The sequence below is a fragment of the Ferrovibrio terrae genome (genome assembly GCF_007197755.1).
Classification (GTDB): domain Bacteria; phylum Pseudomonadota; class Alphaproteobacteria; order Ferrovibrionales; family Ferrovibrionaceae; genus Ferrovibrio; species Ferrovibrio terrae.
Map to the genome: position 1 here is coordinate 2,802,826 of NZ_CP041636.1, position 56,763 is coordinate 2,859,588.

The window sequence follows — 56,763 nt, forward strand, 5'->3', positions numbered from 1 at the left end:
TGTTCGGGCCGGTCGGCCATCCGCGTTATGCCGAGTATGTCGATGGCATCGTGAAGAGCGGTCAACATTTGCTGTCGCTGATCAACGACGTACTGGACATGTCGCGCGTCGAGGCCGGCAAGCTGGAACTGAGCGAAGACGAACTCGATCTGCGCAAGTCCATCGATGAAGCCTTCGATCTTGTCATCGTCACCGCCGACGGCAAGGGCGTGAGCCTGACGCGCGCGCTGCCGGCGATCCTGCCGCAGTTGCATGCGGATCCCCGCCTGCTGCGCCAGATGCTGCTCAACCTGCTCAGCAACGCGATCAAGTTCACCCCGGAAGGTGGCAGCGTCGAGGTTGCCGCCGCGATCCTGACCGATGGCGGTCTGGCGATCCGCGTGCGCGATTCCGGCGTCGGCATGACCGACCATCAGCTCAAGCGCGTGTTCGAGCCGTTTTCGCAGGGCGATTCGCAGCGCGCCCGCGAAGCGGGCGGCAGCGGCCTTGGCCTGCCGATCACACGCCGCCTGATCGAACTGCATGATGGTCAGATCCATCTGTCCAGCCGCAAAAGCGCCGGCACCACGGCAACGCTGATCTTCCCGGCGAGTCGCGTGCGGCTTATGGCCGGTGTTGCCTAACCGCATGCATATCCTGCGGCTGGTCGCCCTGCTTTCGCTGGTGGGGCTCGCCGCCTGCGCGCCGCGTCTGCAGCCAACGGGCGAGCAGATCGCCGTGCCAGCCATCGCAGCCAATGAAAGCACCTGGCAGGCTGGCGACGGGCGCATCCTGCCACTGCGGCGCTGGCTGCCGGCGCAGCAACCGAAGACCGTCGTGCTCGCCATGCACGGTTTCAATGACTACAGCAATGCCTTTACCGAAGCTGCCGAATGGTGGGCCGGGCAGGGCATCGCGACCTATGCACCGGATCAGCGCGGCTTCGGTCGGGCGCCGTTCACCGGCTACTGGTCAGGCGAAGACCGCATGGCCGACGACCTTGCCGAACTGCATGCGCTGCTGCGCCGGCAACATCCGGGTGTGCCGGTCTACTGGCTGGGCGAAAGCATGGGCGGCGCGGTGGTGCTGCATGGCCTGACGCGGCATCCGAACCTACGGCCAGCCGGCACAGTGCTGGTGGCGCCGGCGGTGTGGGGGCGCAGCAGCATGCCGCTGCTGTACCGCACCGCGCTGTTCGTCAGCAGCTACACCATTCCGTGGAAGACCTTCACAGGCAGCGGGCTGAAGATTCAGGCTTCCGACAATATCGAAATGCTGCGCCGGCTGTCGCGCGATCCGCTGTTCATCAAGGCGACGCGTGTCGATGCCATCCATGGCCTGGTCAACCTGATGGACGAGGCCGCGCTGGCGCGGCCGGCCGGCACGCCGCTGCTGCTGCTCTACGGCGTCAAGGACGAGGTGATCCCGAAAAAACCGGTCGAGCGCTTTGTCGAAGCACTGAAGATGACGCCGGGCGTCGATATGCGGGTCGCGGTTTATCCGCAGGGCTGGCACATGCTGCTGCGCGACCTGCAGGCCGAAGTGGTCTGGCGCGACATCGCCGCCTGGATCGGCAACACGCGCGCCGTCCTGCCATCCGGGGCGCAGCGCGATACATTGCCGCTGTTCAGCGAATCCGAAAAGCAGGAGGGAAGATGAGCAGTTTCAACCGTGCCGGATTGCTCGAATTGCTCTGGATCGCCGCAGGCATCGTGCCCTGCCTGGCGCTGGTGCTGTGGCTGATCGATGCCGAACACGGCCTGGCGCTCACGTCGCTGGGCAGCACGGCGATTCTGCTGTTCTGTTTCCCGACCCATGAAGGATCGCGGCCGGTGGCCGTGCTGGTTTCGCATCTGCTGGGCGCTGCGCTCGGCATTGCGCTGCTCAAGCTGTTTGGCAGCAATATCTGGGCAATGGGCGCGGGCGTGGCGCTGATCGCCATTGCCATGAAGCTGCTGAACATCATGCATCCACCGGCCGGCGCCAATCCGCTGATCGTTCTGAACCTGAAAAGCGACTGGCTGTTTATCGCCTATCCGCTGCTGCCCGCGCTGCTGATCATGCTGGTGGCGGTGTTGGTATGGAGCCGGCTGCGGCCCGGTCCGCGCTGGCCGCTCAGGTGGATATGATCAGGCCTGTCTGACAGGCGGCAGCGCGGCGATCACATCTTCGAGGCCGACATCCTGCAGGCTCGGCCGCTGCAGCAGCCGCACCCAGTCACCGCGCGGCGATATTTTGCGCGGATCGGACTCGGCGGAATAGAGCACCAGCGAGGGGCAGCGCGCGGCGGCGATGATGTGCATCGGGCCGGTATCGTTGCCGACGCAAAGCGCAGCAGCGCGGCCCAGCGCCGCCAGGTCGGCGATCGAGGTCTTGTCGCACAGGCTGATTGCCTCCGGGCAGAGCGCCCGGATGGCAGCGATTTCGGTCTGTTCCGCGGCACGGCCGATCAGGACCGGCGTGATGCCCTGCGCCAACAGCTGGCGCGCCAATGCGGCGAAGCGTTCGGCCGGCCAGCGCTTTGCCGGCCGATGCGGTGCGCCGCCCGGCACCAGCAGCGCGAAGCGTGCCGGCAGAGTGTAGCGGGCAATGTCGCCGGTCAGGAAATCGAGATCGGGCAGGCCGGGATCGGGGATGCCGACCAGTGCGAGCTGGCGTCGACGCAGTTCGGTGATGTGCATCGGCTCGGTCGGATCTGGGATGTGGTAGCGGCAACCCGGCGCGTTGCCGACCCAGGCCTCGGCCGGTTTGCCGAGCAGGCGGTAATAGCTTTTCGTGCGCTGGCTGCCTTGCAGATCATAGATGCGGCTGAAGCGGCCGTTGCGGATGCGGCTCAGCAGGGCGAGGAGCTTGAGCGGCTGCCAGAATTTCGGACGCGGGTCGGTCCAGATCTCATCGGCCAGACCGGAGCGCTGCAGCAGGTCGACGTAAGGCGCGGTGGTCAGCAGTACGATCCGTTCGCCGGCATGATGCTGGCGGATGGCGCGCAGCAGTGGCAGGGCGAGGATCATGTCGCCGAGCGCGGAATGCTTGATGACGAGGATCGCCATGAGCGCTTAGCTGTGTTCCTTGAGCGCCAGCCGTGCGATCGCCATGGTCAGGGCCAGGCTGGTCCAGAAGACCAGCGCCGGCCAGTTGCTGAACTGGCTCTGGGTGGCGATGAGCGGGAACAGCAGTACGACGAAGCATCCGGCGACCAGCAGGCCGGTCAATCGCGCGGTCGTGCTGCCGCGCAGCAACGGCCAGGCAGCGGCCAGCACCAGCACCAAGAATGCCAGATAGAAGACCAGGCCGACAGTGCCGGTTTCCGCCAGCCATTCGATATAGATGTTGTGCGGATGAGTCGGGCAGCCATCGGTAACCTGCGGCGCCGAAATCGCCCAGCAGGAGGCCTGGAAATTCTTCATGCCGGCGCCGAACACTGGATAATTGTACCAGATATCGAAGCCGATGCCGAACAGTTCGGCATAATGCGAGTCGGCAAAATGCTTCAGTACAGTGCCGAACTGTAGCACGCGATACCAGATGCGCTCGCTCATCGCCGCGACGACGCCACCGATACTGCCAGTCACGAGGAGAGTCGCCAGCACCTGCAGCCGATAACGCGGGAAGGTCAATATCCCGCCCAGGCCGGCAGCGCCAAGGGCTGCCGCGCACAGCAAGGCTGCCGATCGTTCGCCGGTGAGCAGGATGAAGACGAAACCGACCACCGCCGCAACGGCAACGGCCGCGATATGGATGCCGCGCCCACGCAGACCGAGCAGCAGGGGGGCAGCTGCCAGCAGAGGGAAACCTAACCGGGCGACGAACATGCCAATGTTGGGACGGTCCAGCGGTCCGGTAAGGCGGGTTGTGTTGTACATCGGATTGCCGGTCAGCGACGTGCCGCTGATCAACTGCACCAGCCCGTCGACGATAGAGACGGCGAGTGTTGCGCTCCAGATGACGACAACAAGTTTCAGGTCGCGGCGCGACTGGATGAGCCAGCAGGTGGCGGCCGCGAACAGCAGTGCGAAGCGCAGCCAGACGACGCTGCGCGAGAATGACGCGGCCGGATCGACGGCCAGCGGCGAAACCAGCAGGTTGAGCAGCAGCCAGATCGCCAGCAGAGCTGCGAACAGAGGATGCGTGGCCAGGCCCCACTGCCGGCGCGCGATGACGACGGCCAGGAAGCTGATGCCAATGACGCTGGCAGCGGCATCCGCCCCGCCGCGCCAGAACAGCAGCAGCAGCGGGAGCAGGGCGAACAGATACAGGTTGATCCGCCGCAACACATCGGTCCAGCCGGATCCAGCAGTCAGTTCCAGGGATGCAATATCGGTTCTGATCATGATGCGGGCAATTTGGGCACGGAAGCGGGAGTGTGGCGGATGCCGGGCAGGCTGCGAAATGCGTCGGCGGCCCGATCCAGGATGTCTGCCGGCACGGAAAATCCGGCCTTGCCCCGCAGATATGCGACAAGGGCATCGACCTGTGCAAGGGGCAGGCTGCTGCGCCGCACGGCTTTCCATGTGATTGCGGCGCAGATGGCCGCGATCCTGCGGCGATCTTCGGCCGGCAATGCCGGCACGTCACGCAGCAGGTAATAATAGGCAAAGAAGCGGTCGTGATGCTGCTGGCGCTTGTCGGCGGACAGATGCGAGTCCGCGCGTGGTGCGTAGGTGACACCGCCACGAAAATCGATCATGCGGCGCGCCCTGGTGGCCAGGCGCAGCGGCAGGGATTCATCCTGGATGAACAGCCGTTCGTCGCAGCCGCCGACAGCGCGGAACAATGTGGCTTCCACCAGCCAGGCCATGCGCACAAAACCGCGACCGGTCAGGATCATGTGCAGTGGCCGGTCGCCCACGGCGCAGTCCGGCATCGCACCAAGCGGAGCGCGCGTCAGGTTGTCTGCCGCCTGTTCGCTGCGGATCACCTTGCCATGCACCATATCCGCGTCATGCTGTCGCATCGCCTGTTGCATCAGGGCGACGGCGTCGGGAACAATCAGCTCGTCGGCGTCGATCAGACAGAGCAGCTGGCCGCGCGCCTGTGCGGCGCCCTGGTTCAGCCGGATGCTTGGCCCGGCATTGGCCGGATTGCGCAGAATCGTGACGGCAGGCAGGGCAGCAGCAGCCTGCTCCAGCACGGCCACGGACGCATCCGAGGAAGCATCGTCGACAAAGATGTATTCGGCATCCGGTTGCGGCTGCTGCTCCGCCAGCGCACGGATCAGGTGCGGCAGGATATCGGCCTTGTTGTAGACTGGAATGACGAAACTGATTTCAGGCAAGGCAGGTACCGGCTATGCCGCAGGATGGACGAATGACAGAAGCGTCCGCCGAATACCGGCTTTCGTGCGGGGGTACAAGCGTGACCTGCGATCCGGCGATCAGGCGAGGATATAGACCGACATCGCCGGCGGCGTCCGGGCGACGCCATAGCCGTCGTAGGTGATCGGCGCGGCATGGAATTCCCGCACCACCGCCTCCCGTTCCGCCTTGGCCTTTTCCGGGCCACCGATCTCGGCGCGGACGCGCAGCAGCACCTGCAGCATGGTTTCTACGCCGGCCACGCCATTGATCTGGCCAACCAGCTCGGAGCGCGACATCGCGGCGAGCGGCTTCAGCGCAATCGTCGCGGCCTGGGCCGAGCGTTGTGGGGCGAGGCTTTGCATGCGGATAAGGTTACCAAATGGTTTATCCACAGGAAAGTGGTCGATTTCCTTATGATAATCAGTTGGTTATGAGGGGTGTTTCGGACCCGTTGGTTCTTCTGGCCCGGCTGGCGGGATTTTTTGCTATCGTTGCTCCATGCCGAGGGGCGAGATCGCAAGCACGGCCAATGGCAGACCAAACCGCCGATCCTTGCTGATCGGCGCGGGCGCCTCTCTCATTGCCCTGCCATTCCTGCCGCCCGCCTGGGGCCAGCAGCGCCGGCCCGTCGACCTGGCCCTGGCCTTGGCGGCCGACTGTTCCGGCAGCGTGCATGCGCAGCATTACACCTTGCAGCAGCGTGGTTACGCCGAAGCCTTCCGCAGCAAGGAGGTGAAGCAGGCGATCCGCTCCGGCATCCACGGCGCCATTGCAGTCGCCTATTACCAGTGGTCCGGCTACAGGCTGCAGAACCTGATCCTGCCCTGGACGGTGCTGGCCAGCGAAGCCGACGTCATGCGTTTCGCCACGCAGATGGAAAATGCCGAACGCACGATCTTCGGCGGCGGCACTTCGCCCAGCGGCGCCATCGAATTCGGCCACAAGCTGTTGTCGGATCTGCCGGTGCAGGCGCCGCGGCGTGTCATCGATATCTCAGGCGATGGCCGCAACAATACCGGGCCGCCGCCGGCCGAAGCTCGCAGCGCCGCGATCGAGGCCGGCATCGTGATCAACGGCCTGCCGATCCTGCATATGGAACTGGATATCGACGAGTACTACGAGAAATTCATCATCGGAGGGCCAGGCGCTTTCATGGTGCCGGCCCGCGATTATGAAAGCTTCGCTGCCGCCGTGCGACGCAAGCTGGTGCTGGAAATCGCCGACCGCAAGGGGCCGGCGATTCTCAAGGGCTGATAGTCAGACAACCCGGAAATTCTTGAACTGCCACGGATCGTCGCGGTCGATGTCTTCCGGGAACAGATTTTCGCGATCCTGCAGCGGCGTCCAGTCACTGTATTCACCGGCCATCTCGCCCAGATAGGGACGGCACACGTCCATGATACGGGCGTGATCGAGTTCGTCGGCTTCGATCAGGCCGCGGTTCGGGTTTTCCATCGCCCAGACCAGGCCAGCCAGCACCGCCACCGTCACCTGCAGCGAGGTGGCGTTGTTGTGTGGCGCCAGTTTGCGGGCCTGTTCGATGGTCAGGCGCGAGCCATACCAGTAGGCGCCCTTCTTGTGGCCCATCAGCAGCACGCCGAGTTCATCCATGCCGCTGGTGATCTCGTCCATCATCAGGCGCTTGCGCGACTGCATGTCCCAGTTCTTGCCGGCCACTTCATGCACCGACAGCACGGCGTCGTCGCAGGGATGATAGGCGTAATGCACGGTGGGACGGTAGGCCACCTTGTCGCCCTGCGTCACGCTGTAATAGTCGGCGATCGAGATCGCTTCGTTATGCGTGATCAGGAAACCGTGGAAGGGACCCTCCAGCGGAGTCCAGGTGCGCACCTTGGTGCTGGCGCCCGGACGCAGCAGGTAGATCGCCGCATCGCAGCCGAAATCGTGGCGACGGCCATCTTCCGGCAACTGCTTCTCATGGCTGCCCCAGCCGAGTTCGGCCGGCTGGCAGCCTTCGCCGACGAAGCCGTCGATCGACCAGGTGTTGACGAATTCATCGCGTGCCTTGGGCGTGTTCGACACCTGGGTGTCGCGTTCGGCGATGTGGATCACCTTGACGCCCAGCTCTTTCGCCAGCGCGCCCCAGCCGGTGCGGTCCTTCGGAACAGTTGCAGTCACGCCGGTATCCCTGGCGATCTGCAGCATCGCGTCCTTGACGAAATGCGACACCAGGCCCGGATTGGCGCCATGCGTCAGCACGGCGGTCGGGCCGCCCTTGTATTTTTCGATCAGCGTGCGGGCAGAATCGCGCAGCGCGTAGTTCGACCGCTGCGACGGAGTCTTGCCCGGATCGGTATAGCCGCCGGCCCAGGGCTCGATGCAGGTATCGAGATACATGGCGCCCAGCTCCTGCGCCAGTTCGATCAGGGCCACGGAGGAGACATCGACCGAGAGGTTCAGCAGGTAATCGCCCTTGCCCAGCATCGGCTGCAGCACCTGGCGATAGTTGTCGCGGGTCAGCGCGATCTTCTCGAACCGGATCTTGTATTCGTCGGCCACGTCATGGCCGCGCTCTTCCGCCGTCACAATCGTGATCTTGTCCGACGGCATGTCGATATGGCGCAGGATCAGGGGCAGAACGCCCTGGCCGATGCTGCCAAAGCCGACCATCACCAGGCGGCCGGAAAACGACACATGCTTCATCACGTCACTCCTCAGGGTCCTTGCGGCGGGGGCGGTTTCGGCCCCCGCCGGCCAGGCAGGCGAAATTGGGGCTAGGCGATAGCGTAACCCGGGGTTTCGAGCAATGGTGCGTCGGCCACTTCCACCAGTTGTCCACGGTCGAATCCGTTAAAAGCCGTGCGCAGGGTTGCCCCATAGGCGCCCAGCTGCCCGATTTCGATCCAGTCGCCCTCGGCAATATCCTCCGGCAGCCAGAAACCGCCGTCCATGCGGTCCAGGCTGTCGCAGGTCGGACCGAACAGGGTGAAGCGTCGCAGTCTCGCGTCGGTCCGGCGCACCGGGCGCAGCGGGAACCGCCAGTTCAGGCTGCCGGCATCGGCCAGGCTGCCGTAGACGCCGTCGTTTATGTAGAGCGCATCGCCCTTGCGGGCCTGCACCTGCACCACGACAGACGCGCCCTGCGCCACCAGCGCACGGCCCGGCTCGGCCCAGATTTCGGCCGGCGCCAGATCGCCCAGACGCTCGCACAGCGCAGCCGCGCCGGCATCGATCTCGGCCATGAAGGCACCAAGCTGCGGCAGGTCGTCCTCCGGCGCATAGGCAACCGGGAAGCCGCCGCCGACATCCAGCATATCCAGCTTCACGCCGGCCGCGACGGCCACGTCGCCGGCCAGCGCGATAGCGGCCGACCAGCGGGCGGGATCGGCACATTGCGAACCGACATGGAAGGAGATGCCCAGCCGAGCAGTCACGCCGCGCGCACGGCGCAGCAGGGCCGGCGCGTCTTCCGGCGCGATGCCGAACTTGCCCGACAGGTCGAGCGCGGCGTTGCCCTTGGGCAGCGCGAGGCGCACGATCAGGCCAAGTTCTTCCGTCGGGCCGGTTTCGGCCAGGATTTTGTCCAGCTCGGCTTCGCTGTCGATGGCGAAGTCGCGCACGCCATGCTGATGCCAGGCCGTGCGGATGGCCGAGCGCGCCTTGACCGGGTGCATGTAATGGATGGTCGCGTCCGGCAGCACCTGGCGCACCAGCGCGACCTCGGCCGGAGAGGCGCAGTCGAAGGCGCGCACGCCGCCGCGCCACAGCGCGGCCAGCACGCGTGGGTCCGGATTGCACTTCACGGCATAGAGCGTGCGGCCCTCGAAGGCCTCCACGAATGACCGTGCAGCAGCCGTGATCGCCGCCGGCCGCAGGCAGTGCAGCGGCTCTTCCGGGCGCAGTACTGCAACCACGGCATCGACCATGGGCAGGGCATCGGCGGAACGTCGTCGCGAAACGTCGCGACGCAACGGGGAAACGGCAACGCGCAGGCGGGACGCGGTCATCCGCAAATCCTCCAAGACGTCAAAACACACCGCTCGAAAGCGGCGGTTAAAAGCGAATTTTGGTGGAATGCTGCCGGTCTGGCTCGCCGCCCATGCAAAGATTGCCGGGGCGGGTCGTCACCTGAGGCCGACAGGTCGGGGAGCTAAACCAAGCTCCGTGTATGCCTGAACAACATCGTCAGCTCCTTCAAGGCACCAACCCACGAGGCTGGCTCTCCGAAAAGGACGCGTGCGTCGTTGCTTGACCGGAATGGCCCTGGGCACGTGCGACCTGCGTCTTGAGATGTGCATTTAAAGCAAATGCGCCGCTGTGCAAGTGATAATTCGGCCGTCGCCGAAAATGTCACATTTCAGATGGCAGCAGCGCGAGATACTCGTAGACCAGTGTGGCGGCGGCGAGTGCGGTGATCTCCGACTGATCGTAGGCCGGCGCGACTTCCACCATATCCATGCCGGCGAAGTTCAGGCCGCCGCAACTGCGCAGCAGCGCCTGCGCCTGCCAGGTGGCGAGGCCGCCGATTTCCGGCGTGCCGGTGCCGGGCGCAAAGGCCGGATCGAGTGCGTCGATGTCAAACGTGAGATAGGCCGCCTGCGCACCGACGACGGCGCGGATACGTTCGGCGATAGCCGCCACGCCCTGCTGATGCACATCCTGCGCGCTCAGTACGGTGACGCCGTGGCCCAGCGTCCAGTCCATCACCTCGCGCTGCACCGGCGAGCGGATGCCGATCTGGATCATGCGCTGCGGATCGACGATGCCTTCGTTGATCGCATGATAGAAGCAGGAGCCATGGCCGTAGGGCTGGCCGAAACTGTCGGGCCAGGTGTCGACATGCGCGTCGAAATGCACCAGCCCGACCGGGCCGTGGCGTTTGGCCAGCGCGCGCAGCAGCGGCAGGGCGATGGAATGGTCGCCGCCCAGCGTGATCAGGTGGCGGAACCGCGCCGCCTGCTGCTCGATCAGCGCCATGCTGGCGGGAATATCGCCCAGCGCGATCTCGAAGTCGCCGACATCCGAAACCATTGCGCTGACCGCGCGACGGGTCAGCGGGTGATCGCCATCGACCAGCATCTTGCTGGCGCGGCGGATCGCCTCCGGGCCAAAGCGGGCGCCGGGCCGGTTGGTGGTGGCGATATCGAGGGCAATGCCGGCGATGGCGACCGCCGGATCGGCGTCGCGTCGCGTGATGCCGAGAAAGCCGCCGGGCAGGGCGAAGGTGGGGATGCCGGTCATGGTCCCTACTTGAGGGGCGGCAGGGCGAACGTCAAGGGTCATCAACCGGGTGACAACGTGCTTGTCTAGCAGAGGCGGTGTGACGCAAAGTCGTCACATGGCAGCCAGAGGTAGGTAACATGGACAAGGCAAAGCTGGACGCGCTACGGCAGAAATATGCGGCGGCCAAGGGCGGCGATATTTTCGACCCGCATTTCGCCAAGGTAGCGGCGCAGGTTTTCGTCGATCCCGAACAGCGCAAATGGCCGTTCGCCGATGTCGCCACCTTCGTCGGCGCACCGTATCGCCCGGTGAAGGCCGATGCCGATTTCGCCGGACTGGATTGCGCGCTGGTTGGCGTGCCGATGGATCTGGGCGTCACCAATCGCGCCGGCGCGCGACTGGGTCCGCGCGCGGTGCGCGATGTCGAACGCATCGGGCCGTATGAGCATGTTCTGAAACGCGCGCCGCTTGGCGAAATCAGCGTGGCCGATATCGGCGATGTGCCGATGCGCAGCCGGTTCGATCTGGCCTCCTGCCACGCCGATATCGAGGCCTATTACAAACGCATCCGTGCGGCAGGCGTGATCCCGCTGTCGGTCGGCGGCGATCATTCCGTCACGCTGCCGATCATGCGGGCACTCGGCGCCGGCCGGCCGCTTGGCATGGTGCATATTGATGCCCATTGCGACACCAGCGGCGAATATGAAGGCACCAAGTTCCATCACGGCGGCCCGTTCCGGCAGGCGGTGCTGGATGGCGTGCTGGATCCGGAACGCTGCATCCAGATCGGCATTCGTGGTGCTGCCGAATATCTGTGGGAATTCTCGCTCGACAGCGGCATGACCGTGATCCATGCCGAAGAGATCGACGGTATGGGCATTCCGGCCGTGATCGAAAAGGCGCGCCGTGTCGTGGGCGACGGCCCGGTCTATGTCACCTTCGATGTCGATGGCCTCGATCCGGCCTTTGCGCCGGGCACCGGCACGCCGGAAGTGGGCGGGCTGACGCCGCGCGAGGCGCAGGCGATCCTGCGCGGCCTGGCCGGTCTCGATATCGTCGGCGGCGATGTGGTGGAAGTGGCGCCGCAGTATGACGCCAGCACGGTGACGGCGCAGGCTGCCGCGCAGATGCTGTTCACGCTGCTCTGCCTGGTGGCGATCCGCAAGATCAGCTAGACGGCCACGCCCAGCCGCGCCAGCCGCTTGGCTGCTTCCGGGTTCACCGCGCCGGGCGGCAGGCGAGCCTGACTGAGCGCCTCGACCTGCTTCACCGTATCGAAGGCCTGGTGCGACACGGCTTCCGGCGTCAGGCCGCCGATATGCGGTGTGGCGATCACGTCCGGGCGCCTGGCCAGGAACGGCGAGGGCATCTGGTCGGGCGCACGGCCGACATCCATGGCAGCACCCGCCAGATGGCCGCTGTCCAGCGCCTCGGCCAAGGCTGGCTCGTCGACCAGTTCGCCGCGGGCGAGGTTGATGAAGTAGCTGCCCTTCTGCATGGCGGCAAAGGCGCGCGCATCCATCAGCTTTTCGGTCTGCGGATTGGCGGGCGCCAGGCAGACAACGAATTTCGCGTCATGCAGCAGATGGTTCAGCGCCACCTGCTTCACATGCTGGTCATCGATCTGCACGACCGGGTCGCTGGCCAGCACGGTCATGCCCAGTGCATGGGCCAGTTCGCCCAGCCGGCGGCCGATGGCGCCGTAGCCGATGATGCCGATGCTGGAATACGACAGCTGGATGCCCATGCGGACCGGCGGCGCCCGGCCGGAACGATAGGCCTGTACACCGATGCTGACGCCGCGCGCCAGATCGACCAGCATGCCGATGGCGAGTTCAGCAACCGAGTCCATGAAGCCCGCCGTGGCGCGGGTGACCAGCACGCCGGCGCGGTCGGCGGCCGCGCAGTCGATATTGCGAATATCCATGGCGCAGCGCAGGAAGGCAGCGAGATCGGGCAACTGCTCGAATACGGCGGCCTCGCCGGGCGTCTGGCGGTCCGAGACGATCACATCGCAGCCGCGCGCCTGCCTGATCAGTTCTGCGGTGGTCAGCGGCGCATTGCCCTGATGCAGTCTGACCTCGCCCAGCTTGCGCAATGCGGCCAGGGCCTCGGCGCCGTAATAGTTGCGCAGGGCGTCAGGGGTATGGGTCAGCAGGATACGCATCAAAACTCAACGTAAAGGCGGCGGCGCGACGGATTGCCGCTGCAGCAGCGTGGAGGAAAACCGGAACTCGTCCGGCGCGGTGCTGGGTTCCTTCAGGCGCAGCATGATGCGGTCCACCATGGTGCGCGCCAGATCCGGCAATGGCAGCCGGATGGTGGTGAGCGGCGGTGCCGTATAGGCGCCGAGCGGAATGCCGTCCATGCCGACCACCGACATGTCGCGCGGCAGTTCAAGCCCCTGTTCGCGCAGGCCGGCCATAAGTCCGATGGCCATCATGTCGTTGATCGCCACGGCCGCCGTCGGCCGGTCGGCATGCTGCACCAACGGTGTGGCCAGGCTCTGGCCCAGTTCGGCCATCTCTTCGTCGGCATAGTTCGACGCCGTGCTGCCGGAAATCACCACGCCCTTGAGGCCGGCTTTCTCTGCGGCCTGCAGGAAGCCTTCACGCTTTTCGGCGCGGCTGAAGGTCCAGCCCGACGGCGTCAGGAAAGCAATGGTGCGGTGGCCCTGTTCGGCCAGATGCTGGACCGCAAGACTGGCGCCGGCGACATTGTCGGCCGAGACATAATCCAGGATCGGCTGGCGGTCGCGCCGCGCATGGCTGTCGTAGCTCACCGCCACCAGGCCGCGCGAGACCGGATCCTCGAAATGCGCTTCGTCGGCCAGCGAGGAAATCACGATCACGCCGCGCACACCCTGCGACCACATGTCTTCGAGGAAGGCGCGTTCCTGCTGCGGATCGCGATAGGTATTGGCGACGATGACGCGATAGCCATGCCGCGCGCGGGCGACGATCTCGATCTCACGCGCCAGCAGGCCGTAAGACGGATTGCCCATCGAGGGCACCAGCAGGCCCAGCATCTCGATCTGGCCGGTCTTGAGCTGGCGCGCGGTGCGATTGGGCTGGAAGCCGAGTTCGGCCACCGCCTGCTGCACGCGCCCCAGCGTTTCCCGGCTCATCTTGTCGACGCGGCCGTTCAGGACGTTCGACACCGTCGAAGTCGAGACCCGGGCCAGTTTGGCGACGTCGGTGATGGTGGACATGGATCAGTGTACCGAGGCGTCAGTTCATGCCGAAGCGGGAAGGCAGCCACAGCGAGAAGCTGGGGACCAGCACGAGTATAACGAGGCCGATTGCCAGGATGGCAAGGTATTTCATCATCGGCTTCGCCACGTCCTGCACGCGGGTGCCGGTCATGGTGCAGGTGGCGAAAAGCCCGAGACCGACCGGCGGTGCAAACAGCCCGAAGCCCATGGCGATCACCATCACGGTGCCGAAATGCAGCGGATTGATGCCGAGCTGCGCGGCGATCGGCGTCAGCAGCGGACCGAAGATGATCAGTGCCGGCGCACCTTCCAGCACGGCGCCGAAGAAGATCATCACCACGGTGGCGAGCAGCAGGAACATGATGCTGCCGTAAGACTTGCCGAAGTCGATCATGGTGCCGGTGATCAGCGAGGGGATCTGCTCGATGGTCAGCGCATAGGCAAAGCCCGAGGCGGCAGCCACGATGAACAGGATGCTGCCCGACATCGCGGCCGACTGCACGAACAGACGCACCGTCACCTTTGTGGTCAGTTCGCGGAAAGCCAGGCCGCCGACCACCAGGGCGTAGACCACGGCGAAGGCGGAAATCTCGGTGGAGGTGGCAAGACCGGCCATCACGCCGCGACCGATCATCAGGATCATGAGCAGCGCCACCAGCGAACCGACGATCAGCTGGGTCAGCGAACGATCGCTGGCCTTCAGATGCTCGGGATCGACCTTGCCGCCCTTCCAGACGGCGACCACCGCCAGCAGCAGCGCCAGGAAGGCGGCCGGCACCAGGCCCGCCACGAACAAGCCACCGACCGACACATTAGCGACGAAGGCGAAGATGATCATGTTGACGCAGGGCGGGATGGTTTCCGCCATCACGGCGGTACAGGCCAGCAGGCCGGCGGTTTCATTGGGGTCCTGCCGGCTGCGGCGCACGGCGGGCATGATGATGCCGCCCACGGCCGCGATATCGGCCAGCTTGGAGCCGGAAATGCCGGAGAAGACGGCGGTGGCGACAATGGTGATCAGGTTGATGCCACCGCGCAGGCGGCCCATCATGCGCAGCAGCAGTTCGATCAGCCGCGACGACATGCCGTTGGCTTCCATGGCGAGGCCGGCCAGCACGAAGAAGGGGATCGCCAGCAGCACGAAGTGATCGGCGCCGGCCGCCACCTGCTGCGAATAGATCACCATCGGCAGCGACGGATCGGCGAGGAAATAGACCAGCGAGGCAAAGGCCAGGGCAAAGGCGATCGGCACGCCGATCACGATGCTGCCGAGGAAGCCGACCAGCAGCAGCAGCAGCGGTGAAGGCGCGCTCTCCCAGGCATAGGAATGCCAGGCGGCGATGACGGCGAAGACGATGAGCACGCCAGCGAGAGTCCCGAAGGCGAGCGGACGCGGTGCCTCGAAGGCATTGGCCAGTGCGAAGATCGCCATGCACAGGCTGCCGACCACCACCGGCCAGGCATAGATGCCGTGCGGCAGGCCGAGCGGCGTGGTCTGGCCCGCTGTATCCTCCAGCAGCATGTAGGAGGTGACCAGCAGGGCCAGCGAAACGGCGGCGACCACCCACTGGGCGACCTGCACCAGGGCGCGTTGCCAATGCGGCGGGAAGAAGCCGCGGAACACGTCAATTCCGGCATGGTGGTTGCGGCCCAGCGCCGTGGCGGCGCCAAGGAAGACCAGCATCACCATCAGCGCGCGGGCCACTTCCTCGGCCCAGTCGACCGGATCGTGCAGGAAGTAGCGATAGATCACCGAGGCGAAGACCACGGCGACATCGACAGCGAGCGCAATGCCCGCGGCATGTTCGATCACGGTGAGGCCGGTGCGCAGTCCGCCGCCAACCCGGCCGAACCGCTCATACAGAACCGGTACACCCGGTATCGCCGCGCTACTGTTCATTCTGATGCGTCTCCCTGCGGCCGGTACGCCTGCCGGGATGTCGGTCCCGGCAGGAATACTGGCATCCGTTCTTCGGTGTTTAATTAGCCACGCGCCTTGGCGATGGCGTCGAAGACCGGCTTGGTGGCGGGATACTGCGTCATGAACTGCGCATAGAGCGTGTCCGAGATCGGCTTGGCGATCGCGGCACGGTCGGCAGCCGGGAAGGCGGTGAAGGTGACGCCGAGCTTTTCGAGTTCCTTCATCGCTTCGGTTGCCTTGGTATCGGCGATGGCGCGTTCGGCGATGGTGGCCTCGCGGGCTGCCGCCAGGAAGTCGGTCTTCAAGTTGGCCGGGACTTTCGCCAGGCCGCGTTTGCCGATGGCGCAGATCATCGGGCTGAACAGATGGTCGGTGCGCAGGCAGAATTTCGACACTTCATAGAAGCGGTTCGACAGCACAGTGGCGGGATCGTGTTCGAAACCGTCCACCACGCCGGTCTGCAGCGCGGTGTAGAGCTCGTTCACCGGGATTGGCACCGGCACGGCGCCCATGATCTTGAAGGTCTCGATGAAAGCGGGCGCCGGCAGCACGCGCAGCTTCACGCTCTTCAGGCCGGCGAGGTTTTCCACCTTGCTGCGGGTGTAGACGCTGCGGGCGCCGAAATGGAAGCCCCAGCCGAGCACATTGATGCCTTTGCGTTCATCCAGCATGGCCTCGAAGGTCTTGCCGACGCCAGCATCCAGCGCCTTGGCGCCATGTGCATAGTTGTCGAACAGGAAGCCGAGATCGAGCGCGCCGAGTTCCGGCACGGCGGTGGCCCAGATCGACGAGCCGGTGATCATCATGTCGACCGAGCCGATAATGACCTGCTGCACCACATCGGCTTCCTTGCCGAGCTGGCCGTTGGGGAAGTAGTCGAGGCGGATGCGCTCGCCGACCTTGGCCTTCAGCGCCTTCTGGAACAGGTCGAACCAGATGTAATGTGCGGCATTCGGATCGACCGGCATCGAAGACGAGACGCGGAAGGTGATCGGCGCGCCCTGGGCCAGTACGGCCGGGGCGGGGAACAGGCCGGCAGCCGCGGCGCCGGCAGCAACAGTGGCACCCGTGCCGAGAAAACGGCGGCGAGAGATCGTCATGTGATGGTTTCCTTTCCCTAGTTTTTCATTTTTGTGTATCGATTTACTAAATCGATTTACCTATAAGGTGGCGAGTCTGTCAATCCCAATTCGACGCGCCTTGGCCGGACCGCGCCATTCTGTGCAGTTGCACACAGACGCGGCGGCTTTGATCGCGCTCACAAACACGTGTCTCGGAGAGAGCACCGCGGCTGGATGTATACTTCGCTCGCCCCCGAGGCCCAGGGAATCACAAGGCCAGAGAATCACTCGAGCGCAGCAGACGCTTCCCATGCGGGGAGCGGACCAGGAGGACGACAATGCCCAAGCTCAACGTCAATGGACGCGTGCGTGAATTCCAGGCCGAGGAGGACACCCCGCTGCTGTGGGTGCTGCGCGAGCAGCTGAAGCTGACCGGCACGAAATACGGCTGCGGCGTGGCACAGTGCGGCGCCTGCACCGTGCATGTCGACGGCGAAGCGGTGCGCTCCTGCGCCATGCCGGCCTCGGCCATCGACGAGAAGCAGAAGATCGTCACCATCGAGGGCCTGTCGCCCAACGGCTCGCATCCGGTGCAGAAGGCCTGGCTCGACCAGGACGTGCCGCAATGCGGCTATTGCCAGGTCGGCATGATCATGGCGGTGGCGGCGATGCTGAAAAAGACGCCGAAGCCGACCGATGCCGATATCGACAACGAGATCACCAATATCTGTCGCTGCGGCACCTACAACCGCGTGCGCAGCGCGATTCATCAGGCCGCCGGCGCTGTGCCGGCCGGTCGCACGCGCACCTGAGCGGGGAGGGAACAGCCATGACCATCATGCAGAAACTCTCGCGCCGCGCCTTCATCACGACATCGGCCGCCGCGGCCGGCGGGCTGACCGTGGGCTTCCATATTCCCGCGTTGGCGCAGCAAAAAGCCGCTGCGGCGGTGAACCCGGAGATCAATGCCTGGGTGCTGATCAAGCCCGACGACACCGTGGTGATCCGCATCGCCCGCTCCGAGATGGGACAGGGCTCGCTCACCGGCCTCGCGCAGCTGGTGGCCGAAGAACTGGACTGCAACTGGTCGAAGGTGACCACCGAATATCCCACGCCGGGCCAGAACCTCGCGCGCAACCGCGCCTGGGGTAATATGTCTACCGGCGGCAGCCGCGGCATCCGTGAGTCGCATGACTATGTGCGCAAGGGCGGCGCGGCGGCGCGCATCCTGCTGGTGCAGGCCGCGGCCGGGCAATGGAAAGTGCCGGCGGCGGAATGCTCTGCCGCCAACAGCGTGATCACGCACAAGCCGAGCAACCGCACGGTCAGTTACGGCAAGGTGGCGAGTGCGGCGGCGAAACTGACCCCGCCGACCGACATCCCGCTGAAGGATCCGAAGGACTGGAAGGTGGCCGGCAAATCGGTCAAGCGGCTCGATACCGCCGAGAAGCTGACCGGCAAGCAGATCTACGGCGTCGATCTGCAATTGCCCGGCATGCTGAATGCCGCGATCAAGGACTGCCCGGTCTTCGGCGGCAAGGTGAAGAGCTTTGATGCCGCTGGCGCGATGAAAATGCCCGGCGTGAAGAAGGTGGTGCAGGTCGGCGACACGGCGGTGGCCGTGGTGGCCGATACCTGGTGGCGCGCGAACAGCGCGCTCAACGCCATGAAGATCGAGTGGGATGAAGGCCCGAATGCCAAGGTCTCCAGCGCCACCATCGCGGCGGTGCTGAAAGAAGGCCTGGATGCCAAGGAGGCTGCTGTCGGCAACAAGGTGGGCGATATTGAAGCCGCGATGGCGGGTGCCGCAAAGAAAGTGACCGCCACCTATGGCTATCCGTTCCAGAATCACGCGACGATGGAACCGATGAACGCCACGGCGAAATACACGCCGGAGCTCTGCGAGGTGTGGACGCCGACACAGAATGGCGAGGCGGCTTTGGCTGCGGCCTCGGAAGCGTCGGGCCTGCCGCCGGCGAAATGCGAGGTCTACAAGCTGCATCTGGGCGGCGGCTTCGGTCGGCGCGGCGCGGTGCATGACTGGGTGCGTCAGGCTGTGGTCATCGCGAAGGAGATGCCCGGCACGCCCATCAAGCTGATCTGGTCGCGCGAAGAAGACATGCTGCATGGCCGCTATCATCCGATCACGCAATGCAAGCTGACCGCAGCGCTGAACGACAAGAATGAAGTGACCGGACTGCATATGCGCATTTCCGGCCAGTCGATCCTCGCCGGCATCTTCCCGCAGAACATCCGCAACGGGCTCGACCCTGTCGTCTTCCAGGGCCTCAATCCGCCCGGACCGGAAGCCTCGATCGGTTATACCTTCCCCAACCTGCTGATCGACCATGCCATGCGCAATCCGCATGTGCCACCGGGCTTCTGGCGCGGGGTGAACCTGAACCAGAACACGATCTATCTCGAATGCTTCCTCGATGAGGTGGCGCATGAGATCAAGGCCGATCCGCTGGAGCTGCGCCGCAAGCTGATGGCCAATCACCCCAAGCATCTCGCCGTGCTGAATGCGGCGGCCGAGAAAGCCGGCTGGGGCAAGCCGGCGCCGGCCGGTGTGTTCCGCGGCCTGGCGCAATGCATGGGCTTCGGCTCATACGTCGCGGCGGTCGCCGAGGTCTCGGTGGCAAAGGACGGCAAGATCAAGGTACACCGCATCGTCGCCGCCACCGATCCGGGCCATGCCGTCAATCCGCAGCAGATCGAGGCGCAGGTGGAAGGCTCCTTCGTCTATGGCCTGACGGCGGCGCTCTATGGCGAATGCACGGTGGCGAACGGCCGCATTGAGCAGGAGAATTTCGACACCTACCAGATGATGCGGATCGACGAGATGCCGAAGGTGGAGACCGTGATCGTGGCGTCGGGTGGTTTCTGGGGCGGTGTGGGCGAACCCACCATCGCCGTGGCGGCACCGGCGGTACTGAACGCGATCTTCGCCGCCACCGGCAAGCGCATCCGTGATCTGCCGATGAAGAACACCGATCTCAAGTCGGCGTAAGAGTGTTGCTAAGACTACGTCATCCCGGGCGAGCGGCAGCGAGACCCGGGATCCCATTTCCTTTTACTTCGGCTTCAAATGGGATCCCGGCTCGCGCGCCACAACTGTGGCGCTTGGCCGGGATGACGGCGTTGATCGTGGTGATGTGGGTATCGACGGGAGCGGCACAGACCCTCGTCTCCTACAGTCCGGTCGGCGATGCAATCCCGACGTCGCTCACCGGACAGCCGGGCGATGCCTTGCGTGGCCGGGCCATCGTGGTCAACCGGCAGAAGGGACTCTGCCTGCTCTGTCATACCGGGCCGTTCGCCGAGGAACGCTTCCAGGGCGATCTGGCGCCGACACTGGCAGGTGCCGGCAGCCGCTGGAACGCGGGACAGTTGCGGCTGCGGCTGGTCGACTCACGGCGCGTGAATGCCGACACGATCATGCCATCTTATTATCGTATCGACAGCCTCAACCGCGTCGGTGCGGCCTGGCAGGGCAAGCCGGTGCTGACGGCGGCCGAGATCGAAGACGTGGTGGCGTTTCTGCTGACCCTGAAGGAGTAGCGTATGAGCCAGGGATCTATGAATCGGGGGCTGATCACACGACGGAGCGCATTGGCAAGCGGCATTGGTGCCGCCAGCCTGCTGGCGCTGCGCGCACCGGCTTTCGCGACGCCCACGGAACTGGCCGGCGCGATCGCGGAATTCACCGGCAACGCACCCGTGCAGCGCGGTCGCGTCAAACTTGATCTGTCGCCGCTGGTCGAAAACGGCAATTCGGTGTCCGTCTCGGTGAAGGCTGACAGCCCGATGACGGTGCAGGACCATGTCCGCGCCATCGCCATCTTCACCGAACAGAATCCGCAGCCCAATGTGATCACCGTGCGGCTGGGGCCGCGCGCCGGCCGCGCCTTCGTCAATACCCGCATGCGGCTGGCCACCTCGCAGAAGGTGATTGCGGTGGCAGGGTTCAGCGATGGCAGCTTCTGGTCCGATCAGGTCGACGTGATCGTGACGCTCGCGGCCTGTGTGGAGTAACGATCATGGTGCGCGCACTGATCAGTGTTCCGAAGACGGCGAAAAAAGGCGAGGTCATCGAGATCAAGACGCTGATCTCGCATGTGATGGAAACCGGCTATCGCCCGGATGCCACCGGCAAGGTGGCGCCGCGCGACATCCTGCGGCGCTTCACCTGCCGCTATAACGACGAGGAAGTGTTCAGCGCCGACCTCTGGCAGGCGGTTGCCGCCAATCCCTTCATCAGCTTCACGACCGTGGCCACCGCCAGCGGTACGCTCAGCTTCACCTGGACCGGCGACAACGGCTTCTCGCAGACCGAGACGGCGGCGATCACGGTTACATGAGTCGTCTCGTCGCCATTCTCCTGCTGCTGTGCCTGCCTGCCGTCGCCGCCGAGCGCCGCTCGGGTTTCGACTTCATGAGTCCGGCGACGCAGGAGATGCAGCGCGAGGATGCGCTCAATCCCGCCATGCTCTGGGTGGCGGAGGGCGAAGCGCAGTGGAATGAAACCCCCGCCAATGGCAAATCCTGTGCCGGCTGTCATGGCGACGCGACCGCCAGCATGCGCGGCGTCGCCGCCCGCTATCCCGCTTACGACGAGCGCAGCGGCAAGGCGATCGACCTGCAGGGCCGCATCAATGCCTGCCGCGCGACGCACCAGCACCAGCCGGCGGCTTTTGATGCCGAAAGCCGGCCGCTGCTTGGTCTGGCGGCATATCTGGGCCTGCAGTCGCGCGGCCTGCCGGTGCGGGCGCCGGACGATCCCCGGCTGGCGCCAGCGCTCCGGAAGGGCGAGGCGCTGTTCCACACGGCGATGGGTCAGCTGAATTTCTCCTGCACGCAATGCCACGATGCCAACTGGGGCAAACGGCTGGCCGGTAGTCCGATTCCGCAGGCGCATCCCACCGGCTATCCGATCTATCGCCTGGAATGGCAGGACATGGGATCGCTGCAGCGCCGCCTGCGCAACTGCATGACCGGCGTGCGGGCCGAGCCATTCCCTTACGGTGCCGATGAACTGGTGGAGCTGGAGCTCTATCTCAACAGCCGGGCCGCCGGCATGGCGATGGAAACGCCAGCCGTTCGGCCTTAGGCGTTCGGCCCTGAACTGGCCACAGCCGCGGCCATTGCGTCTGCACAGGCAAACGTCGATATTCCGTCGCGCGGGCATCTCGCCCATCCGCAGGTTAAATGTCCACCCCGATCAAGCCTTTGAAGACGTCGCTGCAGGCCGGTCTGCCCGATCGCCTGAACATTGCGCTGCTGTGGCGCGCCGAACAGGCGAAAGTCAGTCTGGATGATGTCGCGGCCGCGGTCGGAATCCCGCCGGCGGCGCTGACCGCCAAATGCAGCGGCGGCGCCGATATCCTGTTCCAGGATGTCGAGGCGCTGGAGGACTATTTCACCGCCATCGGCTTTCCCGGCCTGATCGATGAAGTGCGCCGGCCGCATGGCTGGGCGACTTATCCGCTGCCGATCAGCGTCGCGCGCGACAATCCCATCGCCAGCAAGCTGCTCGACCTTGCCGCTGATATCCGAGGCGCCGGGCTGTCGCTGCCGGAATTCCTCGGCGAATGCGGGCTGCTGCCGTATGTGCATATCATGGTGAAGACCGATGATGCGATCCGAACCGTGCATTGCGGCGGCTCGGCGGCGGCCAGCGCGGTGAGCGTTGACCGCAGCATCCTCGGCCGCGACCTGCGCATGCTGAATGATCGCTCCTATGGTTACTTCCTGCACAACCACATTTCGGAACTGCTGCGGCGCGGGCAACCCGATCTGTGCCGGATCACCTCGCCGACGCTGCACTATTCGCGGCTCAGCGTGCCGGCCGGCCTGACCGTGGTCAGCTATTCCTTCGACGTCGAGGCCGCCGCGTCCTTCACGTTGCGGTAAGCGCCGGAACCTCCTCCAGCAGAACGTCCAGCGACGGATTGGTGTTGCTGCGGCGCCAGGCCATATGCAGTTCGGCCACGCGCGCGCCGATATCGATCGGCCGCAGCACCACGCCACGGAAGCGCAGGTTGATCGCCGCCTGCGGCACCAGCGCCAGACCGAGCCCGGCTTTCACCAGGCCCAGGATCGAATGGATCTGGCTGATATGCTGCACATATTGCGGCGCGACGCCGGCTTCGGTGAAAATCGTCGCGAGCAGGTCGTAGAAATAGCGCGCCTCGTAAGGCGAATAGGTGACCAGCGGCTCGCGGTCGAGATCGGCCAGCGTCACCTCGCGCACCTTGGCCAGCCAGTGGCCTGTGGGTGCTGCCAGCAGCAGCGGCTCGCGCACCACGCAACGCGAGTGCAGTTCGACCCGGCTGAAGGGCGGACGGATCAGGCCGATATCGATGCGGCCGGCGGTCAGCGCCTCCAGCTGGTCGGCCGACACCATCTCGCGAAGAACGAGATCAATGTCAGGCGCCGTCTTGCGGAAATGGGCGATCAGGCGCGGCAGGAAATCGTAACCCGACACCGCCGTGAACCCGATGGTGACCGAACCGGCATCGCCGCGTGCGGTGCGTTTGGCCGAGAGTGCTGCTGCCTCAGCCAGGCGCAGCAGGCGACGCGCCTCCGGCAGGAAACCCGCCCCGGCCCGCGTGAGAACGACCGAGCGGCTGGTGCGTTCGAATAACCGGACCTCAAGCGCATGTTCGAGCAGCTGGATCTGCCGGCTGAGTGGCGGCTGCGTGAGGTTCAGGCGCTTCGCCGCCCGGCCGAAATGCAATTCCTCGGCGACGGCGACGAAACAGCGGAGTTGGCTCAGTTCAAACATCGATCAAAAGTGGCATCGATCCAAAAAAGGTATTGATCCATCCCCAAATTAACTCACCAGCGCATAGAATGTCCAATACGATGATCGTTACCAGACGGCTGCAGACCGTCGAAACCACTTGGAGGAACGTCAGATGAAGACCCGCATGATCCGGGCTGTCGCCCTGTCGGCGCTTGCCGCCGCCGCTGTCATCGCCGCACCGCTCACCGCCGCCAATGCGCAGGACTTCAAGGGTCCGGTGCGTATCGTCGTGCCGTTTGCGCCGGGCGGCACGTCGGACATTCTCGCCCGCATGATCGGGCCGAAGCTGTCGGATGCGATCAAGACCAGCGTGGTGATCGAGAACAAGCCCGGCGCCGCCGGCAATCTCGGCGCCGAAGCCGTCGCCAAGGCCAAACCCGATGGCCATACCCTGCTGCTGATGGATGTCGGCAATCTGTCCACGGCGCCCAGCCTGTTCCCCGACCTCAACTTCAATATCCAGAAGGATCTCGCGCCGGTCGGCATGGTGATGTTCGGCCCCTATGTGCTGGCCGTGCATCCGTCGGTCGGCGTCTCGACGCCGAAGGAGCTGATCGCCTATGCCAAGGCCAATCCGGGCAAGCTGGCGGTGGCCAATTCCGGCGTCGGCGCGGTGAACCACATCACCGCCATCCAGATCGCCAAGGGCCTCGGCATCGAATGGAAGAACGTGCCCTACAAGGGCGGTGCGGCGGCCTCGCGCGCGGTGATCAGCGGCGAGAGCAACACCATCATCAACGGCACGACCGCGACGCTGCCCTTCGTGGTCAACAAGCAGCTGGTCGGCATTGCCGTCAGCGGCGACGAGCGCCTGCCGACCGCCAAGGACCTGCCGACCTTCAAGGAAGCCGGGCTCGCCGCGGGCGATGCTGGCACCTGGCAGGGCCTGCTGACCACCGGGGGTAGCCCGGCGCCGGTGGTGAAGAAGCTGAATGAGGAACTGAAGAAGATCCTCGCGCAGCCCGACGTGCAGGCGAAGATCGCCGAACAGGGCGGCGTGGTGAAGGCCGGTTCGCCGGAGGACTTCGCCAAGTGGCTCGACACCAGCATCAAGACCTGGGGCGGCGTGATCAAGGAAAACGGCCTGAAGCCGGACGCCAGCTGATCTGTCGCCAATGCCTAAGCGGATAGACTGGCCGGATCTTCTGCTCGGCCTGTTCCTGCTCCTGGTCGCGACGCTCACTCTTGTCGCGACCAGGAAGCTTGGTATCGGCACGGCCGCCAATATGGGGCCGGGCTACATGCCGCGCGTGATCGCGATTGCCGTGATGCTGTTCGGTGCATTCTTCACCGGGCGCGGCCTGCTGCGCAGCCATCTCGGCATCGCCCGCGTGCAGCTGCGGTCGCTGATCGCCATTCCGCTGGCGGTCGCGCTGTTCTCGCTGCTGGTGGAATTCGCCGGTCTGGCGATCGCCTCGCTCGTCACCATTATCGTGGCGGCTTATGCCACGCATGAATTCCGCGCCAGGGAAGCCGTGATCTTCGGCGTCGCCATCGCCGCGCTGTCGGTGCTGCTGTTCGTCCAGGTGCTGTCGCTGCCGCTGCCGATCTGGCCAGACGTGTTCGGGTAACGTGCGATGGAACTGCTCGACAACCTGATGCTGGGCCTCTCGACGGCCTTCCAGCTCAAGAATCTGATGTTCTGCCTGATCGGCGCGCTGATCGGCACCGCCATCGGCGTGCTGCCTGGCATCGGCCCGATCCCGACGATCGCATTGCTGCTGCCCTTCACTTTCGGGCTTGAACCCGCCTCGGCGATGATCATGCTCGCCGGCATCTTCTATGGTGCGCAGTATGGCGGCTCGACCACGGCGATCCTGGTCAATGTTCCGGGCGAGACATCTTCGGTGGTGACCTGCATCGACGGCCACGAAATGGCCAAGCGCGGCCGGGCAGGGGCGGCACTCGCCACCGCGGCGATCTCCTCCTTCTTCGCCGGCACGGTTGCCACCCTGGTGATCGCGCTGCTGGCGCTGCCGTTGTCCGCGCTCGCGCTCAAATTCACGGCTGTTGAATATTTCTCACTGCTGGTGCTCGGGCTGATCGCCGCCGTGGTGATGGCGCATGGCTCGGTGATGAAGTCACTGGCCATGGTGCTGCTCGGCCTGCTGATCGGCCTGATCGGCATCGACGTCAATTCGGGCGTCGCCCGCATGACGTTTGGCATCACCGAACTGTCTGACGGCATCGACTTCGTGCCGGTTGCCATGGGCTTGTTCGGTCTGGGTGAGATCATCGCCAATCTCGAACGTAAAGATGAGCGCCGCGTGGTCAGCCAGTCGATCCGCGACCTGATCCCGACCTGGGCCGATCTGAAACAGGCCTTCCCGGCCATGCTGCGCGGTACGGCGGTCGGCTCGATTCTCGGCGTGCTGCCCGGCGGCGGCGCGGCCTTGCCGCCATTCACGGCTTACGCGCTGGAAAAGAAGCTGGCGAAAGATCCCTCGCGCTTCGGCAAGGGCGCCATCGAAGGCGTGGCCGGGCCGGAAGCCGCCAACAATGCCGGTGCGCAGACCAGCTTTATTCCGCTGCTGACGCTGGGCGTGCCGTCGAATGCGCTGATGGCGCTGATGATCGGCGCGCTGATGATGCAGGGTATCCAGCCCGGCCCGCAGGTGATGACCGAGCAGCCGGTGCTGGTCTGGGGCCTGATCGCCAGCATGTGGGCCGGCAATCTCATGTTACTCGTGATCAACCTGCCGCTGGTCGGCGTCTGGGTCTCGATGCTGAAGATTCCCTATCGCCTGCTGTTTCCGGCCATCGTGCTGTTCTGCTGCATCGGCACCTATGGCATTTCCAACAGCCTGTTCAATGTCTGGCTCATGCTGGGCTGCGCGGTGATTGGCTATTTCTTCATCAAGATCGGCGTCGAGCCGGCGCCTTTGCTGCTCGGCCTCGTGCTCGGGCCGCAGCTGGAAGAGAACTTCCGCCGCGCCCTGTTGCTGGCCGATGGCGATTTCACTGTCTTTGTTCGCCACCCGATCAGCGCCGGGTTGCTGGCGGTCGTGGTGATCCTGCTGCTGGCGATGCTGTCGCCCGCCGTGCTGCGCAAACGCAAGCAAGCGCTGACTGAATAGCGCACAACAACCAAGGGGAGGACAACATGAAACCGTTCCGGACCGGATTTCTGGCGGCAGTGTTCGCCGGCGCGTTCATCACAGCAGTTCAGGCCGACACCTTCGTCTATGTCGGCAACGCCGACAGCAACGACATCCATGTCCTGAAGCTCAACACGGCCAACGGCGATCTCTCGCCGGTCCAGGTCGCGGCTTTCCCCGGCATCACCAAGGCGGGGCCGTCCACTCCGCTGGCGGTCAGCCCGGACAAGAAGCATCTGTATGCGGGCGTGCGCTCCGATCCCTTCACGGCGGTCGGCTTCGCCATCGACTCTGCCACCGGCCGGCTGCAGCACACGGCGAATGGGCCTCTCGCGGACAGCATGGCCTATATCGCCACCGACCGCACCGGCAAGCATCTGTTCAGCGCGTCCTTCGGCGGCAACAAGGTGGCGGTGAATCCGATCAGCCCGGCCGGCAGGGTGCAGGCGCCGAAGCAGGTGATCGCCACCGGACCTAACGCGCATGCGATCCTGCCCAGCAAGGACAACAAATATGTCTTTGCCACCAACATGGGCTCGGATGCGGTGCTGCAGTTCACCTTCGACGCAACTGCTGGCACGCTCTTCGCCAACACGCCGGCCGCGATCGACACGCCGGACAAGACCGGCCCGCGCCATCTCGTGTTCCATCCGAACAACAAATACGCCTATGTGATCACCGAGCTGAGCGGCGACGTGATCGCCTATAACTACGATGCGAAAGCCGGCACGCTGAAGGCGTTTCAGACCGTCAGCCTGATGCCGCCTGGTGGCGCGAAGCCCTGGGCAGCGGAACTGCGCATCACCGCCGATGGCCGCTACATCTACGGCACCGAGCGCACGACCAGCACCATCACCGGCTTCCGCGTCGATGCCACCAGCGGCAAGCTGACCAGGATCGACACCGTGCCGACGCAGAAGCAGCCGCGCGGCATGGGCATCGATCCGGGCAGCAAATATGTCTTCGCGGTCGGTGAGCAGTCGCATGCGCTCACCGCCTATCGCATCGATGGCGGCAAGCTGGTCGCGCTGAAGGAGTATCCGGTCGGCAGGAAGCCGAACTGGATCGAGGTGATCGACTTCAGGTAAGACGGAAAGGGGCGTCCCTGGCAGCGCCGGAGACGCCCCGCCGCGCCAGATAAATCCGTTTGCGGATTAATATGATGGAATTCAGTTGACCTCGGCCCGATTCTGCGCCCACATTGTTGACAATCGACAATGAGGCGGGATCTGGCGTGCTGAATTCCGAGATTTTCCAGGCTCAGGGCCTTGGACGGCTGCCGAAAAGCACCTTCCGGGCGCATATCGCCGAGCAGCTGCGCGCCGCCATCCTGTCGGGCGAGATCGCGCCCGGCGCCCAGATCGTGGAAACCGCGCTGGCCGGCCTGTTCCAGGTCAGCCGTGGTCCGCTGCGCGAAGCCCTGCGGCAGCTGGTCGAGGAAGGCCTGCTGGTCACCGTGCCCTATACCGGCACCCATGTGATCAGCCTGTCGGTCGACGATGTGCGCGAGATCCATTCAATGCGCGTTACCCTGGAATGCTTCGCCTTCGAGCAGGCCTGGGACAAACGCGATGCCGTCTTCCGCGCCGAACTGCAGCGCCGGCACGCAGCGCTGATCGCCACCATCGACGAGGGCGACGACCGCGCCGCCATCCTGGCCGAACTGGAATTGCATGGTCTGGTCTACGAGGCCTGCGGCCATCGCCTGCTGCAGCGGACCTGGAGCAGCCTGCGCGGACGCCTGCAACTCTACTGGGCGGCGCATCATCGCGCGCATTCGATCCGTGGGCCGCGGCGCGATGGCCATGAAAGCTATGTCGCGGCGGCACTGGGCGACAGCCTGGATGCCATGCGCGCCGAGATCACCGCGCATATGCAGCGCGGCGGACAGCAGACCGAGAAATTCCTGCAGGATCACACGCAGGAAGCAACATCCATGACAGGCATGAAAAGGGGAGAACCGACATGATGATCAATCGACGTATTGCGATGGCCGGCCTGGCGGCCGCAGGTGCAACGCTGGCACTGCCGTTCGGCGCGAAGGCGCAGACCGCCAATGCTGCTGGGGGCACGCTGGCCGAGATCAAGAAACGCGGAACGCTGCGGGTCGGCGTGACCCAGGCGCCGCCGTGGTATTCCAAGGACCCGAAGACCGGCGAATGGAATTCCGGCGTCGGCGTGTCGATGGGCAAGGCGATGGCGGCCGTGCTCGGCGTGAAGTTCGAGGCCGTCGAGGTCAACTGGGGCACGGCCATCGCCGCGCTGCAAGGTAACAAGATCGACCTGATGTACATGCTGGATGCGACGCCGGAACGCGCTGCCGCCGTCGATTTCCCGCAGAACCCGCTGCTGTTCTATTCCATGGCCGTGCTGGCGCGCGAAGATCTGCCGGTAAAGAACTGGGCTGACATGAACAAGCCCGACGTGCGTATCGCCGTGCCGCAGGCCAGCAGCATGGACAAGTTCGTCAGCGAGACTGTGCCGAACGCCAATATCCAGCGTTTCCCGGGCAACCCGGAAGCCATCGCCGCTTTCCAGGCCGGCCGCGTCGATGCCGTCTGCCTGTTCCATCCGCCGCTGCTGGCGGCGCGCCAGCGTCTCGGCACCGGCAAGATCGTGGTGCCGCTGCCGGCGCAGTCGCAGCCCTCCAGCGTTGCGGTGCGCAAGGAAGACGACAAGGCTTTCCTCAGCTGGGTGAACGCCACCATCAACGGCTACTACACCAGCGGCCAGACCCAGCGCTGGTATGAGGAATTCCTGCGCGGTTTCGGACTGGATCCGAAATCGGCGCCGCCGGTGATGAAGGAAATGCTCTAAGTCCCGGCCATGTACCGCTGGGATTTCGCACCGGTTCTGGCGAATGCCGACCTGCTGCTGCAGGGGCTGGTCAATACGCTTGCCGTCACCGGCACCGCATTGGCCTTCGGCATTCCGCTCGGCCTGGCACTGGCGCTGGCCCGTCTTTCGGGCCGGCGCCTGCTCGCCTGGCCGGCCGGTTTCGTGATCGAATTCTTTCGCACCACGCCGCCGCTGGTGCAGCTGTTCTGGTTCTTCTTCGCCTTGCCGGTGCTGATCCGGGTCGAGATGACGCCCTTCATGGCCTCGGCGCTCACCTTCTCGATCCAGTCCTCGGCGTTTTTCGCCGAGGTGTTTCGCGGCGGCATCGTGTCGGTCGAGCGCGGCCAGTGGGAGGCGGCGCGTGCCATCGGCATGACGCCATCGCAGTCGATGCGCCGCATCGTGCTGCCGCAAGCGGTCAAGCGCATGATTCCGGCTTTCATGGAGCGCGCCATCGAACTGATGAAGACTACCACGCTGGTCGCCATCGTCTCCTATGCCGACCTGCTGTATCAGGCCAACGAGATCGCGCAGAAAACCTTCCGTCCGCTCGAGGTCTTCACCGTCGTGGCCGGCATCTATTTCGTCGTCATCCTGATGATCAGCCTGCTGGCGCGCCGGCTGGAACGCCGTCTGGCGGTCAGCGGCGAGTCCACGGTGCACTGATGGGCTATCAGTGGAATTTCGCGCCTGTCTTCGAACATGCCGATGCACTGCTGTATGGCGCGGTCGGCACGCTGCGCATCTTCGCCATCTGCCTGGTGCTGGGCCTCAGCTTCGGACTGGTCATCGGCCTGATGCGCTACTCGCGTCGCCGCCTGTTCAGCTGGCCGGCCACCGCCTTTGTCGAATTCTTCCGCAATACGCCGGTGCTGGTGCAGATCCTGTGGTTCTACTTCGCTTTGCCGATGCTGGTGCCGTTCGAGATCAGTCCTCTCATGGCGGCGGCGCTCGGCATCTCGCTGAACTCGGCAGCCTTCTCGGCGGAAATCTTCCGCGGCGGCATCCAGTCGATCGAGCCCGGCCAGTGGGAAGCATCGCGCGCGCTCGGCATGAGCGGACTGCAGGCGATGCGCCGCATCATCCTGCCGCAGGCGATCCGCCGCATGCTGCCGGCGCTGACCAACCGCGCCATTGAAATCTTCAAGATGTCGACGCTGGCCTCTGCCGTGGCCTATGTCGAACTGCTGCAACAGGGCAAGCTGATCGCCTCGCTGAATTTCAATCCGATTGAAACCTACACCGTGATCGCCCTGGCATTTTTCCTGTTCCTGTATCCGCTGGTGCGCGCGACCTATGCGCTGGAACGCCAGATGGCCAGAAGCGATTCCGGGGGTGATTGATATTCCATGACGCAACCGCTGCTCAACATCACCGGCCTGCACAAATCCTTCGGCAACCAGCAGGTCCTGCGCAACATCGATCTTGCCGTGCAGCCCGGCGAACGCATCGCCATCCTCGGCGCGTCGGGGTCGGGCAAGAGCACCTTCCTGCGCTGCCTGAATTTCATGGAAACGCCGAGCGCCGGCAGTATCGAACTCGGCGGCAGGCTGCTGGGCAGCGAAGGCAGGGGTGGTCGGCGCGTCTACGCCGAGACGGAACTGACCAAGCTGCGCCAGCGCATCGGCATGGTGTTCCAGCAATTCAATCTGTTTCCGCATATGACGGCGCTGGGCAATGTGATGGAAGGCCTGCGCACCGTGAAGGGCGTGGCGCCGGCGGCAGCGCGTGAGCGTGCCATGGCCGAACTGTCGCGTGTCGGCCTCGCCGATCACGCCGAACAGTATCCGGCGCGACTGTCCGGTGGCCAGAAGCAGCGCGTGGCGATTGCCCGTGCGCTCGCGATGGATCCGGAACTGCTGCTGTTCGATGAGCCGACCTCGGCGCTCGATCCGGAACTGGTTGGCGAGGTGCTGGGCGTGATCCGCTCGCTGGCCGAAGAGGGTCGCACCATGCTGCTGGTGACGCATGAGCTCGGCTTCGCCTATCACGTCGCCACGCGGGTGCTGTTCATCGCCGATGGCGAGATCCACGAATCCGGCACGCCCGACGAGGTGCTGAAGCATCCGCAGCGCGACCGCACACGCGCCTTCCTGGCCCGTCACCGCGAATTCAGTCTCTAACCGTATTTGGATTCAGATCATGACAACGACATCGAACCAGTCCGCCCAGGGTTACGTCGAAGACCCGCGCAACGAAGACGTGCTGGTCTACGTCAACGGCGAGTTCGTGCGCCGCGACCAGGCTCGGGTTTCGATCTTCGACAGCGGCTTTGTGCTGGGTGATGGCGTGTGGGAAGGGCTGCGGCTGGTCAACGGAAAACTGATCAGCCTGGAGGCGCATCTCGACCGCCTGTTCGAAGGCGCGGGCTCGATCGCGCTGGACATCCAGCTCGGCCGCGACGGTATCCGCACCGCTTTGCTGGAAACGCTGAAGCGCAACAACATGCAGGATGGCGCGCATGTCCGCCTGATGGTGACGCGCGGCACCAAAAAAACGCCGAACCAGGATCCGCGCTTCGTGATCGGCGATGCGACCGTGGTGATCGTCGCCGAATACAAGACGCCGAAACCGGAAGCGCGCGAACGCGGCCTGTCGCTGTTCACCTCCACCTTCCGCACCAGTGCACCCGATGTGTTCGACCTGCGGCTCAATTCGCACAGCCGGCTCAATCTGATTCAGGCCCTGATCCAGGCGATCAATGCCGGCGCCGACGAGGCGCTGATGCTCGATCCGCGCGGCTTCGTGGCGAGTTGCAACTCGACCAACTTCTTCATTCTGCGCGGCGGGGAATTGTGGACCTCGACGCCGGGCTGGAGCTTCCGCGGCATCACGCAGGGCAGCGTGCTGAAGGCCTGGCAGGCCGATGGCCGCCCGGGCCGGGAATGCGATTTCACCCTGGGGCAGGTCTATGCGGCGGATGAAGCTTTCGTCACCGGCACGCTGGGCGGCGTCACCCCGGTGACGCGCATCGATGGCCGCGTGATCGGCGACGGCAGGCCCGGGCCGCTGACCCGCGAGGCCTACCGTCTCTATCTTGCCGCAGTGACCTGAGTGAGGGGCTGGGTCAGGTCTGCGGCGCCTTGCCGAGCACCTTGGCGACATCCTTCACGCTGGTGCCGACCGACTCAACGGCTGCGTCCAGCACTTCCGGCTGCACGCGGAATTTTTCCGACCACCAGCGGCGCTCGTAATCTTCATTGATGTTGACGCGCGCGCGATCCTGCGGACCGCGATCGAACAGATCGTCTGCCATCCTTCACCTCCGTTTTTGATTCACCCATGCCGTGCATCGGGCCAACACGACGGGTGCGGAGGATGTTCCGATCAAAGAGCGGAATCTGCAGCAGCGTTGCGTCGCGCGCGGGCCGCAAGCGGGGCGTGGGTGGAGAAAATGGCAGGAAGAAGGAAATGGTGGGCGGTACTGGGATTGAACCAGTGACCCCAGCAATGTGAATGCTGTGCTCTACCGCTGAGCTAACCGCCCACACCAGGGCGAACCGGAACCGGTGCGCCGCAGGGAGCGTATAAAGAGGCCGTCTGATTGTGTCAAGCGGCCTGCACTTCCAAGGGGTTAGTACAGCCCGCCGGTCCCTGAAATGGGAGCCGAACCGGCACTGGCGCCGACACCGGAGATGCTGTCGCGGTCATCGGACATCGAGCCGTCCAGCACCAGGCTGCGCTCGCCGGCCTGCGGCTCGGTGCCGGGCCGGAAGGCTTCCAGGATCACGTTGCGGTCGCCCGGCCGCGCCAGCTCGCCGGTCTCGGCCTGCACGCGCACCAGCCGCACGCCCGGCGGCACGCGGAACTGGATATTCGGCTTGCCCTGCAGCGCTTCGGCCATGAAGGATTTGAACACCGGCACGGCCACGGAAGATCCGGTCTCGCGCTTGCCCATGTCCTTCGGCGTGTCGTAGCCGATGAAGACGCCGACAGCGAGATCGGGGCTGAAGCCGACGAACCAGGTGTCCATGCTGTCGTTGGTGGTGCCGGTCTTGCCGGCCAGCGGCTTGCCCAGCTCGCGGATGCGGATGCCGGTGCCACGCTGCACCACGCCTTCCAGGATCGAGGTGATCTGGTAGGCGGTGACGGCATCGAGCACCTGCGCGCGAGGATCGGGCAGGGCGGGTTCGCCCTGGCCGTGCCAGTCGACGGCGAGACAGTCGATGCACGGGCGCTTGTCGTGGCGATAGATCGTGCTGCCGGTGCGGTTCTGGATGCGGTCGATCAGCGTCGGCGTGATTTTCTTGCCGCCGTTCACGAATTCCGAATAGGCGGTGGTCATCTTCATCAGCGTGGTCTCGCCGGCGCCAAGCGACATGGCGAGCACCGGCTGCAGGTTGTCGATCACGCCGAAGCGCCTGGCGTAATCCGACACCTTGTCCATGCCGATGGCCTGGGCCAGACGCACCGTCATCAGGTTGCGCGATTTCTCGACGCCGACGCGGAGCGTGGACGGGCCATAGAACTGGTCGGAATAGTTGCCAGGCTTCCACAGCGGCAGGCCGGGGCCCTGATCCATCACGAAGGGCGCATCCAGCACCAGCGACGACGGCGTGAAGCCGTTGTCGATCGCCGCGGCATAGACGAAGGGCTTGAAGGCCGAACCGGGCTGGCGATTGGCCTGCGTGGCGCGATTGAACTGGCTCAGCTTGAAATCGTAGCCGCCGACCAGCGCCAGCACGCGGCCGGTGTGCGGGTCCATCGCCACCAGGCCGCCGCCGATTTCGGGGATCTGGCGCAAGGCATAGGCGCCCTGCGGCTTGGCCGGATCGAGCGGGCTGGCGATGATCACGTCGCCGACGGCAACGATCTCGGACGGTGCGCGAGGCACCGGGCCGAAATGATCGGCGCCGAGTTTCTTGCGCGCCCACCGGTAGCCCGCCTGCGCAATCTCCGCCTTGGCGCCGTCGGCAAAGCCGATGCTGATGCTATCGTTATCCAGGCTGAGCACGGCGGCGACGCGCCAGGGCGGCAGGATGCCGGCGAACGGCGGCATGGCGGACAGCTGCGTCTTCCAGTCGGACCCGGCCGGCAGTTTCGCCAGCGGGCCGCGCCAGCCGCCGGCGCGGCGGTCATAGGCTTCCAGCCCGTCGCGCAGCACGCGCTCGCCCAAGCCCTGCAGCTTCGGGTCCATGGTCGTGCGGACGCTGAGGCCGCCTTCATACAGGCTCTTCTCGCCGAATTTCTGCGACAGCTCGCGTCGCACTTCCTCGGCGAACCAGTCGGCGCGCGCCAGTTCGGAGTCCGGTCGCGCCAATGCCTGCAGCGGCGCGGCAATCGCGATGCGCGCCTGCTCGACATTGATCACGCCATCTTCCTGCAGGCGCTCGATCACCCAGTCGCGCCTTGCTTTTGCACGATCGTGATGGCGCACGGGGTGATAGTTGCTCGGCGCTTTCGGCAGCGCCGCGAGATAGGCGGCTTCCGGCAGTGTCAGGTCGTAGAGCGATTTGTCGAAATACACGAGGGCTGCGGCGGCCACGCCATAGGCGCCCGCGCCGAGATAGATCTCGTTCAGATACAGTTCGAGGATCTTGTCCTTCGAGAAGGTCTTCTCGATGCGGAAGGCGAGGATGGCTTCCTTGGCCTTGCGCCCCAATGACACTTCATTGCCGAGCAGGAAGTTCTTCGCCACCTGCTGGGTGATGGTGGAAGCGCCGACCGGGCGGCGGCTCTGCGCCAGGTTCGCCACGTTCTGCACCACGGCGCGCGCGATGCCCATCGGATCGATGCCGCTGTGTTCGTAGAAGTTCTTGTCCTCGGCCGAGAGGAAGGCCTGGATCACCGGCTTGGGGATCGCCTGGATCGGCACGAACAGGCGGCGCTCGCGGGAATATTCGGCGATCAGCCTGCCGTCGCCGGCATGCAGCCGCGTCGTCACCGGCGGTTCGTAATTGGCCAGCTGCTGATAATCGGGCAGGTCACGGCCAAAATACCACAGGCCGAACAGGCCGGCGGCACCGGCGCCGATCAGGCCAAGCACGGCGAGGAACAGCAGGAAGAAGAAACGCGACAACAAACGCATGGAAGGTCAGCTTCCCCAGCCAGATTCTTGGGTGGATTTTGGCCGTACAGGTACCCCTGATCGGCCGGCCTGTATAGCCACAAGATTGTGGCGGCGATACGGCAGGAAAAACCGGGGTTTAACGCGCCTCCACGCCGAAGAACCGGTCGATGGCGCCGACCACGGCGCCGGCCAGCCGGTCGCGCCCGGCCTCGGAGAACAGAAGTGCTTCGTCGGCCGGGTTGGACAGGTAACCCAGTTCCAGCAGCGCGGATGGCACATCGGGTGCCGACAGCACGCGGAAATTCGCGGCGCGCAGCGCGTTGCGGCGCAGCGGCGTGGTCTCGCCCATCGAGGCGGTGAGCAATCCGGCGAAGCGGCTGGACAGCCGCACCGTGTCGCGCGAGGCGAGGTCGAGCAGGATCGACACCACGTCGTCCATCTCCGCCACCGGCAGGCCGTCGGCCAGCTGGTCGGCGCGATTTTCGCGCAGCGCCAGGGATTCGGCCTCGGTGTCGCTGGCAGCTTCGGCGCGGGTATAGACGCTGGCGCCGCGGGTGGCGCGATCGCCGCTCAGGCTGTCGGCATGGATCGACAGGAACAGGTCGGCCTCCCGCGCGCGGGCCATGCCGACGCGTTCGTTCAGGCGGATGAACTTGTCGCTTTCGCGCGTCAGCAGCACGCGATAGCGCCCGGTAGCGCGCAGCTTCTGCGCCACGGCGCGCGCCACGTTCAGGGTGATTTCCTTCTCGTAGCGGCCGGACGCGGTGATCGCGCCGGGATCCTGCCCGCCATGGCCGGGATCGAGCACGATCAGGCGGCGGCGCTCGCCGGCCGCGCCCACAGGTGGTGGTGCGATATCGACGGCGGTGTCGAGCGGCAGGTGCACCGGGTCAGCATAGGCGGCGGCAAAGGCATTTGGATCGGCCGGGCGCAGGTCGATCACCAGCCGATGACCGCGCCTGCCCTGGGGGGCAAGATGAAAGGCGCGCTCCACCACCGCCGGCTCAATCAGCTCGATGGCGATGTTCAGCGTCCCGTCGGGTGCGGCGACGGGAAGGCCCAGTGCCGCGACCAGTCCACCGGCGGTGACGTCGGGCGGCGGCGCGGCCCAGCGCGTGGCCGGCAGCGTCAGCAGCAGGCCCAGGCCATCGGCACTGGCGGCGAGTTCGGCCTGCGGCGGAGCCGAGGCCTCGATCACCAGCCGGGTCAGGCCGGCATTCAAACCAAGCTGAAGGTGCGTCAGGCGCAAAGGTTCAGCCCGGGCCGGGGAGGCGAGTCCCAGCCCGGTCGTCACGATAAAAACAAGTAAAAACAGCAGTTTAATAAAAATTCCCCGTGCCATTGCCGCGTCGCGGCAAGAAAGACCTTGTGGGTATGGCCCGGCAAAGCGTAGCATGCAACCGCGAATATCCGAGTCAGATCGACCGTCCAGCCAATTGCTTGTTCCTGAAGGACTTACAGTTCTTTATGCAGGCCGGCCCGGAGGCGGTGGGTCGGCGTAGTGACGGCGAGTTCGACCGCATCTTCCAGCGTTTGCCCCAAGGAGGCGACCTGGCGCGAATCGGCCCCCAAGCGGCGCTCAAGACATAACCGGATGATTTTGAACCTTCGGGGCACCCGACAGTCTTAAAAGACTGAAAGGAGGCTCGGCAGACCGGCGCCGCGGCGCGCTCAGCATTCCGGGTTTCTCCCGCCCTGCTGATGAAGCGCTCACCCTCCGGTCACCAGGATCATTACCGCCGCGGGCCTTATGGCTTTGCGTCGGGCCGATCCGGCCGCAGTCCGCTCCGACAGCAGAGGCGCGCCGCCGTTTGTTATTCGCGCGGGCGGCGCCGCGCCGCAGGATTATGCCTCATGGGCATGCGTATGTTGATTGATGCGACTCATCCGGAGGAAACCCGGGTTGTGGTCGTGAAGGGTACTCGGCTCGAAGAGTTCGATTACGAGACCTCCACCAAGCAGGTGAACAAGGGCAATATCTATCTTGCGCGGGTCACCCGCGTGGAGCCCTCGTTGCAGGCCGCTTTCGTTGAATACGGCGGGAACCGTCACGGCTTCCTAGCCTTCAGCGAAATTCATCCCGACTATTATCAGATCCCGATCGCGGATCGTCAGGCACTGCTCGCACAGCAGGCCGAGGAAGAGGCCGCTGCTGCCGCTGCCGAGGAAGCCGAACTGGCTGCCGAGGAAGTGCGTGCCGCGCGTCGTGCCGCCCAGCAGCAGGCCCGCGCCGCTGAACAGGCCAATGACCCGGCCCATGATCAGACTCATGATCACGACGCCGGCGACAATGGCGTCGAGAGTGTCGATGGCGACTACGACACGGTGGAGGAGATCGTCTCTGATGCCGCGCCGGCAGACGCACCGGCCGATGCTCCGGGCGATGTGCCGGCTGCTGAGCCGGTCGCTGAAGCCGCAGTCGCTGCCGAGCCGGCCGCTGTTCCGGCCGCGCAGGAAGAGACCACTGACCAGGCTGCGGTCCAGGCCGATGCTCCGGTTGCTGAAGCCGCCGAGGAAACTTCCGCGGCGCCGGCCTACTGGAATGTGCCGCATGCCGCGGCCCCGGTCTCGACCCTGACCGCACCTGTGGAAGACGATGATGCCGCCGAAGCGGGCGAGCATCACGACGAAGATCATCATCACGACGGTCATCATGACGATCACCATCATCATGACGATGCCCATGGCGAAGACGGCCATGCGGACGAGAAGGAAAACGGCAAGAGCGACGAGAGCGACGAAGGTCGCGCGCGCCGCCGCCGCACCAACGTCTTCCGTCGTTACAAGATTCAGGAAGTGATCAAGCGCCGGCAGATCATGCTGGTGCAGGTCGTGAAGGAAGAGCGCGGCAACAAGGGCGCGGCGCTCACCACCTATCTCTCGCTCGCCGGCCGCTATTGCGTGCTGATGCCCAACACCGCGCGTGGCGGCGGCATCTCGCGCAAGATCCAGTCCCAGGCCGACCGCAAGCGTCTCAAGGCGATCACGGCGGAGCTGGATATCCAGGACGGCATGGGCGTGATCGTGCGCACCGCCGGCATGGAACGCTCCAAGCCGGAGATCAAGCGCGATTTCGAATACCTGCTGCGCAGCTGGGACAGCATCCGCGAGCGCACGCTGGAATCCTCGGCCCCGGCCCTGATCTATGAAGAGGCCGGTCTGATCAAGCGTTCGATCCGCGACCTCTATTCCGACCAGATCGACGAAGTGATCGTTGAAGGTGAGGAAGGCTATCGCTTCGCGCATGACTTCATGCAGATGCTGATGCCCAATCACGCCGACAACGTGAAGCAGTATCAGGACAAGATCCCGCTGTTCACCCGCTACCAGGTCGAACAGCAGCTCGATGCGATGTTCTCGCCGACCGTGCAGCTCAAGTCGGGCGGCTACATCGTCATCAACCCGACCGAAGCGCTGGTCTCCATCGACGTGAACTCGGGCAAGTCGACCCGCGAACACAATATCGAGGAAACCGCCTACAAGACCAACCTGGAGGCGGCTGAAGAAGTCGCCCGCCAGCTGCGCCTGCGCGATCTTGCCGGCCTCGTCGTGATCGATTTCATCGACATGGAAGAGAACCGCAACATCCGCAAGGTGGAGCAGAAGCTGAAGGAATGCCTGCGCAATGATCGCGCGCGCATTCAGGTCGGCCGCATCTCCGGCTTCGGCCTGCTCGAGATGTCGCGCCAGCGCCTGCGTCCCAGCCTGCTGGAAAGCTCGACCATGCCCTGCCCGCATTGCCAGGGCCGCGGCTATGTACGTTCGATCGAGTCCACCGCGCTGACCGTGCTGCGTGCCATCGAGGAAGAGGGTATCCGTGACCGCTCGGCCGAGATCACCGTCGCGATGTCGGCGGAAGTGGCACTCTATCTGCTCAACCACAAGCGCGACCGCATCGGCGACATGGAACGCCGTTACGTGATGCGCGTGATCCTGGCGGCCGATCCCAGCCTGGTGCCGCCGGACTTCCGCATCGAGCGCAGCAAGACGCGCCAGCCCGGTGATGTGAGCCGCCCTGAAGTGGCACGCTCCGAGAGCCAGCGCCCGCTGACCCAGGAAAGCGCCTATGCCAGCGACGCCGAGGATGGCGAGGCTGACGAGACTGAAACCGAGAACACAACTGAGGCCGGCGCTGCTGCTGGCGAAGAAAACGGCGAAAACGCCGATGGCCGTGGTCGCCGCCGCCGCCGCCGCCGCCGTCGTGGCGGTCGCGGCCGCGAAGATGGTGTGAGTGCGGAAGGCGCCGAGGGCGCCGAGGATGCCGAAGGCGAAGGCGCCGAGGATGCCGAAGGCGAAGCTGCCGAAGGCGATGAGTCCGGCGACCAGGGCACCGAAACCGGTGTCGAGGGTGCCAATGCTGATGGCGCCAGTGCTGATGGCGAAGGCCCTGATGGTGACGGCCGTCGCCGTCGCCGTGGCCGTCGCGGCGGTCGCCGCCGTCGCGGTCGTGAGGATGGTGCTGAAGCTGGCGGTGAACGCCAGCCGGGCGAGCGCCAAGGTGAGCGTCCGGCGCGTGCCGAACGCGCACCGCGCGAAGACCGTCCGCGCCGCGATGTCCCCAACTACGGTGTGACCGAAAACCCGATGACGCCCGCGTCGATCGGGGCGATGCTGGATGGTGTGCCGGAATTCGATTTCGGCGACGACCTGCCGCCGCTGCCGTCGAAGCAGGCTGCGCCTGTGCCGCAGCAGGCCGTCGAGCATGCGCCGGAAGCGCTGAAGCAGGCGGACGTGCCGCCGGTCAGTGTCCCGGAAGCGAAGTCGGCCGAACCGGCGCCTGCGCCGACCGGTCCGGTCTTTGAAACCACTGTGATCGCGCCCGATGGCAGCGCCGACAAGCCTGCTGAACCGGCACCGGCCAAAAAAGGCTGGTGGCGCCGGTGATCGATCCGATGATCGCGCCGATCCGTCGTGCCTCGTCGACGGACGAGACACGCCTCGGCGCCTTGCAGAAGCGTGCGTATGTCAAATACGTGCCGCTGATTGGCGCCGAGCCGCAGCCGATGGCCGAGACGGCTGCCGGTCTGCTGCAGGAGTATGAAGTCTGGGTGGTCGATGGCGTGGAGGATGGCCTGGCGGGCGCGCTGGTGCTGCGCACGGCCAGCGATCATCTGCTGATCTGGAGCGTTGCGGTCGATCCGACGCAGCAGGGCACCGGGCTGGGCCGTCGCCTGCTCGATTTCGCCGAGGCGCAGGCGCTGGAACACGGCTTGCGTCAGGTGCGGCTCTACACCAACGCGCTGTTCACCGAGAACCGCAAGCTCTATGCCCATCTCGGCTATGCTGAAACCGGCACGGATGTCTACGAGGGCCGCGAACTGGTGCATATGGCCAAGTCGCTGACCGCGACGGCGTAACGCATCGTCGCGCCAGCGCCATGGCGTTTTCAGCACCGGACCTCGAAGCCTACCTGCACGCACATATTCCGCTCTCCGCGGCGATGCAGGTCGCGGTCGTCTCGGCGTCGCCGGACTCAGTGACGCTCGGCGCGCCGCTGGCGCCCAACATCAATCATCGCAGCACGGCATTCGGCGGCAGCGTCTCGACGCTGGCGATCCTGTCGGCCTGGTCGCTGGTCAATCTGCGGCTCAGGGCCGAAGGCCTGCAGACGCGGCTGGTGATCCAGTCGAACCGCATGGACTACGACGCACCGATTGAAGGCGATTTCACCGCCACGGCGATGCTGGCGGATGAAGCGGCATGGCCGCTGTTCACGAAGATGCTGCTACGCAAGGGCAGGGCGCGGATCGTGGTGCAGTCGGTGGTGCGCTGTGGCGAGACTGTCGGTGGCCGCTTCGAGGGTGAGTTCGTCGCCTTCCGGCTGGATCAGTAAGGCGAGGTCACTTCACCCAGGCCTTCAGCCGTTTCGCCGCCTCGATCATGCGGTCGGTACTGCCGGCAAACGAATAGCGCATGAAGTAATGGCCGCGGCCGCGGTCGAAATCGAAGCCGGGCGTCGCGGCAATCCCGGTTTCGGCCAGCATTCTTTTGCAGAACTCGTTCGCATCATTGGTGAAGCGGCTGATATCGGCATAGATGTAAAACGCGCCATCGGCTGGCGCCAGGCGATCAAATCCCGCTTGCGGCAACTCGTTCAGCAGGATCTCGCGGTTCTTCGCGTAGCGCGCGACATTGGCTTCCAGCTCGTCATATGACTCGAGCGCCGCGACGCCGGCCACCTGGCTGATGCCGGGCGCGGAGATGTAGAAATTCTGCGTCAGGCATTCGATCGGGCGCAGCAGGCTTTCCGGCACCACCATCCAGCCGAGCCGCCAGCCGGTCATCGAGAAGTATTTGCTGAAGCTGTTGATCACGATGGCCTGGTCGGTCAGCGCCAGCACCGACTGCGCGCGGCCATTATAGGTGATGCCATGATAGATCTCGTCGACGATCAGCCAGCGGCCTTTGGCGGCGCAGTCATCGACCAGTGCCTTCATCTCGGCATCGCCCAGCATGGTGCCGGTCGGATTGGCCGGGCTGGCCACCAGCACACCCTTGGCATCCATCGCCTGTGCGTTGATCTGCTGCGGCGTCGGCTGGAAGCGCGTCTCCATCTCGGTGACGATCATCGCCGGGTTGAGGTCGAGCGCCTTGAGGATGTTGCGATAGGCCGGATAGGCCGGCTCGCCCAGCGCCACCTTGTCGCCGGCATCGAAGGCCGAGAGAAACGCCAGCTGGAAGCCGGTCGATGACCCGGTGGTGACGATGATGCGTTCGGGCGAAACGTCGAGGCCGTAGTAACTGCGGTAATGCCGCGAGATCGCCAGACGAAGCTCCGGAATGCCGAGCGCGAGCGTATAGCCGAGCGGGTCGCGCTGCATGGCGGCCGTGGCCGCCTCGATGGCCTTGCGTGGTGCCGGCGTCGAGGGCTGCCCCACTTCCATGTGGATCACGTCGCCGCCGGCGGCCTCGCGGAGCGCGGCGGCCTTCATCACTTCCATGACGAAGAAGGGATCGATCGCGCCGCGCTTCGACGGTGTGGGCTTCATGGCAACAGCGGCATCAGTAGTTGCGGCCGAACGAGAGACCGAAGCCGCGCCGGTCATTGGCGAAGCTGCAGGTGGTGAGGTCACGCGGCGCGCCTTCGCCGCAATAGGCCATGTTGACGCGGCCGAGCTGGCCCATCTCGTTCACCGTCACGCCGCGCTGCTGCATCGCCTTATAGTTGGCAGGATCCATGCCGGGCTCGACCAGCAGCGGCGATTGCGGATTGGCCTGGAACATGCGCGGCTGCGCCAGCGCCGAGAGGGTGGGGTCCTTCTTGTCCTTGCCCAGCGCGGTGTGCAGCACGCTGTAGGCCGCCGCCGCTGCCGCCGGCGCGCCGCCACTGGCGCCGGTCGCGAACACTGCCTGGTTGATACGCGGCATGGTGCCGATCATGGCGGTCAGATACGGCCGCTCGTCGCCGCCGACACCCGGCGGCGCGGCAAACAGGATGCCGGTTTCGCGGCCGACCAGACGCGAGCCATAGGCGAGGCCCATGGTGAAGGCGCAGGCGACCGTGCCGCCGTTTCTGTCGATCGCGGCGATGCTGGCCGAGCCGAAGCTGTTCATCGGCAGGGTAGCCGGATCGCTGCGATAGGCCTGGCCGAGACTGGCCGCGAAAGTGTCGTCGCGCACGGAATCGCCGCTGCCGAAAAGGTTCGAGCTGCGCAGGAAGCTGCCGCCGTCATAGGTCTGCTCGACCAGCCAGGCGGCCACCGCGCCGCCGGCCGGCGTGTTCGGCGTGTAAAGCACGACGGAATTCTCGAACGGAATTTCGATCGGCTTGTTCACCGCCACGGCATAGGTGTTCAGTTCTTCCAGCGTGACCTTGCCGCCGGCGGCGACGATATCGGCATGCACCTGCCGCGCCAGCGCGCCGGTGTAGAATTCGCCCGGGCCGGTCAGGCGCAGGCGCGACAGCACGCTGGCCAGCGCCGGCTGCACGCGGCGTTCGCCTTCCTGCGCGATCAGTCCGCCGCTGGGCGAGGTGAAGAGCGGGCGCAGGCCGGGGCTGCTGGTGACGGGAGGCTGAACCTCGACAGCAGCCTGGATGAAGGCGCGGCTGGTGGCTTCGCCAAAGCGGGCCAGCTGTTCGGCAGGGGCCACGATGGCTTCCCAGCGCAGACGACCGTATTTGCCCTGCAGCAGCCCGATGCCGCGCACCAGGGCCGGAATCGGGATCGGCCCGCCATCCTTGCCGGGCAGGGCGGGGAATTCGATGGTTTCGGCCTTCTTGAGCGCCACGTCGCTGGCGACACAGACGCCGCCGGCGCCCAGGCCGGCACCGTTCGGGTAGGTTACGGCATAGGTCAGGGCCGCCGCCGCCACGGCATCGGCGGCGCTGCCGCCATTCTGCAGAATATCGCGGGCCACCATGGCCGCGCGGGGCTCGTCGGCCGCCACACCGCCGCGGAAACCCGCCATATAATCGACCCGGCCGGCGCTTTTGGAGGCGCCGAACCAGCTGTCGCCGCCGCACGAAGCGGTGATCAATGCTACCATGCCGAGCAGGGTGCATTGACGGATGCGGCGTCCATGCTTACCTAAACCCTGCTGCAGGAGGTCGCCCGCCTTGCTGGGACAATACTTCGCCATGCGCCGTTCTCTCATTCGCCGTGCTCTGGTTTCACGCGTCGCGATTCGTCGCGTCGTTGCTGCCGGATGTATGTTGCTGACGGCCGCGAGCACGATCCTGCCGACCGCAGCCGAAGCCCAGCGTCGCGGCGGTATTTCTCTGGTGCGCGACGCCGAGATCGAAAATACCATCCGCGCCTATGCCGCGCCACTCTTCGGGGCGGCCGGTCTGTCCGGCGAGGCGATCTCGGTCCACCTGGTCAACGACCGCAGCCTGAATGCCTTCGTGGCCGGCGGCCAGCGCATCTTCGTCAATACCGGCCTGCTGATCCGGTCCGAACGGCCGGCCCAGGTGATCGGCGTCCTGGCGCACGAAATCGGTCATATTTCCGGCGGCCATCTGGCCCGGCTGGGCGATGCCATCGACACCGCCTCCACGGCGATGATCCTGTCGCTGCTGTTCGGCGCCGCCGCTGCGGCCGCCGGTTCGGGCGAGGCGGCGACCGCAGCGGTGCTGGGCGGCCAGCATGTGGCCGAGCGCAACCTGCTCGCCTTCACCCGCGCGCAGGAATCGGCGGCCGACCAGGCCGGTGCCGGCTTCCTGGAACAGACCAACCAGTCGGCCTCGGGCCTGATCGAATTCCTGCGCATCATCGGCAATCAGGATGCCCTGATGTATGACCGCCAGGATCCCTATGCCCGCACCCATCCGATGACTCCGGAACGCGTCGCCGCGCTGGAATCGCGCCAGTCGCGCTCGCCGTCGCGCAGCGCCCAGGATACGCCGGAGAATATGGAGCGGTTCAAACGCATGCAGGCCAAGCTGGTCGGCTATCTCGACGGCCTGCCGGTCACATTGCGCAAGTATCCCGAAACCGACACCTCGCTCTATGGCCGCTATGCTCGCGCCTTCGCCTATTTCCGCGCACTCGATTTCAAGCGTGCGGAAGCCGAAACCGATGCGCTGATCCAGCTTTATCCGAAGGATGCGTTCTTCCATGAGCTGAAGGCCGACATCCTGATGAACCAGGGCAAGGTGGCGGAGTCGCTGCCGCCGATGCGCGAAGCCTATCGCCTGGCGCCGCACGAGCCGCTGCTGGCCTTCGGCGTCGGTCAGCGGCTGGTGGCGCTGGAAGACGTCAGCCAGATGAACGAGGCCATCGACATCCTGAAGCATGTGACGGTGATCGAACCGGACAACAGCGGCGCCTGGCAGCAGCTTGCGGTGGCCTATGGCCGCACCGGCGATATCGGCATGGCCTCGCTCGCCTCGGCGGAGCGCTACCTGATCGCCGGCATCTATCGCGATGCCATCGGGCAGGGCGAACGCGCCGCGCGCCTGATGAAGGAAGGCACGCCGGGCTGGCTGCGCGCGCAGGATATCATCACGGTGGCCAAGGATCGCCAGCGCGAGGAACGCCGCCGCGGCCGAGGCTTCAATGCGGGTTTCCAGGTCGGCCCCGGCACGCGCGATTAACCGCCAGCTTTTCCCGCTTTCTCACAGTCTTGTGGCTTGGCCGCGGTTGCCACGCCGGGCATAGTCCGGCGGATTTTATCGAAGGATTTCTCATGCTCCGCCTGTTCGCCCTGTTTTTCGCCGCCCTGCTGTTCACCGCGCCGGTTCCCGTTCTGGCACAGCAGGCACAGCCCTTCACGCCTGACCAGAAAGCCGCGCTGACGCAGCTGGTGCGCGAGGTGCTGGTCAGCAATCCGGAAATCCTGATCGAGGCGATGAACGCGCTGGAGGCCAAGCAGCAGGCCGATGCCGGCAAGGCGGCGCAGGCCGCGATTGCCGCCAACCGCAAGGCGATCTTCGATGACGGCGTGTCGTATGTCGCCGGCAATCCGCAGGGCGACGTCACCATCGTCGAGTTCTTCGATTACCGCTGCGGCTACTGCAAGCAGGTGCAGCCCAGCCTGATGACCCTGCTGAAGGAAGACGGCAAGGTGCGCCTGGTGCTGAAGGAAATGCCGGTGCTGGGTCCGGAGAGCGTGATCGCGGCGCGGGCCGCCGTCGCCGCCCTGGAGCAGGACAAGGGCGCGAAGTATCTCGCCTTCCACAATGGCATGATGGAATTCCGCGGCCAGATCACCGAGGCCGAGATTTTCCGCCTTGCGGGCGAGGCGAAGCTGGACGTCGCGAAGCTGAAGACCGATATGGCCGCGCCGAAGACCGAACAGATCCTGCGCGCCAACCTTGCGCTGGCCGATATGCTGGGCATCCAGGGCACGCCCGGTTTCGTGATCGGCGACCGTCTGGTGCCCGGCGCCGTGCCGCTGGATACGCTGCGCCAGCTGGTGAAAGAGGCACGGGGGTAGGGCGGCGAAAAAAATGGAACCCCGGGCTTGAGCCGGGGTCCCATTCCGTAAGGCCCATATTTGACGAACCGGACCCGTTTCCTTATGGTCCCGCCGCAATAAACCGTTTCATCAAGGATTAGCTATGCGCGCCGAAATCAAGGCGATGTCCGAAGAGATCCAGCAGTCGCTCGGGCTGCTGAGGAGGTCTCTTTGACTGGGATAACGCAGTCAAGAAGCTCGAAGAGCTGAACGCCAGGTCGGAAGACCCGACCCTCTGGAACAAGCCGGCCGAAGCCCAGGCCCTGATGCGTGAGCGCACCCGGCTGGATCGTGCGGTGGGCACGCAGCGCCGGCTCGAAGCCGCACTCAACGACAGCCTCGAACTGATCGAGATGGGCGACGCCGAGGGCGACCAGAGCGTGGTCGACGAGGCCGAGGCCGTCATCATGGGCCTGTCGAAGGAAGTGGCGCAGGCGCGGCTGGAAAGCCTGCTGTCTGGCGAAGCCGACATGAACGACTGCTTCGTGGAAGTGCATGCCGGCGCCGGTGGCACCGAAAGCCAGGACTGGGCCTCGATGCTGCTGCGCATGTATGTGCGCTGGGCCGAGCAGCATGGCTACAAGGTCGAGTTCCAGGAAGAGAGCGAAGGCGAAGAGGCCGGCATCAAGTCGGCCACCATCAAGGTCAGCGGGCCGAATGCCTATGGCTGGCTGAAGAACGAAAGCGGCGTGCATCGCCTCGTGCGCATCTCGCCTTATGACTCCAATGCACGTCGCCATACCAGCTTCTCATCCGTCGGCGCCTTTCCGGTGGTCGACGACACGATCGAGATCGAGATTCTGGACAAGGACCTGCGCGTCGACACCTATCGCGCCTCGGGCGCCGGCGGCCAGCACGTCAACAAGACGGATTCGGCCGTGCGTATCACGCATATCCCGACCGGCATCGCGGTGGCCTGCCAGATCAACAAGAGCCAGCATCGCAACCGCGACGAGGCGATGAAGATGCTGAAGGCGCGGCTGTACGAGCGCGAGCTGCAGAAGCGCGAGGCCGAAGCCCAGGCGCTGAACGATGCCAAGACCGATATCGGCTGGGGCCACCAGATCCGTTCGTATGTGCTGCACCCGTATCAGATGGTGAAGGACCTGCGCACCGAGCTGGAAACCAGCGACACCCAGGGCGTGCTGGACGGCGACCTCGACGCCTTCATGGCGGCGCAACTGGCGTCCAAGGTCGGCAAGGGCGAGACGGATTAGGGATTAGATAGGCACCCTTTTATTCGTCACCTCGGGCTTGACCCGGGGTCTCATTTTCACGCCGGCCATGACAATCTGAGAAACGCGCACAAACAAAAACGGCGGGCCTTGGGCCCGCCGTTCTGTCGTCTGCTAGGACTGCTACTGTAAAATCAACTCGTCGCGCGGGCCAGGCCGGGCAGCGCGCTGATGTCGCCGCTGCTGGCGGGTTTCACGGCCTTGGCCGGCTTCTCGGCCGCAGCGGCTTCAGCCGCATCGCTGTTCGCCACCACGCTCAGCTTGGCGGCGTTGTCGCGCGGGTTCTCGGCGAACTTGCACAGGCCTTCGATCTTGGCGCCGGCGGCAATCGACAGCAGCTCGTGCCAGATGTCGCCGCGCACCTTGGCGGTCTTGTCCAGCTCGACCGACTTGGCGCGGATGCGGCCAACCACTTCGCCGCGGATCAGCACATGCTCAGCCACCACTTCGCCGACCACCTTGGCATTCTCGCCAACGGCGAGACGCACCGCAGTGACGTCGCCGTTCACCAGGCAGTCGATCTGCACCTCGCCATCCGAATGCAGATCGCCATTGACCGTGAGGCCGGCACTGAGGATGGACGGCGGCGCCAGTTTAGCGACGGCCGGCGGATTGGTTTTCTTGCTGTTTGAAAACATGGTAGCCAGCCTCGATGAATTTGCCGGGATCGATCTGCTCGTCGTCGAGCAGGATTTCGTAGTGAAGATGCTGACCGGTGCTGCGACCGGTCGAACCCATGGTGCCGAGCTGGCGACCGAACGGAACTGTCTCGCCGGCCTGCACCGTAATCGTACTCAGATGAGCATACCGCGTTTTCACGCCCAGACCATGGTCGATTTCCACCGCACGACCGTAGGGTCCTTTGCGGCCGGCGAAGACAACCACGCCGGGCGCGGTGGAGACCACCGGCGCGCGGTTCGGGCCGATGAAATCGATGCCGGCATGGAAGGCCGGCTGCTTGGTGAAGGGATCGGTGCGACGGCCGTAGGTGGAGGAGACTTCCGCCTCACCCGACATCGGCAGATCGAGCGGCAGGCGCTGCGCCAGCGCGAGCAGATCGCCCCAGCGGCCGAACTTGCCCTCAAGATTGTTGATGTCGCGATCGGCCTGCGGATCGACCGAGGCCACCGCAACGCCGGTGGCGCCGGGTGTCGTCACATTGAGTGCACGCAGCGGACCGCCGACGCCAACATCGGCGCGGGCCTCAAGGGCGCGCGACAGCATCGCGGAGATATCGAGGCCGGTGCGGCCCAGCGCCTTTTCCAGCAGGGCGACACTCTTGTCGGTGCGGGCGCCGAGATCATCGATCAGTTCACGCTGCTGGCCGCGCACGGCCAGGATGCGGGTTTCAATGTCGCGCGGCTTCACGGCGGGCAGCGGCGGCCTGGCCTTGCTCTCGCGCAGCATGCCTTCCAGATCCTCGATCGAGGACGGATCGTCCGACGAGGCTGACGCTGACGGCTGTGACGGGGTGGCGGTGGCCACCTTGACCTCGCCCTTGGCCTCGGGGGCCCTGGACGGTTCAGCCGCAGTGGGGCGGGGCGTCTTGTTCGGTTCGGTGATCTTGGCAGGCGCACTGGCCTGCCCGGCACTGGCGGTATCGGTCGGCAGGGCGGGGCTGCGCTGCTTCATCGCCATGTCGTACAACCGGCGATAGCGCTCCTCGAGGTCGCGCGAGGCGACGACGAAATTCTCCTGGCTCTTTTCGTAATCGGCGGCGAGCCGCTCATAGGCGTAGCTCAGCTCGGTGATGCGGCGGTCGCGCGCATCCAGCATGGCATCGCGGTAGAAGACGTTGACGGAGGCGTAGCCGATCCAGCCGGCGAAGGCGACGATGCTCGTCGCCATGGCGATCTGGGCACGACTGGAGAGAGCGACGTAACGGACGTCACCACGGCTACGGAAAATGATCTGCCGTTCCGGGAACAGGCGGTCGCGCAACTCCCGCCATTGCCGTCTCGCGCGTCGCGTCACTCAACCCCCCAATTTGATTCGGACTTTCAGGAAATCCCGTTGCGCGTCTGACCCCTTCGCAACGGCTGTCCGATTAGGGCCTATCTGGTTTGGTTAATGCAAGAAATAATCCGTTACACTTTCCGAAAATACACGGCCGAACACGGACTTAACCGGTGTCTCGCGACTTATCCACAGAGTGTGGATAAAGGTTGCAAGCGCTTGATTCTAAACCCCCTGAGCGGCCTTCAGAACGGCTTCGGCATGGCCGTCGACTTTCACCTTGCGCCAGACGGCGGCAATTTTGCCCACATGGTCGATCAGGAAGGTGGCCCGCTCGATGCCCATATACCTCCGCCCGTAGAGGCTTTTCTCGACCCAGACCCCGTACGACTCGGTCACCTTGCCCGACTCGTCCGACCCCAGGGCGAGCTTCAGCTTGTGCTTGGTCTTGAACTTGTCGTGGCTCGCCGCGCTGTCGCGCGACACGCCGATCACCACGACGCCCAGCTTGTCGAACTTCGTCTTGGCGGCGCTGAAATCGATCGCCTCGCGGGTACAGCCCGAGGTGTCGTCCTTGGGGTAGAAGTACAGCACAACCGCTTTGCCCTTCAGCGCGGCCAGCGAAACCTTGCCGCCGCCATCGGTCGGCAGTGAGAAGGCCGGCGCCTTGTCGCCAACCTGCGGACCCGGAGCAGCCTCGGCAGTCTTCTTGGGGGCGGCCTTCTTGGGGGTGGCCTTCTTAGTCTGCGTTGCCATCGGTCTGTCCTGTCTGCTTGTCGGAATTGAGGGAGTCGGCGAGCGCCAGATGCGGCGCGGCCGGCGTGTCGACCAGGGTGTCGAACAGGCCATGTACCGCGGCCTGCATTTTCACCAGCCGCCTGGTCAGGGCCGGCATGTCGGGTTCCTGCACCAGCGCCGGCATGCGCTGCGCCAGCGCCGGCGGCCAGCGTTCGGGATCGCTGGCCTCGTCGCGCCCGGCCAGCCGTGCCGCCGCCAGCAGCGTCGCGTAAAGCCGTCCGGCCTCGGCCAGCGTTTTGGCCTGCGCGGCGTCAAGCAGTCTGGCCGCGCGCAAGGCGTCCAGTACCGCCAGCGGCTGCTGCAGCAGGATCGCCGGTTTGTCGCGGCCATGGCGCAGCAGCAGGTACTGCACGATGAATTCCAGGTCGACCAGGCCGCCGCGCACCTGCTTCAGGTCCCAGGGATTCTCGACCTTCCTGTGCTCGGCCATGCGCCGGCGCATCACCGCCACATCGGCGAGCAGCTTGTTCGGGTCGCGCTTCATGGTCAGGATGTCGCGCCGCAGCTTTTCGATCTGCTGGATCAGCGCGGCTTCTTCTTTCGACTGGTCCAGACCGCAGATCACGCGCGCGCGCGTCAGCGCCATATGCTCCCAGGTCCAGGCTTCCTTGCGCAGGTAATCGGCATAGGCATCCAGCTTGATCGCGATCGGCCCGGCGCCGCCCGAGGGGCGCAGCCGCATGTCGATCTCATACAGCTTGCCTTCGCCGGTCATCGCCGTGATCGCGGCGATCAGCCGCTGGCACAGCCGCGCGAAATACAGCCCCGGTGTGAGTGGCCGCGCGCCATCGGATTGCCTGGCAGTGTCGGGGCAGTCGAAGACCAGCACCAGGTCGAGATCGGATTCCAGCGTCAGTTCCTGGCTGCCGAGCCTGCCCAGGCCGACCAGCGCCACCGCCGATTTCGCGATGCGGCCATGCTGGGCGACGAATTCGGCGGTCACATGCCGCAGCAGATCGGCCAGCACCGCATCGGCCACCGTGCTGAGCGCGAGGCCAGAGGCCTGGCCATCCATGCCGCCACGCAGCAGGCCGATGCCGACCTGCAGTTTCAGTTCGGTGGTCCAGCGCCGCGCCCAGTCCAGCACATCCTGGAAATCGCGCGCCGCCTGCATCTGGCGCTGCAGGCTGCCGACCAGGCTGTCGCGCTCAAAGGATGCCGGATGTTCGGCATATTCGATCAGGCTGTCGAACAGTGCGGCATTCTGCGCCAGCGCCTCGGCCAGCTGCGGCGCGGCGGCCAGCACCTCGGCCAGCGTATCCAGCACCTCCGGATTGGCCTGCAGCAGGGCGAACAGCTGCACGCCGGCCGGCAGGCTGGAGAGGAAATAGTCGAAGCGCTTGAAGGCGACATCGGCATTGCCGGTGCGTGAAAACGCTTCCAGCAGCTGCGGCATGATGGCGGTGAGTTTCTCGCGCGCGCGCTCCGACCGCATCGCGCGATAGCGGCCGAAATGCCAGCCGCGGATCATCGCGGCGATCTCGGACGGAGCGCTGAAGCCGAGGCCGCGCAGGGTGTCCAGCGTGGCCGGATCGTCGTCGGTGCCGGTGAAGACCAGCGCGCCGGCTTCCGAGCCCAGTGGCGCGGATTCGGCAAACAGATCGTCGTAATGGCCTTTCACCCGCGTCAGCACGGCGCGGATTTTGCTGGCGAAACTTTTCGCATCTGTCTCGCCCAGGAAGCAGGCGAGCCGCGCCAGGCCATCCTTATCGTCGGGCAAAGTATGCGTCTGCTCGTCATCGATCATCTGCAGGCGATGTTCCACCGTGCGCAGATAACGGTAATGCCCGATCAGCTCGTCGCGAATCTCCGGCGTCAGCCGGTCAGTCTCGACCAGTGCGCGCAGCGCATCGCAGGTGGCGGGCGAGCGCAGCCGCGTGTCGCGGCCGCCGGCGATCAGCTGCTGGGTCTGGGCGAAGAACTCGATCTCGCGGATGCCGCCGCGGCCGACCTTGATATTGTGACCTTCCACCGCGATCTCGCCATGGCCGCGATGGGCGTGGATCTGCCGCTTGATCGAATGGATGTCCTCGATGGCGGCGAAGTCGAGATTCTTGCGCCAGACATAGGGCGTCAGATGTTTCAGGAATGCCGCGCCGGCCTCCAGGTCGCCGGCAATCGGCCGCGCCTTGATCATGGCGGCGCGTTCCCAGTTCTGGCCGAAGCTCTCGTAATAGGCCTCGGCCTCATGCGTCGAAACCGCAACCGGGAAGGAGCCGGGATCGGGGCGCAGCCGCAGGTCGGTGCGGAAGACATAGCCGTCTTCGGTGCGGTCATGCAGCAGACGCACCATCTGCCGGGTCAGCTTGATGAAGCATTCCAGCATCGAACGGCGACCGGTGTATGTCGCCACCTCGGGATCGAACAGCACGATCAGGTCGATGTCGGAGGAATAGTTGAGTTCGCGCGCGCCGAGCTTGCCCATGCCCAGCGCGAAATAGCCCGAGCCCTTGCAGGGATTTTTCTTGTCCGGCAGCACCAGCTCGCCGGCCTCGGCGGCATCATGCAGCAGCGCCGCGAAGGCATGGTCGACGCAGGCCGCCGCGAAGTCGCTTAAAGAGCCGGTGATCTTTTCCAGCGACCACCGGCCGGTGATGTCGGCGGCGGCAATGCTGAGCGCGACCTGCCGCTTGGCGATGCGCAGCGGCAGCGCAAGGTCATCCGCCGTCTTCGCCTTGCGTGCGGCGGTTTTAAGTTCGGCCAGTGCGGCGGCCAGCGCCTTGTCGGGGCCGGACTCCAGCAGGGTCAGCACGGTGGTGGGCTCGTGCAGGCAGAGATCGCCCAGGAACGGGCTGTTGCCGAAGATGGCGGCCAGCAGGTTTTTACCGTCGCCCTTCGCAGTGAGCGCGGCCAGCCGTTTGGCCATCGCTTTATCTTTCTGCCCGGCCAGCAGGTCGCGCCAGGCGGCGAAGCCCCGCGAGGCGGCGTCGATATCGAATGGCTGGGGCAGGGCACCCGCCGGGGGCGTCGTGCGTTTCACAGCGGTGGCGGTGACTTTGGGCTTGGCTGCCGGCGTTTTCTTCGGCGCCTTCGCCTTCGGGACGGCTTTCTTGCCGGTCACTTTTCGCGGAGCCGGGGCGGCCGCCTTTCTTTTGGCGGATTTTGCCTTCAATCCATTGGCAGGCATGGCGTTTCTCTCGTAGAGGCGCTGAAGTTCGGTTAAACTCGCGCCAGGGTCAAGCAGTAGGATCCAGGGTCAAGCAGTAGGATAAGGCGAGGGCGCGCGACGTGGTTTTGCGGTGGAGTCGGTGGGTGGTGCGAACGGTGGTTGCCGTGGCCGCCACCGCTGCAATCCTGGCCGGCGCGCTGGCCTGGCGCGTCACCCAGGGACCGATCTCGCTTGCCTTCCTCGCCCCCTATGTCAGCGAGGCGCTGGCGCTGCCCGAGCTCGGATTCCGCGTCACCGTCGCCGATGTGGTGCTGGCCTGGTCGGAGCCCGACCAGAGCCTGCGGCTGCGGTTGATCGACGCGCAGTACCGCGTCGAGGGCGAGCGCGCCGTGCTGCGCGTTCCGACCATCGACATGGATCTGAGCGGTCCGGCGCTGCTGCGCGGCGTGATCGCGCCGCGCTATGTGCGGGCCAGCGGCGTCGAGGCGCGGCTGGTGCGCGATGCCCAGGGCGGCTTCCAGCTTGGCCTGCCCGAGGCAACAGACAGCACCGCAGCCGAGACCGACACTTTGACGGCGGCGGTCGAAACCGCCGAGGCGCAGTCCGACGGCCAGGCCGTGCAGGCGATGTTCGGCGCGATCTTCGAGATGCTGTCGCGCCCGCCTTCGCTCGACGATCCGCTCGGCCAGTTGCAGACCGTATCGATCCTGGCCGACCGGCTGGTGATCGAGGACTGGAAGCTGAACCAGCGCTGGGTGGTGCCCGAGGCGCAGATCGGTTTCCAGCGCGGCGAGGGCCATGTCTATGGCACGCTGACCGGCGCGCTCGACTGGCGCAGCCGCCGCGTCGATCTCAATGTCGAGGCCGATTACACGGTGGCCGAACGCGTCGCGCGCGTCACCGTGCATTTCGCCAATGTCGAACCATCGGATTTCGCCGACGTCGTGCCCGAACTGGCGCCGCTCGATTATATCTCCGCGCCACTGTCGGGCAGTCTGACGCTGACGGTCAACGACACCGGCGAGCAGCTTGGCCTCAATTTCGATCTTGGCGTCGGCGCCGGCCAGATCAATGTGCCCGACATGCTGGCGCAGCCGCTCGATCTGAAGGAGGCCCGCTTCCGCGGCTATGCCGATGGCGGCAAGGGTATCCTGTTCCTCGACGAGGCGAGTCTCGGCTTTGCCGACGGCTTCCGTGCGTCCTTCGGCGGCACGATGACGCGGCAGGCCGGCGAACGCTACAGCATCGACATGCAGGGCCAGTTCTTCGACCTCGCCACCGACAAGGTCGGCCACTACTGGCCGCCCGGCATGGCCAGGAATGCGCGGGAATGGGTGACCGGGCATCTGGCCGGCGGCAAGGTCAATGCCGGGCGCATTGCCGCCAAGCTGTCGCCCGACATGGTGGCCGGCACGGCGCGGCTGGGGCGCGATGCGATCAAGCTGGATTTCACCTTCGAAGGCATCACGGTCGACTACCTGCCGCCGATGAGCAAGATGACGGATGGCAAGGGCATCGCGGCACTCGATGCCGATGTCTTCACCCTCAACCTCGAAAGCGCGCGCGTCGGCAATATCGCCAGCGGTCCGGGCAGCGTGAAGATCAACGGCCTGCAGGACCGCGACCAGTTTGCCGAAATCAGCAACATCGCGCGCGGCACCAGCGCCGATGTGCTGGCGCTGATCGACCAGAAACCGCTCGGCTTCCCGTCCAGGCTCGGCATCAAGCCGTCCAGCGTCGGCGGCAGCGGGGAGGTGCGGTTCCGCCTGCGCTTCCCGCTGCTGGTCAATCTCAAGACCGACGATATCGTGGTGAATGCCGATGCCGACCTGACCGATCTCAGGATGGGCGGCCTGCTCGGTCGCTACGAGCTGAGCCAGGGCCAGATGAAGCTGAAGGTCGATACCAAGGGCCTGGAGGCGAATGGCAATGCGGCGCTGAACGGCGTGCCGCTGCAGATCGGCTGGCGCGAGGATTTCAGTGCGCGCGCCGCCGTCACCGCGCGCTATTCGCTGAAGGGCCGCATCGACGAGGAACAGCGCAAGGCGCTCGGCTATCCGCTCGCGCCCTATATCGACGGTCCGGCCGAAGCCAATATGGATATCGAGGAACGCCGCGGCGGCGAGACCGCGATCGGCGGCGAGTTCGATCTCAAGGATGCGACGATCGCGGTGGCGGATGCCTATCTGCTCAAGCCGGCCGGCATGCCGGCCAGCGGCCGCACGCAGATTCGCACCCGCGCCGGCCAGCCGGTGCAGTTCGATGTGATCGAGATCGCCAGCGCGGCGCTGACCGGCAAGGCGAAAGCCGTGCTGAATGCCGACAACAGCTGGAGCGCCGACATCGACCAGCTCACGGCGGGTGAGGGCCCCGGCAAAAGCGATGCGCGTGGCCGCATCGCTTTTGCCGCCAATGGCGATTCACAGATCGCGCTGACCGGCCGGCGCTACGACCTGCGGCCCTATGTGCAGGCCATGTTCGACGATGATGCGCCGCCGGGCACGGTGAAACCGCGCATGGCGCTCTCCTTACGCTTCGATGAGGCGCAGATCGACGACACCATCGAATTGCGCAACATGTCGCTGACCGCGCAGCGCGCGCCAACCCGCATGGAACGCGTCAGCCTGGGCGGCGGTTTCCACACCACTGGCGGCCTGACACTGGATATCTCGCCGGCGCTGGATGGCCGCAACCTGAAACTGCTGTCGGACAATGCCGGCGCCGTGCTGCATTTCCTCGGCGTCAGCGACATGCAGGGCGGCACGATGGACGTGACCGGCCGCTATGACGATACGCTGCCGACCCAGCCGCTGACCGGCAAGATGATGCTGCGCAATGTAAAGGCGGTGCGTGCACCTTTCCTGGCGCGACTGTTCGGCGCGGCGTCCTTCGCAGGCCTGGGCGCGTTGCTGTCAGGCGAAGGCATTACCTTCGAGACTGGCGAGATTCCGTTCCAGGAGCGCGATGGCATCCTGACGATCCAGCCCTCGCGGCTCAGCGGGCCGCAGCTCGGCATCAGCCTCGAGGGCCATATCAACCAGCGCACCGACACAGTCAGCATCAATGGCACCGCCGTGCCGGCCTTCGTGCTCAACACCATGCTCGGCAAGATTCCGCTGCTGGGCGACCTGCTGGTGGGCGATGGCATCCTCGGCGTCAACTTCGCCGTGTCAGGCCCCAAGAGCGACCCGCAATTCACCGTCAACCCGTTGTCCGCGATTGCGCCGGGCTTCCTGCGCCGCATTTTCCAGGCGCCGGAAGCCGGCCCGCGCGCGACGCCGAACGGCCCGGTCGAATCTGTGCCGTTCAGTCCCGGCGATCCGAACATGTCCGGGCAGCAGTAGGGCGGGTACGAC

Annotated in this window: 50 protein-coding genes and 1 tRNA gene (1 of these 51 only partly in view); 29 read left to right on the plus strand and 22 right to left on the minus strand. The window is 65.3% G+C overall.

Annotated features, from left to right (window positions below):
* The 3 genes in view from FNB15_RS13625 to FNB15_RS13635 are tightly spaced (at most 4 nt apart) and all read left to right on the plus strand, a layout consistent with a single transcriptional unit that may run on beyond the window.
* Positions 1-623: the 3' portion of a sensor histidine kinase gene (locus FNB15_RS13625; protein WP_144069227.1), read on the plus strand. The gene continues 820 nt to the left of window position 1, outside the view; the window shows 623 of its 1,443 coding nt (coding positions 821-1,443); its start codon lies off the left edge, out of view; its stop codon occupies positions 621-623.
* A 4-nt stretch (positions 624-627) separates the two neighbouring features.
* Entirely contained in the window at positions 628-1,638 is a 1,011-nt protein-coding gene (locus tag FNB15_RS13630; RefSeq protein WP_144069228.1) for an alpha/beta hydrolase, read from the plus strand.
* A complete protein-coding gene (locus tag FNB15_RS13635) occupies positions 1,635-2,108 on the plus strand; it encodes an HPP family protein (protein ID WP_144069229.1) in 474 nt (157 codons plus the stop codon). Before FNB15_RS13630 ends, FNB15_RS13635 begins: the two co-directional genes overlap by 4 nt.
* On the opposite strand, the gene FNB15_RS13640 is transcribed toward FNB15_RS13635, so the two are convergent.
* The 4 genes from FNB15_RS13640 to FNB15_RS13655 all read right to left on the minus strand — a co-directional run bounded on the left by FNB15_RS13640 (position 2,109) and on the right by FNB15_RS13655 (position 5,638).
* A complete protein-coding gene (locus FNB15_RS13640; RefSeq protein WP_144069230.1) occupies positions 2,109-3,029 on the minus strand; it encodes a glycosyltransferase family 9 protein in 921 nt (306 codons plus the stop codon).
* A gap of 6 nt (positions 3,030-3,035) precedes the next feature.
* A complete protein-coding gene (locus FNB15_RS13645; RefSeq protein ID WP_185973550.1) occupies positions 3,036-4,310 on the minus strand; it encodes an O-antigen ligase family protein in 1,275 nt (424 codons plus the stop codon).
* Entirely contained in the window at positions 4,307-5,254 is a 948-nt protein-coding gene (locus tag FNB15_RS13650; protein WP_144069232.1) for a glycosyltransferase family 2 protein, read from the minus strand. Before FNB15_RS13650 ends, FNB15_RS13645 begins: the two co-directional genes overlap by 4 nt.
* A gap of 99 nt (positions 5,255-5,353) precedes the next feature.
* Entirely contained in the window at positions 5,354-5,638 is a 285-nt protein-coding gene (locus FNB15_RS13655; protein ID WP_144069233.1) for a hypothetical protein, read from the minus strand.
* 190 nt (positions 5,639-5,828) lie between these two features.
* Here FNB15_RS13655 and FNB15_RS13660 point away from each other — a divergent pair, with 190 nt between their 5' ends.
* Positions 5,829-6,530 carry a DUF1194 domain-containing protein gene (locus FNB15_RS13660; protein WP_185973551.1) on the plus strand — a complete coding sequence of 234 codons (702 nt, stop codon included), beginning with the start codon at positions 5,829-5,831 and terminating at the stop codon, positions 6,528-6,530.
* A 3-nt stretch (positions 6,531-6,533) separates the two neighbouring features.
* On the opposite strand, the gene FNB15_RS13665 is transcribed toward FNB15_RS13660, so the two are convergent.
* From FNB15_RS13665 to speB (FNB15_RS13675), 3 genes are all read right to left on the minus strand, one after another.
* A complete protein-coding gene (locus tag FNB15_RS13665) occupies positions 6,534-7,940 on the minus strand; it encodes a homospermidine synthase (protein WP_144069235.1) in 1,407 nt (468 codons plus the stop codon).
* Positions 7,941-8,011: 71 nt separating this feature from the next.
* The gene (locus FNB15_RS13670) at positions 8,012-9,244 is read right to left on the minus strand and encodes a type III PLP-dependent enzyme (protein ID WP_144069236.1); all 1,233 of its coding nucleotides are present in this window, start codon (positions 9,242-9,244) and stop codon (positions 8,012-8,014) included.
* 343 nt (positions 9,245-9,587) lie between these two features.
* Positions 9,588-10,478 (minus strand): agmatinase, encoded by an 891-nt coding sequence (gene speB / locus FNB15_RS13675; RefSeq protein WP_144069237.1) that lies wholly within the window; start codon positions 10,476-10,478, stop codon positions 9,588-9,590.
* 119 nt (positions 10,479-10,597) lie between these two features.
* Here speB (FNB15_RS13675) and speB (FNB15_RS13680) point away from each other — a divergent pair, with 119 nt between their 5' ends.
* A complete protein-coding gene (gene speB / locus FNB15_RS13680) occupies positions 10,598-11,635 on the plus strand; it encodes an agmatinase (RefSeq protein WP_144069238.1) in 1,038 nt (345 codons plus the stop codon).
* Here speB (FNB15_RS13680) and FNB15_RS13685 read toward each other — a convergent pair.
* The 4 genes from FNB15_RS13685 to FNB15_RS13700 all read right to left on the minus strand — a co-directional run bounded on the left by FNB15_RS13685 (position 11,632) and on the right by FNB15_RS13700 (position 16,695).
* Entirely contained in the window at positions 11,632-12,627 is a 996-nt protein-coding gene (locus FNB15_RS13685) for an NAD(P)-dependent oxidoreductase (RefSeq protein WP_144069239.1), read from the minus strand. The genes speB (FNB15_RS13680) and FNB15_RS13685 overlap by 4 nt on opposite strands.
* Before the next feature lie 6 nt (positions 12,628-12,633).
* A complete protein-coding gene (locus tag FNB15_RS13690; protein ID WP_144069240.1) occupies positions 12,634-13,671 on the minus strand; it encodes a LacI family DNA-binding transcriptional regulator in 1,038 nt (345 codons plus the stop codon).
* A gap of 19 nt (positions 13,672-13,690) precedes the next feature.
* Positions 13,691-15,574, minus strand: a complete 1,884-nt coding sequence (locus FNB15_RS13695) for a TRAP transporter large permease (RefSeq protein ID WP_144069241.1) — start codon at positions 15,572-15,574, stop codon at positions 13,691-13,693.
* An 83-nt stretch (positions 15,575-15,657) separates the two neighbouring features.
* Positions 15,658-16,695, minus strand: coding sequence for a TRAP transporter substrate-binding protein (locus FNB15_RS13700; protein WP_144069242.1), 1,038 nt, complete (start codon positions 16,693-16,695; stop codon positions 15,658-15,660).
* 299 nt (positions 16,696-16,994) lie between these two features.
* Here FNB15_RS13700 and FNB15_RS13705 point away from each other — a divergent pair, with 299 nt between their 5' ends.
* The 7 genes from FNB15_RS13705 to FNB15_RS13735 all read left to right on the plus strand — a co-directional run bounded on the left by FNB15_RS13705 (position 16,995) and on the right by FNB15_RS13735 (position 22,569).
* Complete coding sequence (locus FNB15_RS13705; RefSeq protein ID WP_144069243.1) at positions 16,995-17,468, plus strand: (2Fe-2S)-binding protein; 474 nt, start codon at positions 16,995-16,997, stop codon at positions 17,466-17,468.
* A 17-nt stretch (positions 17,469-17,485) separates the two neighbouring features.
* Positions 17,486-19,666, plus strand: a complete 2,181-nt coding sequence (locus FNB15_RS13710) for a xanthine dehydrogenase family protein molybdopterin-binding subunit (RefSeq protein ID WP_144069244.1) — start codon at positions 17,486-17,488, stop codon at positions 19,664-19,666.
* Positions 19,667-19,788: 122 nt separating this feature from the next.
* Positions 19,789-20,217, plus strand: coding sequence for a sulfur oxidation c-type cytochrome SoxX (soxX, locus tag FNB15_RS13715; protein ID WP_144069245.1), 429 nt, complete (start codon positions 19,789-19,791; stop codon positions 20,215-20,217).
* Between the two features lie 3 nt (positions 20,218-20,220).
* Positions 20,221-20,691 (plus strand): SoxY-related AACIE arm protein, encoded by a 471-nt coding sequence (locus tag FNB15_RS13720; RefSeq protein WP_246068689.1) that lies wholly within the window; start codon positions 20,221-20,223, stop codon positions 20,689-20,691.
* Positions 20,692-20,696: 5 nt separating this feature from the next.
* Entirely contained in the window at positions 20,697-21,017 is a 321-nt protein-coding gene (soxZ, locus tag FNB15_RS13725; protein ID WP_144069246.1) for a thiosulfate oxidation carrier complex protein SoxZ, read from the plus strand.
* Positions 21,014-21,766 (plus strand): sulfur oxidation c-type cytochrome SoxA, encoded by a 753-nt coding sequence (gene soxA, locus FNB15_RS13730; protein ID WP_144069247.1) that lies wholly within the window; start codon positions 21,014-21,016, stop codon positions 21,764-21,766. The genes soxZ and soxA overlap by 4 nt, the downstream gene beginning before the upstream one ends.
* A 98-nt stretch (positions 21,767-21,864) precedes the next feature.
* On the plus strand, positions 21,865-22,569 hold the full coding sequence (locus tag FNB15_RS13735; RefSeq protein ID WP_144069248.1) for a hypothetical protein: 705 nt from the start codon (positions 21,865-21,867) through the stop codon (positions 22,567-22,569).
* Here FNB15_RS13735 and FNB15_RS13740 read toward each other — a convergent pair.
* Positions 22,556-23,443, minus strand: a complete 888-nt coding sequence (locus FNB15_RS13740) for a LysR family transcriptional regulator (RefSeq protein WP_144069249.1) — start codon at positions 23,441-23,443, stop codon at positions 22,556-22,558. The two genes, FNB15_RS13735 and FNB15_RS13740, sit on opposite strands and share 14 nt — an antisense overlap.
* A gap of 133 nt (positions 23,444-23,576) precedes the next feature.
* On the opposite strand from FNB15_RS13740, the gene FNB15_RS13745 reads away from it, so the two are divergent.
* The 10 genes from FNB15_RS13745 to FNB15_RS13790 all read left to right on the plus strand — a co-directional run bounded on the left by FNB15_RS13745 (position 23,577) and on the right by FNB15_RS13790 (position 32,454).
* The gene (locus FNB15_RS13745) at positions 23,577-24,569 is read left to right on the plus strand and encodes a Bug family tripartite tricarboxylate transporter substrate binding protein (protein WP_144069250.1); all 993 of its coding nucleotides are present in this window, start codon (positions 23,577-23,579) and stop codon (positions 24,567-24,569) included.
* Between the two features lie 10 nt (positions 24,570-24,579).
* A complete protein-coding gene (locus FNB15_RS13750; protein WP_144069251.1) occupies positions 24,580-25,035 on the plus strand; it encodes a tripartite tricarboxylate transporter TctB family protein in 456 nt (151 codons plus the stop codon).
* A gap of 6 nt (positions 25,036-25,041) precedes the next feature.
* Positions 25,042-26,541, plus strand: a complete 1,500-nt coding sequence (locus FNB15_RS13755; protein WP_144069252.1) for a tripartite tricarboxylate transporter permease — start codon at positions 25,042-25,044, stop codon at positions 26,539-26,541.
* Positions 26,542-26,567: 26 nt separating this feature from the next.
* The gene (locus FNB15_RS13760) at positions 26,568-27,650 is read left to right on the plus strand and encodes a lactonase family protein (RefSeq protein WP_144069253.1); all 1,083 of its coding nucleotides are present in this window, start codon (positions 26,568-26,570) and stop codon (positions 27,648-27,650) included.
* A 116-nt stretch (positions 27,651-27,766) separates the two neighbouring features.
* The gene (locus tag FNB15_RS13765) at positions 27,767-28,531 is read left to right on the plus strand and encodes a GntR family transcriptional regulator (RefSeq protein WP_221932651.1); all 765 of its coding nucleotides are present in this window, start codon (positions 27,767-27,769) and stop codon (positions 28,529-28,531) included.
* A complete protein-coding gene (locus FNB15_RS13770; RefSeq protein ID WP_221932652.1) occupies positions 28,528-29,379 on the plus strand; it encodes a transporter substrate-binding domain-containing protein in 852 nt (283 codons plus the stop codon). The genes FNB15_RS13765 and FNB15_RS13770 overlap by 4 nt, the downstream gene beginning before the upstream one ends.
* A 9-nt stretch (positions 29,380-29,388) precedes the next feature.
* Positions 29,389-30,066 (plus strand): amino acid ABC transporter permease, encoded by a 678-nt coding sequence (locus FNB15_RS13775; RefSeq protein WP_144069254.1) that lies wholly within the window; start codon positions 29,389-29,391, stop codon positions 30,064-30,066.
* The gene (locus FNB15_RS13780) at positions 30,066-30,743 is read left to right on the plus strand and encodes an amino acid ABC transporter permease (protein ID WP_144069255.1); all 678 of its coding nucleotides are present in this window, start codon (positions 30,066-30,068) and stop codon (positions 30,741-30,743) included. The genes FNB15_RS13775 and FNB15_RS13780 overlap by 1 nt, the downstream gene beginning before the upstream one ends.
* A gap of 6 nt (positions 30,744-30,749) precedes the next feature.
* Positions 30,750-31,523, plus strand: a complete 774-nt coding sequence (locus tag FNB15_RS13785) for an amino acid ABC transporter ATP-binding protein (RefSeq protein WP_144069256.1) — start codon at positions 30,750-30,752, stop codon at positions 31,521-31,523.
* Between the two features lie 19 nt (positions 31,524-31,542).
* On the plus strand, positions 31,543-32,454 hold the full coding sequence (locus FNB15_RS13790; protein ID WP_221932653.1) for an aminotransferase class IV: 912 nt from the start codon (positions 31,543-31,545) through the stop codon (positions 32,452-32,454).
* A 13-nt stretch (positions 32,455-32,467) separates the two neighbouring features.
* Here the strand turns inward: FNB15_RS13790 and FNB15_RS13795 are convergent, their stop codons facing one another.
* The 4 genes from FNB15_RS13795 to FNB15_RS13810 form a co-directional block, all read right to left on the minus strand.
* Entirely contained in the window at positions 32,468-32,656 is a 189-nt protein-coding gene (locus FNB15_RS13795) for a DUF3606 domain-containing protein (RefSeq protein WP_144069258.1), read from the minus strand.
* Positions 32,657-32,812: 156 nt separating this feature from the next.
* Positions 32,813-32,887 (minus strand) — tRNA-Val (locus FNB15_RS13800).
* Between the two features lie 87 nt (positions 32,888-32,974).
* Positions 32,975-35,428 carry a penicillin-binding protein 1A gene (locus FNB15_RS13805; protein ID WP_144069259.1) on the minus strand — a complete coding sequence of 818 codons (2,454 nt, stop codon included), beginning with the start codon at positions 35,426-35,428 and terminating at the stop codon, positions 32,975-32,977.
* A gap of 118 nt (positions 35,429-35,546) precedes the next feature.
* The gene (locus FNB15_RS13810; protein WP_185973552.1) at positions 35,547-36,659 is read right to left on the minus strand and encodes an N-acetylmuramoyl-L-alanine amidase family protein; all 1,113 of its coding nucleotides are present in this window, start codon (positions 36,657-36,659) and stop codon (positions 35,547-35,549) included.
* A 605-nt stretch (positions 36,660-37,264) separates the two neighbouring features.
* Here FNB15_RS13810 and FNB15_RS13815 point away from each other — a divergent pair.
* From FNB15_RS13815 to FNB15_RS13825, 3 genes are read left to right on the plus strand one after another with little or no spacing between them, the layout of a single operon-like run.
* Complete coding sequence (locus FNB15_RS13815; RefSeq protein WP_144069261.1) at positions 37,265-40,294, plus strand: Rne/Rng family ribonuclease; 3,030 nt, start codon at positions 37,265-37,267, stop codon at positions 40,292-40,294.
* Positions 40,282-40,767 (plus strand): GNAT family N-acetyltransferase, encoded by a 486-nt coding sequence (locus FNB15_RS13820; protein WP_185973553.1) that lies wholly within the window; start codon positions 40,282-40,284, stop codon positions 40,765-40,767. The genes FNB15_RS13815 and FNB15_RS13820 overlap by 13 nt, the downstream gene beginning before the upstream one ends.
* 20 nt (positions 40,768-40,787) lie before the next feature.
* Positions 40,788-41,243 (plus strand): YiiD C-terminal domain-containing protein, encoded by a 456-nt coding sequence (locus tag FNB15_RS13825; RefSeq protein ID WP_144069263.1) that lies wholly within the window; start codon positions 40,788-40,790, stop codon positions 41,241-41,243.
* A 7-nt stretch (positions 41,244-41,250) separates the two neighbouring features.
* On the opposite strand, the gene FNB15_RS13830 is transcribed toward FNB15_RS13825, so the two are convergent.
* Together FNB15_RS13830 and FNB15_RS13835 are read right to left on the minus strand one after the other, a co-directional pair.
* Positions 41,251-42,399: a pyridoxal phosphate-dependent aminotransferase gene (locus FNB15_RS13830; protein ID WP_144069264.1), complete on the minus strand. Its 1,149-nt coding sequence runs from the start codon at positions 42,397-42,399 to the stop codon at positions 41,251-41,253.
* Positions 42,400-42,412: 13 nt separating this feature from the next.
* Positions 42,413-43,990, minus strand: coding sequence for a gamma-glutamyltransferase (locus FNB15_RS13835; RefSeq protein ID WP_185973554.1), 1,578 nt, complete (start codon positions 43,988-43,990; stop codon positions 42,413-42,415).
* 70 nt (positions 43,991-44,060) lie between these two features.
* Here FNB15_RS13835 and FNB15_RS13840 point away from each other — a divergent pair, with 70 nt between their 5' ends.
* The 3 genes from FNB15_RS13840 to prfB all read left to right on the plus strand — a co-directional run bounded on the left by FNB15_RS13840 (position 44,061) and on the right by prfB (position 47,526).
* Entirely contained in the window at positions 44,061-45,446 is a 1,386-nt protein-coding gene (locus FNB15_RS13840) for a M48 family metalloprotease (protein WP_185973555.1), read from the plus strand.
* A 92-nt stretch (positions 45,447-45,538) separates the two neighbouring features.
* On the plus strand, positions 45,539-46,288 hold the full coding sequence (locus tag FNB15_RS13845) for a DsbA family protein (RefSeq protein WP_144069267.1): 750 nt from the start codon (positions 45,539-45,541) through the stop codon (positions 46,286-46,288).
* A 124-nt stretch (positions 46,289-46,412) separates the two neighbouring features.
* Positions 46,413-47,526 (plus strand): peptide chain release factor 2 gene (gene prfB / locus FNB15_RS13850; protein WP_144069268.1). Its coding sequence is split into 2 segments (ribosomal slippage): positions 46,413-46,478 and positions 46,480-47,526, totalling 1,113 coding nucleotides; the frame shifts between segments, so codons are not numbered across the junction.
* Between the two features lie 152 nt (positions 47,527-47,678).
* Here the strand turns inward: prfB and FNB15_RS13855 are convergent.
* The 4 genes from FNB15_RS13855 to FNB15_RS13870 all read right to left on the minus strand — a co-directional run bounded on the left by FNB15_RS13855 (position 47,679) and on the right by FNB15_RS13870 (position 53,359).
* On the minus strand, positions 47,679-48,182 hold the full coding sequence (locus FNB15_RS13855) for a bactofilin family protein (RefSeq protein WP_144069269.1): 504 nt from the start codon (positions 48,180-48,182) through the stop codon (positions 47,679-47,681).
* Positions 48,139-49,518 carry a M23 family metallopeptidase gene (locus FNB15_RS13860; RefSeq protein WP_144069270.1) on the minus strand — a complete coding sequence of 460 codons (1,380 nt, stop codon included), beginning with the start codon at positions 49,516-49,518 and terminating at the stop codon, positions 48,139-48,141. Before FNB15_RS13860 ends, FNB15_RS13855 begins: the two co-directional genes overlap by 44 nt.
* A 207-nt stretch (positions 49,519-49,725) precedes the next feature.
* Positions 49,726-50,256, minus strand: coding sequence for a peroxiredoxin (locus FNB15_RS13865; protein WP_144069271.1), 531 nt, complete (start codon positions 50,254-50,256; stop codon positions 49,726-49,728).
* The gene (locus FNB15_RS13870) at positions 50,240-53,359 is read right to left on the minus strand and encodes a bifunctional [glutamine synthetase] adenylyltransferase/[glutamine synthetase]-adenylyl-L-tyrosine phosphorylase (protein ID WP_185973556.1); all 3,120 of its coding nucleotides are present in this window, start codon (positions 53,357-53,359) and stop codon (positions 50,240-50,242) included. Before FNB15_RS13870 ends, FNB15_RS13865 begins: the two co-directional genes overlap by 17 nt.
* A gap of 191 nt (positions 53,360-53,550) precedes the next feature.
* Here FNB15_RS13870 and FNB15_RS13875 point away from each other — a divergent pair, with 191 nt between their 5' ends.
* On the plus strand, positions 53,551-56,751 hold the full coding sequence (locus FNB15_RS13875; protein ID WP_144069273.1) for a YhdP family protein: 3,201 nt from the start codon (positions 53,551-53,553) through the stop codon (positions 56,749-56,751).
* The last annotated feature ends 12 nt before the right edge of the window (positions 56,752-56,763 follow it).

What these genes read in the sequence shown, in the direction of transcription:
- FNB15_RS13645 (WP_185973550.1), bottom strand. Translation starts at nt 4,310, where the DNA reads ATGATCAGAACCGATATTGCATCCCTGGAACTGACTGCTGGATCCGGC.
- FNB15_RS13845 (WP_144069267.1), top strand. Translation starts at nt 45,539, where the DNA reads ATGCTCCGCCTGTTCGCCCTGTTTTTCGCCGCCCTGCTGTTCACCGCG.
- FNB15_RS13785 (WP_144069256.1), top strand. Translation starts at nt 30,750, where the DNA reads ATGACGCAACCGCTGCTCAACATCACCGGCCTGCACAAATCCTTCGGC.
- FNB15_RS13830 (WP_144069264.1), bottom strand. Translation starts at nt 42,399, where the DNA reads ATGAAGCCCACACCGTCGAAGCGCGGCGCGATCGATCCCTTCTTCGTC.
- FNB15_RS13855 (WP_144069269.1), bottom strand. Translation starts at nt 48,182, where the DNA reads ATGTTTTCAAACAGCAAGAAAACCAATCCGCCGGCCGTCGCTAAACTG.
- FNB15_RS13750 (WP_144069251.1), top strand. Translation starts at nt 24,580, where the DNA reads ATGCCTAAGCGGATAGACTGGCCGGATCTTCTGCTCGGCCTGTTCCTG.
- FNB15_RS13640 (WP_144069230.1), bottom strand. Translation starts at nt 3,029, where the DNA reads ATGGCGATCCTCGTCATCAAGCATTCCGCGCTCGGCGACATGATCCTC.
- FNB15_RS13775 (WP_144069254.1), top strand. Translation starts at nt 29,389, where the DNA reads ATGTACCGCTGGGATTTCGCACCGGTTCTGGCGAATGCCGACCTGCTG.
- FNB15_RS13655 (WP_144069233.1), bottom strand. Translation starts at nt 5,638, where the DNA reads ATGCAAAGCCTCGCCCCACAACGCTCGGCCCAGGCCGCGACGATTGCG.
- FNB15_RS13770 (WP_221932652.1), top strand. Translation starts at nt 28,528, where the DNA reads ATGATGATCAATCGACGTATTGCGATGGCCGGCCTGGCGGCCGCAGGT.
- FNB15_RS13720 (WP_246068689.1), top strand. Translation starts at nt 20,221, where the DNA reads ATGAGCCAGGGATCTATGAATCGGGGGCTGATCACACGACGGAGCGCA.
- FNB15_RS13795 (WP_144069258.1), bottom strand. Translation starts at nt 32,656, where the DNA reads ATGGCAGACGATCTGTTCGATCGCGGTCCGCAGGATCGCGCGCGCGTC.
- soxX (WP_144069245.1), top strand. Translation starts at nt 19,789, where the DNA reads ATGACGGCGTTGATCGTGGTGATGTGGGTATCGACGGGAGCGGCACAG.
- FNB15_RS13695 (WP_144069241.1), bottom strand. Translation starts at nt 15,574, where the DNA reads ATGAACAGTAGCGCGGCGATACCGGGTGTACCGGTTCTGTATGAGCGG.
- FNB15_RS13760 (WP_144069253.1), top strand. Translation starts at nt 26,568, where the DNA reads ATGAAACCGTTCCGGACCGGATTTCTGGCGGCAGTGTTCGCCGGCGCG.
- FNB15_RS13835 (WP_185973554.1), bottom strand. Translation starts at nt 43,990, where the DNA reads ATGGCGAAGTATTGTCCCAGCAAGGCGGGCGACCTCCTGCAGCAGGGT.
- FNB15_RS13705 (WP_144069243.1), top strand. Translation starts at nt 16,995, where the DNA reads ATGCCCAAGCTCAACGTCAATGGACGCGTGCGTGAATTCCAGGCCGAG.
- soxZ (WP_144069246.1), top strand. Translation starts at nt 20,697, where the DNA reads ATGGTGCGCGCACTGATCAGTGTTCCGAAGACGGCGAAAAAAGGCGAG.
- FNB15_RS13805 (WP_144069259.1), bottom strand. Translation starts at nt 35,428, where the DNA reads ATGCGTTTGTTGTCGCGTTTCTTCTTCCTGCTGTTCCTCGCCGTGCTT.
- FNB15_RS13825 (WP_144069263.1), top strand. Translation starts at nt 40,788, where the DNA reads ATGGCGTTTTCAGCACCGGACCTCGAAGCCTACCTGCACGCACATATT.
- speB (WP_144069237.1), bottom strand. Translation starts at nt 10,478, where the DNA reads ATGACCGGCATCCCCACCTTCGCCCTGCCCGGCGGCTTTCTCGGCATC.
- FNB15_RS13740 (WP_144069249.1), bottom strand. Translation starts at nt 23,443, where the DNA reads ATGTTTGAACTGAGCCAACTCCGCTGTTTCGTCGCCGTCGCCGAGGAA.
- FNB15_RS13840 (WP_185973555.1), top strand. Translation starts at nt 44,061, where the DNA reads ATGTTGCTGACGGCCGCGAGCACGATCCTGCCGACCGCAGCCGAAGCC.
- FNB15_RS13700 (WP_144069242.1), bottom strand. Translation starts at nt 16,695, where the DNA reads ATGACGATCTCTCGCCGCCGTTTTCTCGGCACGGGTGCCACTGTTGCT.
- FNB15_RS13745 (WP_144069250.1), top strand. Translation starts at nt 23,577, where the DNA reads ATGAAGACCCGCATGATCCGGGCTGTCGCCCTGTCGGCGCTTGCCGCC.
- FNB15_RS13690 (WP_144069240.1), bottom strand. Translation starts at nt 13,671, where the DNA reads ATGTCCACCATCACCGACGTCGCCAAACTGGCCCGGGTCTCGACTTCG.
- FNB15_RS13665 (WP_144069235.1), bottom strand. Translation starts at nt 7,940, where the DNA reads ATGAAGCATGTGTCGTTTTCCGGCCGCCTGGTGATGGTCGGCTTTGGC.
- speB (WP_144069238.1), top strand. Translation starts at nt 10,598, where the DNA reads ATGGACAAGGCAAAGCTGGACGCGCTACGGCAGAAATATGCGGCGGCC.
- FNB15_RS13815 (WP_144069261.1), top strand. Translation starts at nt 37,265, where the DNA reads ATGGGCATGCGTATGTTGATTGATGCGACTCATCCGGAGGAAACCCGG.
- FNB15_RS13735 (WP_144069248.1), top strand. Translation starts at nt 21,865, where the DNA reads ATGTCCACCCCGATCAAGCCTTTGAAGACGTCGCTGCAGGCCGGTCTG.
- FNB15_RS13670 (WP_144069236.1), bottom strand. Translation starts at nt 9,244, where the DNA reads ATGACCGCGTCCCGCCTGCGCGTTGCCGTTTCCCCGTTGCGTCGCGAC.
- soxA (WP_144069247.1), top strand. Translation starts at nt 21,014, where the DNA reads ATGAGTCGTCTCGTCGCCATTCTCCTGCTGCTGTGCCTGCCTGCCGTC.
- FNB15_RS13755 (WP_144069252.1), top strand. Translation starts at nt 25,042, where the DNA reads ATGGAACTGCTCGACAACCTGATGCTGGGCCTCTCGACGGCCTTCCAG.
- FNB15_RS13630 (WP_144069228.1), top strand. Translation starts at nt 628, where the DNA reads ATGCATATCCTGCGGCTGGTCGCCCTGCTTTCGCTGGTGGGGCTCGCC.
- FNB15_RS13685 (WP_144069239.1), bottom strand. Translation starts at nt 12,627, where the DNA reads ATGCGTATCCTGCTGACCCATACCCCTGACGCCCTGCGCAACTATTAC.
- FNB15_RS13635 (WP_144069229.1), top strand. Translation starts at nt 1,635, where the DNA reads ATGAGCAGTTTCAACCGTGCCGGATTGCTCGAATTGCTCTGGATCGCC.
- FNB15_RS13710 (WP_144069244.1), top strand. Translation starts at nt 17,486, where the DNA reads ATGACCATCATGCAGAAACTCTCGCGCCGCGCCTTCATCACGACATCG.
- FNB15_RS13790 (WP_221932653.1), top strand. Translation starts at nt 31,543, where the DNA reads ATGACAACGACATCGAACCAGTCCGCCCAGGGTTACGTCGAAGACCCG.
- FNB15_RS13865 (WP_144069271.1), bottom strand. Translation starts at nt 50,256, where the DNA reads ATGGCAACGCAGACTAAGAAGGCCACCCCCAAGAAGGCCGCCCCCAAG.
- FNB15_RS13780 (WP_144069255.1), top strand. Translation starts at nt 30,066, where the DNA reads ATGGGCTATCAGTGGAATTTCGCGCCTGTCTTCGAACATGCCGATGCA.